The 57,671-nt window shown below is 68.6% G+C and carries 52 protein-coding genes (2 of these 52 cut by a window edge); 17 read left to right on the top strand and 35 right to left on the bottom strand.

Going from position 1 to position 57,671, the window contains the following annotated elements; genetic code table 11:
• The 3 genes in view from PQI66_RS02680 to PQI66_RS02670 are tightly spaced (at most 17 nt apart) and all read right to left on the bottom strand, a layout consistent with a single transcriptional unit that may run on beyond the window.
• Nucleotides 1-748, bottom strand: the 5' portion of a protein-coding gene (locus tag PQI66_RS02680; protein WP_339995798.1) for an SPFH domain-containing protein. Its footprint begins 473 nt before the window's first position; only the first 748 of its 1,221 coding nucleotides appear in the window; its start codon is at nt 746-748; the stop codon falls past the left edge of the window.
• A 3-nt stretch (nt 749-751) separates the two neighbouring features.
• Nucleotides 752-1,189 (bottom strand): NfeD family protein, encoded by a 438-nt coding sequence (locus PQI66_RS02675; RefSeq protein WP_339995796.1) that lies wholly within the window; start codon nt 1,187-1,189, stop codon nt 752-754.
• A gap of 17 nt (nt 1,190-1,206) precedes the next feature.
• Complete coding sequence (locus PQI66_RS02670) at nt 1,207-2,073, bottom strand: DUF3097 domain-containing protein (RefSeq protein WP_339995794.1); 867 nt, start codon at nt 2,071-2,073, stop codon at nt 1,207-1,209.
• Nucleotides 2,074-2,098: 25 nt separating this feature from the next.
• Between PQI66_RS02670 and PQI66_RS02665 the strand changes: the two genes are divergently transcribed.
• Nucleotides 2,099-2,962 (top strand): hypothetical protein, encoded by an 864-nt coding sequence (locus PQI66_RS02665; RefSeq protein ID WP_339995793.1) that lies wholly within the window; start codon nt 2,099-2,101, stop codon nt 2,960-2,962.
• A gap of 21 nt (nt 2,963-2,983) precedes the next feature.
• Here the strand turns inward: PQI66_RS02665 and PQI66_RS02660 are convergent, their stop codons facing one another.
• Together PQI66_RS02660 and PQI66_RS02655 are read right to left on the bottom strand one after the other, a co-directional pair.
• Nucleotides 2,984-4,843, bottom strand: a complete 1,860-nt coding sequence (locus PQI66_RS02660; RefSeq protein ID WP_339995791.1) for a DIP1281 family NlpC/P60 protein — start codon at nt 4,841-4,843, stop codon at nt 2,984-2,986.
• A gap of 547 nt (nt 4,844-5,390) precedes the next feature.
• Nucleotides 5,391-5,879 carry an Rv1476 family membrane protein gene (locus tag PQI66_RS02655; RefSeq protein WP_339995789.1) on the bottom strand — a complete coding sequence of 163 codons (489 nt, stop codon included), beginning with the start codon at nt 5,877-5,879 and terminating at the stop codon, nt 5,391-5,393.
• A 335-nt stretch (nt 5,880-6,214) separates the two neighbouring features.
• Here PQI66_RS02655 and acnA point away from each other — a divergent pair, with 335 nt between their 5' ends.
• The 5 genes from acnA to PQI66_RS02630 all read left to right on the top strand — a co-directional run bounded on the left by acnA (nt 6,215) and on the right by PQI66_RS02630 (nt 12,209).
• Nucleotides 6,215-9,016: an aconitate hydratase AcnA gene (acnA, locus tag PQI66_RS02650; RefSeq protein ID WP_339995788.1), complete on the top strand. Its 2,802-nt coding sequence runs from the start codon at nt 6,215-6,217 to the stop codon at nt 9,014-9,016.
• A gap of 75 nt (nt 9,017-9,091) precedes the next feature.
• Complete coding sequence (locus PQI66_RS02645) at nt 9,092-9,667, top strand: TetR/AcrR family transcriptional regulator (RefSeq protein WP_339995786.1); 576 nt, start codon at nt 9,092-9,094, stop codon at nt 9,665-9,667.
• A gap of 100 nt (nt 9,668-9,767) precedes the next feature.
• The gene (locus PQI66_RS02640) at nt 9,768-10,034 is read left to right on the top strand and encodes an ACT domain-containing protein (protein WP_339995785.1); all 267 of its coding nucleotides are present in this window, start codon (nt 9,768-9,770) and stop codon (nt 10,032-10,034) included.
• Between the two features lie 12 nt (nt 10,035-10,046).
• Nucleotides 10,047-11,417, top strand: a complete 1,371-nt coding sequence (locus tag PQI66_RS02635) for a PFL family protein (protein ID WP_339995784.1) — start codon at nt 10,047-10,049, stop codon at nt 11,415-11,417.
• Between the two features lie 15 nt (nt 11,418-11,432).
• Nucleotides 11,433-12,209, top strand: coding sequence for a hypothetical protein (locus PQI66_RS02630; protein WP_339995782.1), 777 nt, complete (start codon nt 11,433-11,435; stop codon nt 12,207-12,209).
• On the opposite strand, the gene PQI66_RS02625 is transcribed toward PQI66_RS02630, so the two are convergent.
• The gene (locus PQI66_RS02625) at nt 12,187-13,557 is read right to left on the bottom strand and encodes an alpha-hydroxy-acid oxidizing protein (protein ID WP_339995780.1); all 1,371 of its coding nucleotides are present in this window, start codon (nt 13,555-13,557) and stop codon (nt 12,187-12,189) included. The two genes, PQI66_RS02630 and PQI66_RS02625, sit on opposite strands and share 23 nt — an antisense overlap.
• A 145-nt stretch (nt 13,558-13,702) precedes the next feature.
• Between PQI66_RS02625 and PQI66_RS02620 the strand changes: the two genes are divergently transcribed.
• Nucleotides 13,703-14,812, top strand: coding sequence for an agmatine deiminase family protein (locus tag PQI66_RS02620; protein WP_339996010.1), 1,110 nt, complete (start codon nt 13,703-13,705; stop codon nt 14,810-14,812).
• A gap of 13 nt (nt 14,813-14,825) precedes the next feature.
• On the opposite strand, the gene PQI66_RS02615 is transcribed toward PQI66_RS02620, so the two are convergent.
• Entirely contained in the window at nt 14,826-16,454 is a 1,629-nt protein-coding gene (locus PQI66_RS02615) for an ABC-F family ATP-binding cassette domain-containing protein (RefSeq protein WP_339995779.1), read from the bottom strand.
• 500 nt (nt 16,455-16,954) lie between these two features.
• On the opposite strand from PQI66_RS02615, the gene PQI66_RS02610 reads away from it, so the two are divergent.
• Nucleotides 16,955-18,130, top strand: a complete 1,176-nt coding sequence (locus tag PQI66_RS02610; protein ID WP_339995778.1) for a lycopene cyclase family protein — start codon at nt 16,955-16,957, stop codon at nt 18,128-18,130.
• Between the two features lie 120 nt (nt 18,131-18,250).
• On the opposite strand, the gene PQI66_RS02605 is transcribed toward PQI66_RS02610, so the two are convergent.
• Genes PQI66_RS02605 through PQI66_RS02575 form a run of 7 tightly spaced genes read right to left on the bottom strand, consistent with a single transcriptional unit; the run spans nt 18,251 to nt 24,582 of the window.
• Nucleotides 18,251-18,700: a metal-sulfur cluster assembly factor gene (locus tag PQI66_RS02605; protein WP_445227981.1), complete on the bottom strand. Its 450-nt coding sequence runs from the start codon at nt 18,698-18,700 to the stop codon at nt 18,251-18,253.
• Nucleotides 18,701-18,710: 10 nt separating this feature from the next.
• Nucleotides 18,711-19,157 (bottom strand): Fe-S cluster assembly sulfur transfer protein SufU, encoded by a 447-nt coding sequence (gene sufU, locus PQI66_RS02600; RefSeq protein WP_339995777.1) that lies wholly within the window; start codon nt 19,155-19,157, stop codon nt 18,711-18,713.
• On the bottom strand, nt 19,154-20,443 hold the full coding sequence (locus PQI66_RS02595) for a cysteine desulfurase (RefSeq protein WP_339995776.1): 1,290 nt from the start codon (nt 20,441-20,443) through the stop codon (nt 19,154-19,156). The genes sufU and PQI66_RS02595 overlap by 4 nt, the downstream gene beginning before the upstream one ends.
• Before the next feature lie 6 nt (nt 20,444-20,449).
• A complete protein-coding gene (gene sufC, locus PQI66_RS02590) occupies nt 20,450-21,214 on the bottom strand; it encodes a Fe-S cluster assembly ATPase SufC (protein WP_339995774.1) in 765 nt (254 codons plus the stop codon).
• A gap of 46 nt (nt 21,215-21,260) precedes the next feature.
• Entirely contained in the window at nt 21,261-22,463 is a 1,203-nt protein-coding gene (gene sufD / locus PQI66_RS02585) for a Fe-S cluster assembly protein SufD (RefSeq protein ID WP_339995773.1), read from the bottom strand.
• 3 nt (nt 22,464-22,466) lie between these two features.
• On the bottom strand, nt 22,467-23,921 hold the full coding sequence (sufB, locus tag PQI66_RS02580; RefSeq protein WP_339995772.1) for a Fe-S cluster assembly protein SufB: 1,455 nt from the start codon (nt 23,919-23,921) through the stop codon (nt 22,467-22,469).
• A 1-nt stretch (nt 23,922) separates the two neighbouring features.
• Nucleotides 23,923-24,582: a helix-turn-helix transcriptional regulator gene (locus tag PQI66_RS02575; RefSeq protein ID WP_339995771.1), complete on the bottom strand. Its 660-nt coding sequence runs from the start codon at nt 24,580-24,582 to the stop codon at nt 23,923-23,925.
• A gap of 190 nt (nt 24,583-24,772) precedes the next feature.
• On the opposite strand from PQI66_RS02575, the gene mptB reads away from it, so the two are divergent.
• The 4 genes from mptB (at nt 24,773) to PQI66_RS02555 (ending at nt 29,398) form a co-directional block, all read left to right on the top strand.
• A complete protein-coding gene (gene mptB, locus PQI66_RS02570; protein ID WP_339995770.1) occupies nt 24,773-26,473 on the top strand; it encodes a polyprenol phosphomannose-dependent alpha 1,6 mannosyltransferase MptB in 1,701 nt (566 codons plus the stop codon).
• Nucleotides 26,474-26,499: 26 nt separating this feature from the next.
• Nucleotides 26,500-27,432: an ABC transporter ATP-binding protein gene (locus PQI66_RS02565; protein WP_339996008.1), complete on the top strand. Its 933-nt coding sequence runs from the start codon at nt 26,500-26,502 to the stop codon at nt 27,430-27,432.
• Complete coding sequence (locus PQI66_RS02560; RefSeq protein ID WP_339995769.1) at nt 27,429-28,229, top strand: ABC transporter permease; 801 nt, start codon at nt 27,429-27,431, stop codon at nt 28,227-28,229. The genes PQI66_RS02565 and PQI66_RS02560 overlap by 4 nt, the downstream gene beginning before the upstream one ends.
• A 149-nt stretch (nt 28,230-28,378) precedes the next feature.
• Nucleotides 28,379-29,398 carry a COX15/CtaA family protein gene (locus tag PQI66_RS02555; RefSeq protein WP_445227988.1) on the top strand — a complete coding sequence of 340 codons (1,020 nt, stop codon included), beginning with the start codon at nt 28,379-28,381 and terminating at the stop codon, nt 29,396-29,398.
• Between the two features lie 136 nt (nt 29,399-29,534).
• Here the strand turns inward: PQI66_RS02555 and PQI66_RS02550 are convergent, their stop codons facing one another.
• On the bottom strand, nt 29,535-30,461 hold the full coding sequence (locus PQI66_RS02550) for a heme o synthase (RefSeq protein WP_339995767.1): 927 nt from the start codon (nt 30,459-30,461) through the stop codon (nt 29,535-29,537).
• 297 nt (nt 30,462-30,758) lie between these two features.
• Here PQI66_RS02550 and tkt point away from each other — a divergent pair, with 297 nt between their 5' ends.
• Genes tkt through pgl form a run of 5 tightly spaced genes read left to right on the top strand, consistent with a single transcriptional unit; the run spans nt 30,759 to nt 37,362 of the window.
• Complete coding sequence (tkt, locus tag PQI66_RS02545; RefSeq protein WP_339995766.1) at nt 30,759-32,840, top strand: transketolase; 2,082 nt, start codon at nt 30,759-30,761, stop codon at nt 32,838-32,840.
• A gap of 43 nt (nt 32,841-32,883) precedes the next feature.
• Nucleotides 32,884-33,978: a transaldolase gene (tal, locus tag PQI66_RS02540; RefSeq protein ID WP_339995764.1), complete on the top strand. Its 1,095-nt coding sequence runs from the start codon at nt 32,884-32,886 to the stop codon at nt 33,976-33,978.
• Nucleotides 33,975-35,510, top strand: coding sequence for a glucose-6-phosphate dehydrogenase (zwf, locus tag PQI66_RS02535; RefSeq protein ID WP_339995762.1), 1,536 nt, complete (start codon nt 33,975-33,977; stop codon nt 35,508-35,510). The genes tal and zwf overlap by 4 nt, the downstream gene beginning before the upstream one ends.
• A complete protein-coding gene (locus PQI66_RS02530; RefSeq protein ID WP_339995760.1) occupies nt 35,510-36,562 on the top strand; it encodes a glucose-6-phosphate dehydrogenase assembly protein OpcA in 1,053 nt (350 codons plus the stop codon). The genes zwf and PQI66_RS02530 overlap by 1 nt, the downstream gene beginning before the upstream one ends.
• Entirely contained in the window at nt 36,559-37,362 is an 804-nt protein-coding gene (gene pgl / locus PQI66_RS02525; protein ID WP_339995758.1) for a 6-phosphogluconolactonase, read from the top strand. The genes PQI66_RS02530 and pgl overlap by 4 nt, the downstream gene beginning before the upstream one ends.
• Nucleotides 37,363-37,606: 244 nt before the next feature.
• Here pgl and secG read toward each other — a convergent pair whose 3' ends face one another.
• The 20 genes from secG to def all read right to left on the bottom strand — a co-directional run.
• A complete protein-coding gene (gene secG, locus PQI66_RS02520) occupies nt 37,607-37,846 on the bottom strand; it encodes a preprotein translocase subunit SecG (protein WP_038548547.1) in 240 nt (79 codons plus the stop codon).
• 81 nt (nt 37,847-37,927) lie between these two features.
• Entirely contained in the window at nt 37,928-40,720 is a 2,793-nt protein-coding gene (gene ppc, locus PQI66_RS02515) for a phosphoenolpyruvate carboxylase (RefSeq protein WP_339996006.1), read from the bottom strand.
• A gap of 99 nt (nt 40,721-40,819) precedes the next feature.
• Nucleotides 40,820-41,602: a triose-phosphate isomerase gene (gene tpiA, locus PQI66_RS02510; protein ID WP_339995757.1), complete on the bottom strand. Its 783-nt coding sequence runs from the start codon at nt 41,600-41,602 to the stop codon at nt 40,820-40,822.
• 12 nt (nt 41,603-41,614) lie between these two features.
• On the bottom strand, nt 41,615-42,826 hold the full coding sequence (locus PQI66_RS02505; protein WP_339995755.1) for a phosphoglycerate kinase: 1,212 nt from the start codon (nt 42,824-42,826) through the stop codon (nt 41,615-41,617).
• Nucleotides 42,827-42,973: 147 nt separating this feature from the next.
• A complete protein-coding gene (gap, locus tag PQI66_RS02500; protein WP_339995754.1) occupies nt 42,974-43,981 on the bottom strand; it encodes a type I glyceraldehyde-3-phosphate dehydrogenase in 1,008 nt (335 codons plus the stop codon).
• A gap of 77 nt (nt 43,982-44,058) precedes the next feature.
• Entirely contained in the window at nt 44,059-45,114 is a 1,056-nt protein-coding gene (whiA, locus tag PQI66_RS02495; RefSeq protein ID WP_339995752.1) for a DNA-binding protein WhiA, read from the bottom strand.
• A complete protein-coding gene (locus PQI66_RS02490) occupies nt 45,098-46,192 on the bottom strand; it encodes a gluconeogenesis factor YvcK family protein (RefSeq protein WP_339995750.1) in 1,095 nt (364 codons plus the stop codon). The genes whiA and PQI66_RS02490 overlap by 17 nt, the downstream gene beginning before the upstream one ends.
• Complete coding sequence (gene rapZ, locus PQI66_RS02485) at nt 46,189-47,133, bottom strand: RNase adapter RapZ (RefSeq protein ID WP_339995748.1); 945 nt, start codon at nt 47,131-47,133, stop codon at nt 46,189-46,191. Before rapZ ends, PQI66_RS02490 begins: the two co-directional genes overlap by 4 nt.
• 9 nt (nt 47,134-47,142) lie before the next feature.
• Nucleotides 47,143-49,236 (bottom strand): excinuclease ABC subunit UvrC, encoded by a 2,094-nt coding sequence (gene uvrC, locus PQI66_RS02480; RefSeq protein WP_339995746.1) that lies wholly within the window; start codon nt 49,234-49,236, stop codon nt 47,143-47,145.
• A 19-nt stretch (nt 49,237-49,255) separates the two neighbouring features.
• On the bottom strand, nt 49,256-49,777 hold the full coding sequence (locus tag PQI66_RS02475; protein ID WP_445227980.1) for a PH domain-containing protein: 522 nt from the start codon (nt 49,775-49,777) through the stop codon (nt 49,256-49,258).
• 67 nt (nt 49,778-49,844) lie between these two features.
• A complete protein-coding gene (gene ribH / locus PQI66_RS02470) occupies nt 49,845-50,327 on the bottom strand; it encodes a 6,7-dimethyl-8-ribityllumazine synthase (protein ID WP_339995744.1) in 483 nt (160 codons plus the stop codon).
• Nucleotides 50,328-50,358: 31 nt separating this feature from the next.
• Nucleotides 50,359-51,594: a bifunctional 3,4-dihydroxy-2-butanone-4-phosphate synthase/GTP cyclohydrolase II gene (locus PQI66_RS02465; protein WP_445227987.1), complete on the bottom strand. Its 1,236-nt coding sequence runs from the start codon at nt 51,592-51,594 to the stop codon at nt 50,359-50,361.
• A gap of 44 nt (nt 51,595-51,638) precedes the next feature.
• Nucleotides 51,639-52,292 carry a riboflavin synthase gene (locus PQI66_RS02460; protein WP_339995742.1) on the bottom strand — a complete coding sequence of 218 codons (654 nt, stop codon included), beginning with the start codon at nt 52,290-52,292 and terminating at the stop codon, nt 51,639-51,641.
• 159 nt (nt 52,293-52,451) lie between these two features.
• A complete protein-coding gene (gene ribD, locus PQI66_RS02455; protein ID WP_339995740.1) occupies nt 52,452-53,603 on the bottom strand; it encodes a bifunctional diaminohydroxyphosphoribosylaminopyrimidine deaminase/5-amino-6-(5-phosphoribosylamino)uracil reductase RibD in 1,152 nt (383 codons plus the stop codon).
• A complete protein-coding gene (rpe, locus tag PQI66_RS02450) occupies nt 53,600-54,277 on the bottom strand; it encodes a ribulose-phosphate 3-epimerase (RefSeq protein WP_339995738.1) in 678 nt (225 codons plus the stop codon). Before rpe ends, ribD begins: the two co-directional genes overlap by 4 nt.
• A gap of 28 nt (nt 54,278-54,305) precedes the next feature.
• Nucleotides 54,306-54,725 carry a type II toxin-antitoxin system VapC family toxin gene (locus tag PQI66_RS02445; protein WP_339995737.1) on the bottom strand — a complete coding sequence of 140 codons (420 nt, stop codon included), beginning with the start codon at nt 54,723-54,725 and terminating at the stop codon, nt 54,306-54,308.
• Nucleotides 54,722-54,967 carry a type II toxin-antitoxin system Phd/YefM family antitoxin gene (locus tag PQI66_RS02440; protein ID WP_339995736.1) on the bottom strand — a complete coding sequence of 82 codons (246 nt, stop codon included), beginning with the start codon at nt 54,965-54,967 and terminating at the stop codon, nt 54,722-54,724. Before PQI66_RS02440 ends, PQI66_RS02445 begins: the two co-directional genes overlap by 4 nt.
• A gap of 91 nt (nt 54,968-55,058) precedes the next feature.
• On the bottom strand, nt 55,059-56,549 hold the full coding sequence (locus PQI66_RS02435; RefSeq protein ID WP_339995735.1) for an RsmB/NOP family class I SAM-dependent RNA methyltransferase: 1,491 nt from the start codon (nt 56,547-56,549) through the stop codon (nt 55,059-55,061).
• Nucleotides 56,549-57,553, bottom strand: coding sequence for a methionyl-tRNA formyltransferase (fmt, locus tag PQI66_RS02430; protein ID WP_339996001.1), 1,005 nt, complete (start codon nt 57,551-57,553; stop codon nt 56,549-56,551). The genes PQI66_RS02435 and fmt overlap by 1 nt, the downstream gene beginning before the upstream one ends.
• A protein-coding gene (gene def, locus PQI66_RS02425; protein ID WP_339995734.1) for a peptide deformylase crosses the window boundary here: on the bottom strand, nt 57,550-57,671 show its end. 382 nt of this gene lie beyond the right edge of the window; 122 of the gene's 504 nt are visible here — the last part of the coding sequence; the start codon falls outside the window, past its right edge; it ends in the stop codon at nt 57,550-57,552. The genes fmt and def overlap by 4 nt, the downstream gene beginning before the upstream one ends.

Below are 57,671 nucleotides of genomic sequence, written 5' to 3'. Positions count from 1 at the left end.
GGCCCTGTGCCTCGAGGTACTTCGCGGCGCGTTCACCTTCGGCCAGCAGCATCCGCGCCTGCCGTTCCGCCTCGGCGGAGAGGATCTGGGCGTGCTTGTCGCCCTCCGCGCCGAGGATGCGGGCCTGCTTCTTGCCCTCGGCGGTCTTGATGTCGGATTCGCGCTGACCTTCCGCGGTGAGGATCATCGCCCGCTTCTCACGGTCGGCCTTCATCTGCATCTCCATCGACTGCTGGATCGACGGCGGCGGATCGATCGCCTTGAGCTCCACGCGGCTGATCCGCAGTCCCCACCGGGTGGTGGCGGCGTCCAGCTCCCCACGCAGCCGACGGTTGATGACGTCGCGCGAGGTGAGTGTCTCCTCGAGCGTCATGCCACCGACCACGTCACGCAGCGTGGCGACGGAGATCTGCTCGACACCGATGATGTAGTCGTTGACCCCGTAGATGGCGCGTGCGGCGTCGTTGATCTGGAACGTCACCACGATGTCGATGGCGACGGTCAGGTTGTCCTGGGTGATCACGGCCTGCGGGGGAAACGAGACGACCTGTTCACGGGTGTCGACCCGGTCACGCACCCGGTCGATGAACGGGACGAGGATCGTCAGGCCGCCGGAGACGGTCCTGGTGTACCGGCCGAGTCGTTCGATGACGGCGGCCTCACCCTGCGGGATCAGCGCCACGGACTTGAACAGTGCGACCGCCACAAGGACGAGGAGGACGATGAGCAGGATGCTCAGTAACCCCATGGTTCACACTCCCTTCCACACCACCGCGGTGGTGCCCTCGATGGAGACGACCTGCACACGGTCCCCTTCAGCGAATGATGTTCCGGGGTGTGCCGCCCGGGCCGACCAGATGTCGCCGGCGATGCTCACCTGTCCGGACGAGCTGTCGGAGGTGACCTCGCTGAGCACCTCCGCCGACTGGCCTTCGAGTTCTCTGGAGGTGAACTCGCGGATCTCGCCCTGCGCGATGTAGCGGCGGCGCAGCACCGGACGCAACAGCAGCAGGGAGGCGGCGGAGGTGAGTCCGAAGACCCCGACCTCGGCCCACACCGGTATACCGATCGCCGAGACTCCGGCCGTGGTGAGGGCGGCGACCGCAAGCATCAGCAACGTGAAGTCCATGATGAGGAACTCGCCGACCGCGAGGACGGCCGCTGCAATCAACCAGATAATCGGGCCCATGGCCGCAGGGTATCAGTTCAGGGAAGATCGGGTTCCGTGACGAAGTCGACCAGCCGCTCGACGGCGCCGATGAGCGTGGCGTCCAGGTCCCGGAACGTCTTCACCTTCGAGTAGACGTGGCGCCACCCGTCGGTCGGCGTGCCCCACCCCAGGCGCCGGCACACACCGGTCTTCCAGTCTTCACCGTAGGGAACCGTCGGCCACTCCCTGATACCGACGGTCGCCGGCTTCACCGCCTCCCAGATGTCGATGTAGGGGTGCCCGGTCACCATGACGTCCGGCCCGAGGCCCCGGGTGAGCCGGGACTCCTTCGAGCCCTCGACGAGGTGGTCGGCGAGGACGCCGACCCGGCGGCCCGGGCCGGGACGGAAGTCCTCGAGCATCGACGGGAGGTTGTCGAGCCCCTCGATGAACTCCACCACGACCCCCTCGACACGTAGGTCATGCCCCCAGACCTGTTCGACGATGGCCGCGTCGTGCAGGCCTTCCACCCAGATCCGTGACGGGGCGGCGACCTTGGCGCGGACGTCCTGGACCCGCCGGGATCCCGAGTTCGAGCGCTGCAGCGCCTGCGGCGTGTCAGAGGCCGCGACATAGCGGGTCAGGGTGACCGGCCGGCCGTCGATGAGGAACCCTCCCGGGCGCATCTTGAACAGACGGTCGCGCCCGTGCCGGTCCTCGAGCCGGACGAACTCCCCGTCGTAGGTCTTCTCGAAGCCGATCACCGCACCGACCCAGCCTCCGTCGGCGACCTCGACGACGGTGCCTGGTTTGGCAGGTACCTCGGGTGTGTCCCGGTGGCGGGCGGACCCTGCCGGGCCCGGTGTGCGGGAGGACGCGGACCCTCCGAGAATGTCACGGCCGTACCTGTCGTTGAAGCTCATGGACACCGACTCTAGGCTAGGTGCAATGTCCTCCAGAAACCCCGCCGGTGACACCACCGGCACGATGAGGGGCACCCCGTTGCGTGAGCAGCTGTGGTCCCCGGTGCAGAACACCACCGTCTGGCTGGGATGGTGGCTTCACGGACTGGTCTCCGCCGACGACGTCATCGACTCCTTCCAGGACGTCCAGGGGCCCGCACACACCCTGCTGGTCGATCCGGGCGGCGACGACCCCTTCGACGGGCGGTTCACCGACCGGCCGACCGGACTCGTCGACCTGTTGCATGCGGTACGGGAGGTGACCCGGGACCTGCCTGTCGAGATCTCGTCCCGTCCCCTGGTCAGCCTGGTGCTGGCCGGCCCCGGGGATCCTCCGGCGCTTCCGGCGGGATCGCGTGGGACGACGGCGGTCGCGCAGGCGGGGGCCGGTATCGCCGTCGCCGACGGGGACCCGGAGGTCACGCACGTCGTGGTGCCGGTGGTCGTGGACACCTCCCTGGTGCAGTGGGTCTGGTACCGCTGTGTCGGGCGGGTCCGGGCCGGTGTGTTCTACGGTCCGGGCGACGCGGACGCCATGCTCCGTGACGCCACCGACACCGCGGCCACCCTGGTGGAACAGTCGGGGAACGCGCGTGTCCGGCACTCCTCCCCCCGTCTGGCCGTCGGTGCGCTCACCGACTTCTTCGGCCTTCCGGGTCTTCCGGCCGGTGTGGCACCGCGGGCGGAGAAGCTCATGGCCCGGGCGGACGTCGTGGCCTCGGTCATCGAGGTCACCAGGTCCACGGACCAGGGAGCGGCGTTGGATCCGCACCTGCTTCCGTTGGCGTCGGCGGTACGGACAGCGAGAATCACCGCAGTCGACCACGCGATGCGTGAACTCCTGCGGTGATTCCTCGGGCGACGGTGCAGCCTACTCGATCATGCGCACTGCCATCGGTTCGATCCCGTCCCACCGGACCGGGGAGACCTTGACGACGTCGCCGGACTGAGGGGCTTCGAGCATCGTCCCGTCACCGAGGTAGAGCGCCACATGGGAGCTTCCTCCCACTCCCCAGAACAGCATGTCGCCGCGCTGGGCGTCGCCGACGGGGATCTGCGTCCCGGAGGTGTACTGGTAGCCGGAGTACTTCTCCAGCTGGATTCCGACGGCGGCGAAGGAGTAGACCATCAGGCCGGAGCAGTCGAAGCCGACCTTGGTGTAGTCACCGTGGGAATCGGCGACTCCGCCGTCCCTCACCCCGAGCGTGGGACCGTCCTGGTTGCCGCCGCCCCAGGCGTAGGTCACGCCAAGCTGACCCATGCCACGGTCGATGACCCGCTCGATCTGCTCCTCGCGGGTCCCGGAGGCGTCCGGCTGGGCCGGCTGCTCGCCACCCGGGTTCTGCGTCGGGAGGCCGGGCTCGCCGCCTCCCTGCCCCTCCGGGAGATTCCCGTAGGCGTCGGCTGCGGCGTTGCGACCGGCCGTGGCGGCAGCCTCGAAGGCCCCGTCGGGGTTCCCCTGGAGGTGGGAGTTGATTCCGGCGAACGCCGCCTGGCCGGCCGCGTCGATCAATCCGTCGATGGCCGCCTGCCGACGCGCGTCGCCGTCCGAGCTTCCCTCGAAGCTTCCGGGGATCGCGTCCAGCTCGGGGACCTCGGATCCGCCGGTCTCCGAGCCCGGGACCTCAGGTGCGACGTCTCCGTCGGCATTCTCAGCGGGGGCTGCGGTGTCGGCCTGGGGGGCGGTGTCGACCGCCGTGCCGGCGTCGCTGCCGTCGGTGAGGTCGCTCCCCTCGGTGTGATCGTCACCGATACTGCCGTCGGTCTCCCCCGTGCCGTCGTCGGGCAGCGACGATGCTGCGGGTGCGTCCGGGCCGACGGTTTCATCCTTTGTGGCGACCACACCGCCGGTGTTGTCGGCGGTGGTGGCACCGGATGTGGTGCTCTCGTCGGCCGCCTCGACGCGGTCCGCGGCCGCCTCAGCGGCCCGTCGCTTGTCGAAGGAGCTGACACCGGCATTCGCCGACACCCGGTCGACCGCCTTCTTCGCCGCGGACAACCGGTCCTTGGCCTCGGAGAGGGTGTTCCTGACCCGGTCGAGCTCGGCGGACTTTTCGGCGATCGACGACTGTGCGTCGGTGAAGGCCTGTTCGGCTGCGCGGTGAGCCTCCCGTGCCTTCGTGACGAGCCCGTCGGCGTCGTCCCGGGACACCCGGAGGGAGGACTCCTCGTTGGCGGCCTGTGTGCGTGCCAGGTCGAGCCGGTCGATGTCGGCCTGCTGCTTGTCGGCGGCAAGGCGCATGTAGGTGGCGCGGTCGATGGTGTCGGCCGTCGCGTCGGACCCGGAGGCCAGGACGACCGGAGCAGCGTCCCCACCCCGCGTGTAGGCGGACCGTGCGATCTCGTCGAGTGTGGACTGGGCCTCCTGCACAGCCGAGTCCGAGTCGTCGAGACGGCCACGCGCCTCGGTGACGTTGTCCTGGGCTTCCTGGGCGGCCCGCTGGCTACGGTCGACGTCGACACGGGCCTTGTTCACGGACTCGCGGAGACCGCCGAGTTCAAGCTCCAGGGAGGAGACCTCGCCCTCGGTCGTGGACACGGTACCGACCAGTTCGGCGAGGTAAGCCTCGGCGGACTGGTCGGAGGAACTCGAGGTGTCGTCGGAGGGGGCCGCGACCGCGGTCGCCGCGGGGACGGTGAGTCCTGCGGCCACCGCGAAGGACAGCAGTGCCCGAGTGGACCGGACGGTCGACCTGCGGGCTGTGCCGCGGGCGTTCAGTCGAAGTGCCACGGTGAGTCTCTCCTTGAATGGCGTACCGGGTCATAAAGGTCAAGCCGTCGTCCTTGACGATATCCCGATACGGCCGCCTGTCCACCGCGCTTCCCCGCGAGGTGGTCCAGGGCCCGATGTCCGGGTTCCGGCGGGCCGGTTGATCACCGCCGGAAATGTCACGAACAGGTCTCGTTCCGATATCGGATCGTTACCAAATGACGACAACTGAACCGTAAGACACTCGCGACACATGCGAAACCCGGACCCCACTAATCACATAAGAATCAGGAAGAACACTTGTCACGCCGAATGCCTTGACCTGCGAGGGAGACAGGCCTATGTCATTTTGTGATCTTCGTCACAATGATGGCCGAATCGGCGTGTCCGATTGCGATGATGTCCCGAGGTTAACTCAAAGTCTGAACCTTGACTTGAGCATGGACAAGCGCACTGGCTTGACCTTGGGGAGATTCCGGTCCAGTGCCCCCAGTTGTGACGGCATGCGTGCGCGAGCCGGACGTTATGGGATGAGTGCCAGTGGGGCGGTCGGAGGTGACGCGATACGTCAGTGGGTGCTGCGGTACGTGAGTCGCGCGAACACGGCGGCCAGGGTGACGGTGAGGAGGATGCCCACGGTCACCGCCACGGTAAGAACGGTGAAGTCCGGTCGGGAGTCGGCGGCGTCGGCGAGGAAAGTCACGACGTCGCCCGGTGCTGTCGACCCGTGGAGCGTCCCCTGGTTGGATTCGATCTGGAACCGCGACATCTCGTCGCTGACCACCTGCGTGTTGTGTGGTGCCCGGACGATGACGGTCGGCGCCCCTTCGTTGCCGTCGGTCTGGGTTGAGTCCTTGACGGTCTGGGCGAGGTTCCGCAGGCCCGTCCCCTCTGCCGATGTGCCGTCGAGGATCACCACGTCGACGCCGTCGGCGGCGAGGTCCCGGTACTCCGCGGCCTCTGCCGGGGTCAGGACGTCGTGCGCCTGCGAGGCGGAGAACCCGTCCTCGGCGATGTCGTCAAGGACCGCCTGAAGGTCGATGTTCTCGAAATCCACGGGTGGCTCTTTTCCATGACGGGGACGGGAGTTGTTATCTGGCTGTATAGATTTCTAGCACCCGAGTGGGGTGTTCGGGGGTGGCGACACGCGGGGCGGCGGGGTCGAGAACCACGGCATCCTGCAGTTATGAAGCATTACGGTCGTACTGTTATAGTGGTTCCGACGGAATCCGCGACGACTGCTGACACAATGGTGGTAGTCCGCGACGGCGCCACTCTTCCCGGCGCCGGGACTAGGTCCAGACGAGGTCCGCAGGTCCACGCGGCGGGATGACGTCAGACGAACGTCACACAACTGACGACGATAACGAGAAGAGATTCAGGAGCACTGTCGTGACTGAAAGCAAGAATTCCTTTGGAGCAGAGGGGACTCTCGAGGTCGGTGACCGGTCCTACACGATGTACCGTCTCGACGCGGTCCCGGGCATGGAGAAGCTCCCTTACTCCCTGAAGGTCCTCGGCGAGAACCTCCTCCGCAACGAGGACGGCGCCAACGTTACCCGCGAGCACATCGAGGCCATCGCGAACTGGGACCCGTCCGCTGACCCCAGCATCGAGATCCAGTTCACCCCCGCCCGTGTGGTCATGCAGGACTTCACCGGCGTGGCCTGCGTGGTCGACCTGGCGACGATCCGCGACGCGGTCGTCGCCCTCGGCGGAGACGCCGACCAGGTCAACCCGCTGAACCCGGCCGAGATGGTCATCGACCACTCGGTCATCATCGAGGCGTTCGGTGACGAGAACGCCCTCGAGCGCAACGTGGAGATCGAGTACCAGCGCAACGAGGAGCGCTACAAGCTCCTGCGCTGGGCCACCGGTGCCTTCGACAACTTCCGTGTCGTCCCGCCCGGAACCGGCATCGTCCACCAGGTCAACATCGAGTACCTGGCACGTTCCATCTTCGACAACAACGGCGTGGCCTACCCCGACACGTGTGTCGGTACCGACTCCCACACCACGATGGAGAACGGCCTGGGCATCCTGGGCTGGGGTGTCGGCGGCATCGAGGCAGAGGCCGCGATGCTCGGCCAGCCGATCTCCATGCTGATCCCGCGCGTGGTCGGTTTCAAGCTCTCCGGTGAGATCCCCGTGGGCGTCACCGCCACCGACGTGGTCCTGACGATCACCGACATGCTGCGCCAGCACGGCGTGGTCGGCAAGTTCGTCGAGTTCTACGGCAGGGGTGTCGCCGAGCTTCCGCTCGCCAACCGCGCCACGATCGGCAACATGTCCCCCGAGTTCGGCTCCACCGCCGCGATGTTCCCCATCGACAAGGAGACCGTCGACTACCTGGCACTGACCGGCCGCGACCAGGAGACCCTGGACCGCGTCGAGGCCTACGCCAAGGAGCAGGGCATGTGGCTCGACCCGGAGAACGACGCCGTCTACTCCGAGTACCTCGAGCTCGACCTGTCCACCGTCGTGCCGTCCATCGCCGGCCCGAAGCGTCCCCAGGACCGCATCGAGCTGTCCGACTCCAAGGCACAGTTCCGCAAGGACCTGCACAACTACGCCGACAGCAACTCCGGCAGCGCCGAAGCCCAGGACTTCGTCGCCGAAGGCGGCAACGTCGGTGGACACACCGGCACCCCGACGACCGCCGCCGACGCCAAGGGCAACCTGCCCTCCGCGGCCGCCGGCAACCAGGGACGTCCGTCCAACCCGATCGAGGTCAACTACAACGGTCAGGACATGGTCCTGGACCACGGCATGGTGGGCATCGCCTCCATCACCTCGTGCACCAACACCTCGAACCCCTCCGTCATGGTCGGTGCCGGCCTGCTGGCCCGCAAGGCCGCGGAGCTCGGTCTGAAGTCCGCACCGTGGGTCAAGACCTCCATCGCCCCCGGGTCCCAGGTCGTCACCGGCTACTTCGAGAAGGCCGACCTGTGGAAGGACCTCGAGGCCATGGGCTTCTACCTCGTGGGTTACGGCTGCACCACCTGCATCGGTAACTCCGGCCCGCTCCCGGAGCCGATCTCCGAGGGCATCAACGAGGCCGACCTGGCCGCCACTGCCGTGCTGTCCGGTAACCGTAACTTCGAGGGACGCATCTCCCCCGACATCAAGATGAACTACCTGGCGTCCCCGATCCTCGTGATCGCCTACGCCATCGCCGGCACCATGGACTTCGACTTCGAGACCCAGCCGCTCGGCCAGGACAACGACGGCAACGACGTCTTCCTCAAGGACATCTGGCCGTCCACCGAGGAGATCGAGTCCGTCATCAAGTCCTCCATCACCAAGGAGCTCTACTCCGAGGACTACGCCGACGTCTTCAAGGGCGACGAGCGCTGGCAGTCCCTGCCCGTGCCGGAGGGCAAGACCTTCGCCTGGGACGACAACTCGTCCTACATCCGCAAGGCCCCCTACTTCGACGGCATGGAGCCCACCCCGGGCCCGGTGTCCGACGTCGCCGGGGCCCGCGTCCTGGCCCTGCTGGGAGATTCGGTCACCACCGACCACATCTCCCCCGCATCGTCGATCAAGCCCGGCACCCCCGCCGCCCAGTACCTGGACTCCAAGGGTGTCGAGCGCAAGGACTACAACTCCCTGGGTGCCCGCCGTGGCAACCACGAGGTCATGGTCCGCGGTACCTTCGCCAACATCCGTCTGCAGAACCAGCTGCTCGACGGTGTGACCGGCGGTTACACCCGCGACTTCACCCAGGACGGTGGACCGCAGTCCTTCATCTACGACGCCTCCGTCAACTACCGCGAGCAGGGCACCCCCCTGGTCGTGCTCGGTGGCAAGGAGTACGGCACCGGTTCCTCCCGTGACTGGGCCGCCAAGGGCACCCTGCTGCTCGGGGTCAAGGCCGTCATCGCCGAGAGCTTCGAGCGCATCCACCGCTCGAACCTCGTCGGCATGGGCGTCATCCCGCTGCAGTTCCCCGAGGGCGAGTCCTGGAAGTCTCTCGGCCTGGACGGCACGGAGACCTTCGACCTGGCCGGTATCGAGGCGCTGAACGAGGGCTCCACCCCGGACACCGTGCACGTCACCGCCACGAAGGAAGACGGCTCCGTCATCGAGTTCGACGCGGTCACCCGCATCGACACCCCCGGTGAGGCCGACTACTACCGCAACGGCGGCATCCTGCAGTACGTCCTGCGCAACATGATGAACAACAAGTAAGACCCGTGTTCATCACCCGCCCGCCCCGCGGCTTCCGTGAGGCGGGCGGACGTGTACCGGAAAGGGGCACTGTCCATGCCTAAGGTCAGTGAGACCGACCTTTCCGAGCGGCGCACCGACATCCTGCGTGCGGCCAGGACCTGCTTCGTCACCTACGGGTACGACGGTGCCACGGTCTCGCGCCTGGAGAAGGAGACCGGCAAGTCACGGGGGGCGATCTTCCACCACTTCCGGAACAAGGAGACCCTGTTCCGGGAAGTGGCCCACCGCGACATGGTCCGTATGACCGACCTCGCCGGGAACCGGGGCATGATCGGCCTGATCCGGTACCTCCTCGAGGACCCCGAACTCGCCGAATGGTGGGGCCTGAGGGTGGAGATCACCCGCAGGATCCGTCTTGACGACCAGTTGCGGGATGCCTGGGAACAGGACCAGAACGCACTACGCACGGCGGTCACCGAGAGACTCGAGGAACAGCGCGAGTCCGGCAGGCTCCGTACCGACATCTCCACCGCCACCACGCTCCAGCTGCTGGAACTGGTGCTGGAGGGGGTCATGGCGCACCTGGTGTCCGACCGCGAGAGCGGCCTGCTCCCCGAGGCGCTCGACATCGTCGAGCAGTCCCTGCGTTCCGCGGAGAACCGGGACTGACCACCACGCGCACGCACCGCTCGGCACACGGCACCCACCGATCAGAGCCCTACCGGCCCGGTGGGTGCCGTCCTTTACCAGACAAGTAGCATGGTGTCCCATGATCGCGATCATGACCGTTACCGGACGGGACCACACCGGAATCATCGCAGCCGTGTCGACCGCATGTGCTGAGCTGGAGATCAACATCCGGAACGTCTCGCAGACCATCATGGACGACTGGTTCACGATGATCCTCCATGTCGATCTTCCCGACGCTCTGTCGGTCACCGACGTCAACGGACGGATGTCCGAGGTCGAACAGCGGGAGAAGCTGGTCATCACGATCCAGTCCCAGGCCATCTTCGATGCGATGCACGAGATCTGAGGCTCCTGCACCATGACCGCATTCCTCCCCTCCTCGTCCATCCTCGAAACCATCGAGATGATCCAGCGCTACCGGCTGGACATCCGCACGGTGACCATGGGGATCAACCTCCTTCCCGCCGTCCGGGCCACACCGGAGGCCACCTGCGAGGCCGTCTACGATCTGGTGACGTCCCGTGCCGAGCGCCTGGTGCCCGTCTGTAGCGGCATCGAGGAGGAACTCGGTATCCCGATCGTCAACAGGCGCATCTCCGTCACCCCGGTGGCGCTGGTGTCGTCGGCGGTCCCGGGATGCGACCCCGTCGACATCGCCCGCGCCCTCGACCGTGCGGCGGTGGCCGTCGGCGTGAACTTCATCGGCGGATACTCCGCCCTCGTCGAGAAGGGCGGCTCCGCCGGGGACAAGCGGCTGATCCGCTCGATCCCGGAGGCGCTCAGCGAGACGGACGTCGTCTGCTCCTCGGTCAACATCGCCTCGTCACGCGCCGGTATCAACATGAACGCCGTGCGGGAGATGGGGCAGGTCGTCAAGGACTGCGCGGACGCGACCGCGGACCGGAACTCCATCGCCTGCGCCAAACTGGTCGTCTTCGCCAACTCGGTCGGGGACAACCCGTTCATGGCAGGAGCCTTCCACGGTATCGAGGAGCCCGACTGCGTGATCAGCGTCGGGGTGTCGGGGCCCGGTGTCGTCGACCGGGCGGTCGCCGCCCTGGCGCGGGACGCGTCGCTCAACGACATCGCCGAGGAGATCAAGAAGGCCGCGTTCAAGGTCACCCGCACCGGACAACTCGTCGGCACCATGGCCGCGGCGCGGCTCGGCGTCCCCTTCGGGATCGTCGACCTCTCCCTGGCCCCCACCGCCGACATCGGCGACTCCGTCGCCCACATCCTCGAGCACATGGGTCTGGAACAGGTCGGCGGACACGGGACGACCGCCGCCCTGGCGCTGCTCAACGACGCGGTCAAGAAGGGCGGCATGATGGCCTGTTCCCGCGTGGGTGGGCTCTCCGGCTCCTTCATCCCGGTCTCGGAGGACGCCGGCATGATCGACGCGGTCCGCGCGGGCAACCTGACGATCGAGAAGCTCGAGGCGATGACCGCGATCTGCTCGGTGGGCCTGGACATGATCGCCATCCCCGGTGACACCCCGGCCTCCTCGATCGCCGGCATGATCGCCGACGAAGCGGCCATCGGTGTGATGAACCACAAGACCACGGCGGTGCGTGTGGTGCCCGCGGTCGGCAGCGTCCCCGGTGACGACGTCGACTTCGGAGGACTTCTGGGTCACGCCCCGGTCATGCCGGTGAGTACCGTCGGAAGTGCGGAGTTCATCAGTCGAGGGGGCTACATCCCCGCCCCCGTCCACGGTTTCCGTAACTGAGAGAGGTGGTCGGACGTGCCCCGCTTGTTCACCCACGCCCGCAATGCGACGGTCATCGCCGATCCGGGCGGACTGGTCGAGGCGGGGTATGCGGCAGGCAGATTCGCGACGCCGTGTCCCCTGCCGCCTGACGACGACGCGGTGACGACGGCGCTGCGTGACAACGGGACGATGCCTGTCGCAGGCGCGCGGTTTTTCGGCCTGGCGACGGCACAGCTGGTCCTGGTCGCCACGGCCCTGGCCGTCGTCCTCGTCAGTCTCGTCCTGCTCGGTGCGGGGTCGGTCTCCGGTGTGGGTGTGGGGATCGTCCTGCTGGTACTCGGGGCCGGGATACTGGGTTTCACCGCCTTGTCCGCGCGGAGTCGCCGCAGGAGACTCGTTGCGTTGGCGACGGCGTGGCAGAACGGGTGGCTGCATTTCGCGCCGGCCCGGGTGGGTGCGGTGTGGATCGACCGTCGCGTCACACATGGGCGGGCGAACAGTCAGGGGGCGAACCAGGACAACAGGTACTGGTACCGGGCGGTCGTCGAGGTCCACCCCACCGACGGTTCCGAGGTGTTCACCGTGGTCACCGAACCGTTCCAGGCCTTGGCGAACCGGGAGGGTGTACCCCACGACCTGGTCAGTGCACCGAACCCGGTGGACGCCTTCGAGCCCGAGTACACCAACGGGTGGACCATCGCCCGTTACCTCGCGGGTACCCCTGAGACGATGACACGGTCCGCGACGGTGACGGCGAATCTGTCGCTGACGCAGATCGGCGCCGCACTCAAGGCCGCAGGCGTTCCGTGACCGCGGGCGGTTCTGCCGTCCGCAATTCCATGTGACGCAGCCCGGCCACATCCGGGATCCCGGCGAGTGCCATCGTGAGATCGAGCTCGGCGAGCACGTTGCGTACCACCTCCTCGACTCCCTCGGCGCCTGCCACGGCCAGCCCGTACATGTGGGGCCTGCCCAGGAGGACGGCGTCCGCTCCCCGTGCCAGGGCGACCGCGACATCCCTTCCGGTCCGGATGCCGGAGTCGAACAGGACGGTCGGGCCCTCGCCGAGCCGTTCCCTGATCTCGACCAGGGCGTCGAGGGACGCCACGGCACCGTCGACCTGTCGTCCCCCGTGGTTGGAGACGATGATGGCGTCCGCGCCGACCTCGAAGGCCCGCTCCGCGTCATCGGGGTGCAGGACACCCTTGAACACGACCGGCAGCGACGTCCGCTGCGTCACCGTCCCCAGCAGGTCCCAGTCGAGGCCGGGGTTCGAGTAGATGTCCAGGAACGTCTCCACCGAGGCCCGTGGCTCCGGCGCGAGCAGGTTCCTCAGCGTGGGGCCGGGATGGTGTCGGGCGATGGAGAACAGGGAGGCCACCGCTGCCGGCGTGACGCGGACCCCGGCGGTGCCGCCGGCGGCCCGGCCCACTCTGTCGCGGAGACGGCCCCGGACGATCTGCAGGAACCGGTTGTCGGAGGTGTACTGGGCGATGCCCTGCCCGCGGGAGAAGGGCAGCGAGCCCAGGTTCAGGTCCTGGGGACGCCAACCCAGGACGGTGGTGTCGAGGGTGACCACGAGCGCCCCGGCCCCGCTGTCCTCGGCGCGGGCGATGAGGTTGTCGACCAGCGTCTCGTCTGTCGACCAGTACAACTGGAACCAGTGCCCGGCGTCCTGGCTTGACGGTCCAGGGCCCCGGGCCGTGCGGCAGGCGGTGGCGATCTCCTCCAGCGGTGAACTTCCCTGGTTGCTCACCACGTACGGCACACCGGCCCGTCCGGCCGCACGGGCGATCAGGAGGTCGCTGTCCGGATGGACCAGGGCGCCGGCGCCGACGGGTGCCAGGAGCAACGGTGACGACAGCTCCTGCCCCAGGACGGTCGTCGACAAGCTCCTTTCCTTGACTCCATGCGCCATGCGGGGGACGATGCGCACGCTGTCGAAGGCCTGCCGGTTGTTGTCGTGCGTACGTCCCTCCCCGGCGCTGCCGTTGATGTAGGCCCATGCTTTCCGGGACATCGCCCGGCGCGCCGCCCGTTCCAGGCCTGCGGCGTCGGTGGGGACCCGTGGGCGGATGCCGGAAACCCCCGCCCGGTAGATGGTGTCCTGTCTGGCACGGCCGGGGCCGGGCACGGTGTACGAGGGTTCAGTGTCCATGCCGCGATCGTATCCTCGGGAAAACCGTGTCCGGGCCCCTTCGGTGATATCCACGACAGCGCCGGGGCGGCGGGACGTCCGTCGGATACTGTCGAGGTGGTTGACCAGTTGATCCCACCGTCGGTGGGGTGGAAGGAAGAGGATGCTGCACCGTCGGACCGTCTTGAAGTCAGTGATCGCCGCCTGGGGTGGGGGCCTGCTCGCATCGTGCGGCTCCGGAAACTCCGGCGCTCCCGGTGGGTCGGGTGGGTCGGGACGCTGGGTCATGCCCGACGAAGGTGCGCCCCACGACCGTACGTGGATGGCCTTCGCCGCGCGGGAGGACATCTGGGGCCCGGAACTGGCGCCGGCGGTGAAACGGAACCTGGCGGCGATCGCCGTTGCCGTGGCGGCGGTCGAGCCCGTGTCGATGCTCGTGCCGGCGGAAGACATGGATCTGGCCCGTCGGCTCATCGGCGGCGCCGACGTGGAGCTGGTCACGTGCGAGCTTGACGACCTGTGGGTCCGCGACACCGGGCCGGTGTTCGTCCGTGCCGCGGCGGGCGCGGCCGGGGTCGACTTCAACTTCAACGGGTGGGGCCGCCGGCAGCGTCACCGCCGTGACCGGGAGGTCGCCGGCATCGTCACCAGGGAAGCCGGGGTGGAATCCCTGCGTACGGACCTGGTGCTCGAGGGAGGGGCACTGGAGGTGGACGGCGAAGGCACGGCCATCATCACGGAGAGCTGCGTGCTCAATGACAACCGCAACCGTGGATGGTCGAAGGCGGACGTCGAAGCAGAGCTCGGGCGGCTGCTGGGGATAACCACGGTGATCTGGCTGCCGGGGATCGCCGGAATGGACATCACCGACGGGCACACGGACTTCTACGCCCGGTTCGCGTCACCTGGTGTCGTCGTGGCGGGCCTGGAGACCGACGAGACGTCGTTCGACTACGACGTGACCCGTGTGCATCTCGACATCCTGCGCGCGGCGACCGATGCCGCGGGCCGGCGGCTGCAGGTGGAGGTCCTGGAATCCCCGTCGAGCGTCCGGGCGGAGTTCGACAGCCCGGACTTCGCCGCGGGCTACGTCAACTTCTACGTGTGCAATGATGCCGTGATGGTCCCCGAGTTCGGGGCCGTGGACACCGATGACGCGGCGCGGGATCTGCTGCGGCGGCTGTTTCCCGGGCGTCGTGTCGTCCAGCTCAATATCGACGCCATCGCCGCCGGGGGCGGCGGCATCCACTGTGCGACCCAACAGCAGCCGGCCTGAGGTGGCCGACGGGTCAGGCCAGTTCCACGATGTCCATGTAGGCGTCCGACCACAGGTCCTCGTCGCCGTCGGGCAGAACGATGACGCGTTCCGGCTCCAGCGCCCTGACCGCTCCCGGGTCGTGGGTGACCAGAATGACCGCACCGGTGTAGGTGCGCAGCGCGTTGAGCACCTGCTCGCGTGACTGCGGGTCGAGGTTGTTCGTCGGCTCGTCGAGCAGCAGGACGTTCGCCCGGGAGCTCACCAGCGTGGCCAGTGCCAGCCGGGTCTTCTCGCCGCCCGACAGGGTGCCGGCGGGTTGGTTGAGCTGCTCCCCGGAGAACATGAACGCGCCGAGGAGACCGCGAAGGTCCTGCTCCCCGGCTTCCGGGCAGGCCTGGATGGCATTGTCCCAGACACTGGCGTCTGGGTCGATCGTGTCGTGCTCCTGGGCGAAGTAGCCGACCTTGAGACCGTAGCCGGAGACGATGCCTCCCTCGCCGTCGGTGCGTTCCACCCCGGCGAGGAGTTTCAGCAGCGTCGTCTTGCCGGCGCCGTTGAATCCCAGCACGACCACGCGTGAACCACGGTCCACCGCCAGGTCCACCCCGGCGAAGACCTCCAGTGAGCCGTACATCTTCGTCAGCCCGGTGGCGTTCATCGGCGTCTTGCCGCAGGGAGCGGGCTCGGGGAAGGAGATGTTGGCGTACTTGTCGTCCTGACGGACCTCGTCGAGGTCGTCGATCATCCGGTCGGCGCGGGCGATCATCTGCTTGGCCGCGGCGGCCTTGGTGGCCTTGGCGCCGAGCTTGGCGGCCTGCTGACGGAGAGCGCCCGCCTTCTTCTCCGCATTGGCCTTCTCCCGGCGCCGTCGGGCTTCATCGGTGGCGCGGGCGTCGAGGTACTTCTTCCACGTCATGTTGTAGACGTCCGCCTCACCACGCACCGCGTCGAGGAACCAGACCTTGTTGACGACGGCGGCGAGGAGCTCGACGTCGTGCGAGATCATGACCAGACCGCCCTCGTGGCGCTGCAGGAAGTCCCGCAGCCAGGTGATCGAGTCGGCGTCGAGGTGGTTGGTGGGCTCGTCGAGCAGCAGCGTGGTCGCGGAACGCCCGGAGCCCGAGGTGGCGGCGAAGAGGATCTGTGCCAGTTCCACACGTCGGCGCTGACCGCCGGACAGTGTCTTCAGCTGCTGGTCCAGGATGCGCTGCGGCAGGCCGAGGCCGTCGCAGATCCGGGCGGCCTCGGAGTCTGCCTCGTAGCCGCCGAGGGAGGCGTAACGTTCCTCCAGACGGCTGTACTTGATGATGGCGGCATCCCGCTGGGAGTCCGTCCCGGATTCCATGAGCTCCTGCTGGCGGTCCATGGAGGACCGTAGCTGGTCCAGGCCGCGTGCGGAGAGCACACGGTCGCGGGCGGTCTGCTCGATGTCGCCCTCCTTGGAGTCCTGGGGAAGGTAGCCGATCTCGCCGGCCCGTGTGACGGTGCCGCCGTAGGGTTCGCCTTCACCCGCGAGGATGCGCATCGACGTCGTCTTCCCGGCGCCGTTGCGGCCGACAAGGCCGATTCGGTCGCCCGGTTGGACGCGGAGCTGCTGGCCGGGCGCGTTGAGGAGGGTGCGTGCCCCCACCCGCACCTCAAGGTCTTGAGTAACAATCACAACGGTCCATCTTAACACCGTGTCCCGGCAGTTGTGGAGGTGGGCGCCGCGCTCTCCTTCTCCCCCCGGAGGAGAGAGCCGCGAAGAACCTCATGCTGAGATTCATGGGCGTCCCACCCGCCACTTCCGCTGGGTTCCGGAACTACTGGACCCCCAGCCTCCGGACACCTGGTCCTTCCGGCCTGCGCCTGCTGGACAGATATCAATATAAACTTTTAAGGCTGGTTTGGATAGTGTTTCGTGAACGACGCTTACTTCGCGACTTACTGTCGGGGGTGATATCGAGTTCGTTTCTCAGGCTGTACCCTCGAGGGTATCTGCGGAGTTCCTGCCGTTGGGGATACCTTTTGTAGTTCCTAAGTAAGTCCGCGGACGGAGCGTGGCACCGGGGGTAACCTCGTTCCACCCTCTGTCATCCTGGCGGGGGTATCCCCGCTGCGGAGCCTTATCGATCACTGTTGACCGCTGTTGCCCACCGATCCCCAGGGAGTGACCCCGCCATGCACATCGCCGTCCTCGGACTCGGCCCGGCCGGTGCGCTCCTCGCGTACCGCGCCGCAGTGACCGGGTGGACGGTCGACGCCTACGATCCGGCCTGCAGACAGACCGATGACGGGGGGATCCTGCCGCCCCGCTGGCGCCAGACCTACGGGCTCTTCCCCGATGATCTTCCCGGGTGGGCGCGTAGCGCGGTCGTCTTCGCCACGGCACCCTCCGGCTCCGCCGACTCCGGAGACTCTGGAGACCTTGAGGTGGTCACTCCTGCAGGCAGAAAGCCCGTCGGGCGTATCTACCGCATGGTTGACAGAGAAGCCACGTGCCGTCGGCTCTCAGAGGTCGGGCCACGTCTGCGCCTGCACCGGGAGAAGGTCAATGACCCGGACCCCCGACAGCTGGGTGTCGATGCGGTGGTCGACTGCCGGGGGGTCGTCGACCGCCCCGGTGACCTCCGGCAGATCGCCTATGGCGTGGTCGTGGCGGAGTGCCCGGATTCCCCGGTCTTCATGGACTGGCGTCCTGCGTCGTCCGAGGCGGACCCCGGCACTCCCCCCAGCTTTCTCTACGTCCAACCCGTCGACGGCGGCACGCTGTACGAGGAGACGATCCTGGTCACCCGCGAACCGACCCGTCCGATGGTCGACCTGCTGAAGGCACGTCTCGCCGAACGTCTCCCCGACATCGACCTGACTGCTGGCGCACCGGGGATCGTCGGCACGGAGACCGTGCATTTCCCCGTCGACCGCCGGGCCCGCGGCTGGTACGGCGGCATGCGGGACGGTGTCGGCGTGTTCGGTGCTGCCGGCGGGATGACGCACCCGGCGACCGGTTACTCCGTCGCCGAGTCAGCGGCTGCCGCGGACCGGATGCTCCGTGTCGTCGAGAGCGGCGCACTCCCCTGGCGTGAACGCCTGTCGGCTGCGGTAGCCTACCGTCTGCGGCTGCTCGGAGCCGAGCTTGTCACCGCGGCGGACGGCCCGACCCTCCAACGCTTCTTTGACGCCTTCTTCGACCTGCCGCCCCGGTTGCAGACCGGCTACCTGGCCGGGCAGCACGGCGGCCGGGTGGGGCTGACGATGCTCGCACTCGCCCGGTACCCGCGGCGCGTGCTCCCCTTCCTCCGTCCGCTTCCCCGGATCCTGTGGGGCACGGTCGGACGGCGACCCGACCCGTCCTGACACGTCCTGACGCGTCCTGACCCGTCCTGACCCGGAAAACCACCATCCGGGGTACGCGTACAAGCCCGTACACGTACCCAGGATGGTGGTTATTTCCCGCCCGGGGCCGTCAGCCTACAGTCACACGCTGAAGCCGAGGTAGCGCAGCTGCTCCCGCCCGTCGGCGTTGATCATGTGCGGGCCCCACGGCGGGGACCAGACCCAGTTGATCCGCAGGGCCGAGACCTGTTCGATCCCGTCCACCACGGCGGTGGTGGCCTGGTCCTCCAGCATGTCCGTCAACGGGCAGGCCGGGGAGGTCAACGTCATGTTGATGACCGCTTCGGTGCCCTTGTCCGTGTGCTCCACCCATACCTGGTAGACGAGACCGAGGTCCACGACGTTGATGCCCAGCTCGGGGTCGATGACGTCGAGCATCGCCTCCTCGATCTGGTCGGAGAGCATGACGTCCTCCTGCGAGATCTCCTTCGGAGGTTCCGGGACGGCGTCGAGGGGGTTCGGGTCCATCTGCGGGGACGACGGCTCGGCGGCCGTGTCGGTGGCAGTGTCGGTGGTCGTGTCGTCACTCATGGTGGGGTCCTTACTTCTTGTTGGTTGACTCGCTGGTGGCGGCCTCGAAGGCCTTCCACCCCAGCAGGGCGCACTTCACGCGGGCGGGGTACTTGGACACGCCCGCGAACGCCACACCGTCGCCGATGACGTCCTCGTCGCCCTCGACCGTGCCACGGGAGGTCACCATCTTCTCGAACTCGGCCAGCTTCGCCATGGCCTCGGGCACGCTCAGGCCGGTGAGTTCCTCGGCCATCACCGAGGTCGCGGCCTGGCTGATCGAACACCCGGTGGCGTCGTAGGAGATGTCCGCGACCGTCCCCAGGTCCTCCGACAACGAGACACGCAGGGTGACCTCGTCGCCGCACGAGGTGTTGACGTGGTGGACCTCGGCGTTGAACGGCGTCCTGAGCCCCGCGTGCTGCGGGTGCTTGTAGTGGTCCAGGATGACTTCCTGGTACATCTGCTCGAGTTTCACAGCGGCTGCCTCACGTTCTCGTTCTCCTGCCGGTCGTCTCCGGCAACCGTACCGAAGAACCGCTGGGCGGCCCGGACGGCGTCGACCAGGGCGTCGACCTCGTCGGTCGTGTTGTACAGGTAGAAGCTGGCGCGGGCCGTCGCCTGGACGCCCAGGGCCCGGTGTGCCGGCCAGGCGCAGTGGTGACCCACCCGGATGCACACGCCGTTGTCGTCGAGGACCTGGCCGAGGTCGTGCGGGTGGATCCCGTCGACGACGAAACTCACCGCCGAGCCGCGGTCGACGTTCTCGGTCGGACCGATGATCCGCAGTCCCTCCACCGTGGCCAGCCGTTCCAGGGCGTATCCGGTGAGCGCGTGTTCGTGCGCGGCGACGTTGTCCATGCCGAGCTTCTGCAGGTACTCGACCGCCGCCCCCAGGCCGACGACCTGGGAGGTCATCTGGGTGCCGGCCTCGAAACGCTGCGGCGGGGCCGCGTAGGTCGTCTTCTCCATGGTGACGATCTCGATCATCGACCCGCCGGTGAGGAACGGCGGCAGGCTCTCCAGCAGGTGCGATTTGCCGTAGAGCACGCCGACACCGTTGGGGCCGAGCATCTTGTGCCCGGAGAAGGCGGCGAAGTCGACGTCCAGGGCGTGGAAGTCCACCGCCATGTGCGGCACCGACTGGCAGGCGTCGAGGACGAAGAGTGCGCCGACGGCACGGGCACGCCGGACGGCCTCGGTGACGTCGAGCTGGGCACCGGTCACGTTCGACTGGTGGCTCAGTGCGACGACCTTGGTGCGCTCCGAGAGCTCGAGGCTGTCGAGGTCGATACGCCCGTCGGGGGTCGCCGAGTACCAGCGCAGGGTGGCGCCGGTGCGCTGTGCGAGTTCCTGCCACGGCACCAGGTTGGCGTGGTGTTCGATCTCGGAGATGACGATCTCGTCGTCGGGTCCGACCGCGAGATCACCGGCACGCGGGTCCCCCAGCATGAAGGCGACCTCGTTGAGCGCCTCGGTCGCGTTCTTGGTGAAGGCGATCTCCTCGTCGGCGGCACCGACGAATCGGGCGACGGCGTCGCGGGCGGCCTCGTAGGAGTCGGTCGCCTCCTCGGCGATCTCGTAGGCGCCCCGGTGCACCGGGGCGTTGTGCTCCGTGAGGAACGTCCGCTCGGCGTCGAGGACCTGGAGCGGCCGTTGCGCGGTCGCACCGGAATCCAGGTACACGAGTGGACGACCGTCCCGCACCGTGCGCGACAGGATCGGGAAGTCCGCCCTGATGGCGGCGGTGTCCAGTGGGGTCATTCGATATCAGGCCTTTGCGGTGAATCGCTCGTAGCCGTGCTCCTCGAGCTCGCGGGCGAGTTCGGGGCCGCCGGACTCGACCACACGTCCCTTGGCGAAGACGTGGACGAAGTCGGGCTGCACGTAGTTCAGGATGCGCTGGTAGTGGGTGATCATGATCAGGCCACCGTCCTCGCGCTCCTTGTAGCGGTTGATGCCCTCGGACACGGTGCGCAGGGCGTCGACGTCGAGGCCGGAGTCGGTTTCGTCGAGGATGGCGAACTTCGGCTTGAGCAGGGAAAGCTGCAGGATCTCGTGGCGCTTCTTCTCGCCGCCGGAGAAGCCCTCGTTGACGGACCGCTCGGAGAAGGCCGGGTCGATCTCCAGCTCGTCCATGGCGGTCCGTGCCTCCTTGACCCACTGGCGCAGCTTCGGGGCCTCGCCGCGTACCGCGGTGGCCGCCGAGCGCAGGAAGTTGGCCATGGAGACGCCGGGCACCTCCACCGGGTACTGCATGGCGAGGAACAGTCCGGCGCGGGCGCGCTCGGAGACATCCATGTCCAGCAGGTTCCCGCCGTCGAGGAGGACCTCGCCGTCGGTGATCTCGTACCGGGGGTGGCCGGCGATCGCGTAGGACAGGGTGGACTTGCCGGAGCCGTTCGGGCCCATGATGGCGTGGGTCTCACCGGAGTTCACGGTGAGGTTGACGCCGTGGAGGATCGGCTTGGGATCCTCGTTCTCGTCCTGGGGGACCACCTGTGCGTGGAGGTTCTTGATCTCGAGAGTGCTCATTGTGTGTTCGTTGTTCCTTACGGTGGGTGGAGACTGTTCAGCGGGGTCAGAGGACGGTGTTGGCGAGTTCCTGCTCGACGACGTCCTCGAGGTTCTCGCGCACGCCCTCGACCGGGACGCGGCGGATGACGTCGGTGAAGAAGCCGCGGATGATCAGTCGGCGGGCCTCCTCGTCGGAGATGCCGCGCGACTTCAGGTAGAACATGTGCTCGTCGTCGAAGCGTCCGACGGTGGCGGCGTGGCCGGCGCCGACGATCTCACCGGTCTGGATCTCGAGGTTGGGCACCGCATCGGCACGCGCCCCCTCGGTGAGCACCAGGTTCTTGTTCGTCTCGTAGGTGTCCGTGCCGGTGGCCTCCGGGCGGATCAGCACGTCGCCGATCCACACGGTGCGGGCCTCGCTGCCGTGGCGCCCGGTCTCACCCTGCAGGGCGGACTTGTACAGGACGTTGGAACGGCAGTTCGGCACGCTGTGGTCGACCAGGAGCCGCTGCTCGAAGTACTGGCCGGCGTCGGCGAAGGAGACGCCCAGCAGTTCCGCGTCGCCGCCGGGGCCGGTGAAGCGCACGTGGGGGACGGAGCGGACGACGTCGCCGCCGAAGGTCGCCACGGTGTGCCGCACGGTGGCGTCGCGACCGACGAGGATGTGCGAGTTGGACAGGTGCACCGCGGTGCGGCCCCAGTCCTCCCACACGACGGTGGTCAGGCGGGCGCCGTCGCCGACGACGAACTCCAGGTTGTCGGAGTGGACCCCCTCGCCCTGGTAGCGCAGGACGACGATGGCCTCGGCGTGCGCCTCGAGCTCGATGACGGTGGTGCCGTAGGTGGTCACCTCGTCGCCGGAGCCGGTGACGGTCACGGTGACCGGGGCCTCGAGCACGGTGTTCTTCGTCACGAGGACGTGGTCGGCGACGGTGCTGTTGACCCACGCCTCGGCCGCGGGACGGTCGACGGGCAGGCCGGCACGGCCGGTGCGCTCGTCGTCCATGGCGAGCTCGGTGTAGCTGACACCGGCCTGGTCGCCGGTGTCCACGGTCACGGTCGGGCGGGCGGCGGGGGCCGCCTTGCCCGCCGAGGTGTCCTCGAGGCCGCGGAGGCGGCGCAGCGGGGTGAAGCGCCAGTCCTCGTCCTTGCCGTGCGGGACCGGGAAGGCCGCCGGGTCGGCGGACTGGAACCGGTCGCCCTTGGTGGGCATGCTGTTCGCCGGGGTGGTGGCGTTGGCGTCGGGGGTGGTCACGGGAGTGGTCATCGGTTAACCCACCGATCCTTCCATCTGCAGTTCGATCAGTCGGTTGAGCTCCAGGGCGTACTCCATCGGGAGTTCCTTGGCGATCGGCTCGACGAAGCCGCGGACGATCATCGCCATCGCCTCGTCCTCCTCGAGCCCGCGGCTCATGAGGTAGAAGAGCTGGTCCTCGGACACCTGGGAGACGGTGGCCTCGTGGCCGAGGGTGACGTGGTCGTTGCGGATGTCGTTGTAGGGGTATGTGTCCGACCGCGAGATCGAGTCGACCAGGAGGGCGTCGCACTCCACGTTCGCCTTGGAGTGGTGGGCCTCCTTGTTGATCTGGACCAGGCCGCGGTAGGCGGCGCGTCCGCCGGAGCGGGCCACCGACTTGGAGACGATGTTGCTGGAGGTGTACGGCGCCATGTGCACCATCTTCGCGCCGGTGTCCTGGACCTGGTTCTCACCGGCGAAGGCCACGGAGAGGACCTCGCCCTTGGCGTGGGGGCCGGTCATCCACACGGCCGGGTACTTCATGGTGACCTTGGAGCCGATGTTGCCGTCGACCCACTCCATGGTGGCACCCTCCTCGGCCCGGGTGCGCTTGGTGACGAGGTTGTAGACGTTGTTCGACCAGTTCTGGATGGTCGTGTAGCGGCACCGGCCGCCCTTCTTCACGACGATCTCCACGACCGCGGAGTGCAGGGAGTCCGACTTGTAGATCGGGGCGGTGCAGCCCTCGACGTAGTGGACGTAGGCGTCCTCGTCGACGATGATGAGCGTGCGCTCGAACTGGCCCATGTTCTCGGTGTTGATCCGGAAGTAGGCCTGCAGCGGGATGTCGACGTGCACACCCTTGGGCACGTAGATGAACGAGCCGCCGGACCACACGGCGGTGTTCAGCGCGGAGAACTTGTTGTCGCCGGCGGGGATGACCGTGCCGAAGTGTTCCTTGAACAGCTCCGGGTACTCCTTGAGGGCGGTGTCGGTGTCCAGGAAGATCACGCCCTGGCTCTCCAGGTCCTCGCGGATCTGGTGGTAGACCACCTCGGACTCGTACTGGGCGGCGACACCGGCGACCAGCCGCTGCTTCTCCGCCTCGGGGATGCCGAGCTTGTCGTAGGTCTCCTTGATGTCGTCCGGCAGGTCCTCCCACGTCTGGGCCTGCTTCTCCGTGGAGCGCACGAAGTACTTGATGTTGTCGAAGTCGATGCCGTCGAGGTCGGCGCCCCAGGTCGGCATCGGCTTGCGGTCGAAGGTGCTCAGAGCCTTGAGGCGACGCTCGAGCATCCACTCGGGCTCGTTCTTCTTCGCCGAGATGTCCCGGACGACGGCCTCCGACAGGCCCCGCTCGGCGGCGGCACCGGCGGCGTCGGAGTCGTGCCAGCCGTAGCCGTAGGCGCCGATGGAGTCGATGATCTCGTCATCGGTCTTCGGGGCGTTCTGGGGCTTGTTGTCGGGTAGTTGTGCAGCTTGAGTCATGTCAGCTCTCCTTCGTGGATGAAGGGTGGATTGTGGTCAGCGGGATGTGTGTCGTGCAGATACCGTTGCCGTCGGCGATGGTCGCCAGAGGCTGGGTGTGGTGGCCGAGGAGTTCGGTGACCACCCGGTGCTCCGCCGCGCAGAGTTCGGGGAACTCGTGGGCGACATCCTGGATCGGACAGTGGTGACGGCAGATCTGGACGCCGGTCGCCGCCTGGTCGACCGTGGCCGCGTAGCCGCGGTCCGTCAACGCCTCGGCGATGCGTTCCGCCCGGTCCACGACGGTCTCCGGCACGGAGTCGTCGACGGAACCGAACAGGTCCTGCATCCGCTGGTCGGCGAATTCGGCGACCGCGTCGTCACCACCACTCTCCCGGAGGGCCCGGAGGGCCAGGAGTGCGAGTGTGTCGTAATCATGGCCGAAACGTCCCCGTCCGGCGTCAGTCAACCGGTACTGCCGGGCGGGACGACCACGGGTGCGTCCTCCGGCGGACCGCGGTGCCTCGATCGTCTCGGCGAGGCCGTCGGCGACGATGTTGTCGAGGTGTCGCCGCACACCGGCGGCGCTCAGCCCGAGGGCCTCGCTGATATCGGTGGCGCTGACCGGACCGTTCCGGAGGATCTGCGCCAGAACTTCGCGGCGGGTGTCCCGTTCGCTCATGTGCTGTTCCCTCCTCGACGACAGTTGTGACAGCGGGTCATGATTAGACAACACGAGTGTCGCGTAAATCATTCCCGTTGTCTAATAAGGGCAGGCTGACCTGTTGTTTCTCTGTTCAACGGATTCGATGATTTTCGTAACGGGCGGGTGTCCTGCCCGCCGCACGCACCCCGGCCCGTAGAATGCCGGTGTGACCCAGCCACCCCCCTCCGACAGCACCCTGTCCGCCGACGGTGGACGGCGTACCCGTGGTCTCGGGGGCATGTTCGGCCTCCTGCCGAACATCGGTACCGCCGGTTCACGCAGCGCCCGGCTGCACACCGAGAGCCCCGTCGCGTCGACCCGCCGGTTCACCCCGGAGGAACTGCTGCGTCTGCGGCTCGGTGTCTTCACCGGGTTCGTCGGGGCGGTCCTCATCGGTGTCGGAGGGGTCGGTGCCGGCGCCCTGCCGGTCGTCGGGAACTCCCTGTGGTCGCTGCCGGTCAGCGGATTCCTCTCCCGGATGCTGCACACCACCACGGTCGCGGTGTTCGTGGGGATCAGCCTGCTCATCGTCGGCTGGCTGCTGATCTGGCGGTACTGCGTCCCCACGACGGCGTCTCAGGGGGCCTCCCCGGCAGTCACCCGGACCACCGCCGCCCCCCTGCTGCCGATGGTGACGCTCGTGCGCATCGGCGTGCTCTGGGTGCTCCCGCTGCTGGTGACGGCGCCGATGTTCACCCAGGACATCTACTCGTACCTGGCCCAGGGCTCGATTGCGGCCCAAGGACTCGACCCGTACTCCGCCGGGCCCGTGGACCTGCTCGGGGTGGACAACGACCTGGCACGTTCGGTCCCCTTCGAATGGTCGCACTCCCCCGCCCCCTACGGGCCGGTGGCCGTCGGCATGGCGTCGGTCATCTCCACCCTCACCGGGGACGTCATCGCCGCCGGGGTGATCATCCACCGGCTGATCTCGGTGGCGGGTGTCTTCGTCGCGGCCTGGGCGGTCGTGCACCTGGCCCGTCGCTGCGGGGTCCACCCCCAGGCCGCCCTGTGGCTCGGCATCCTCAACCCGCTGGTCTACCTGCACCTGGTCGCCGGCGTGCACAATGAGGCGATCATGATGGGGCTGCTGCTCGCGGGGGTGGAATGCGGGCTGCGGGCCGTGGACCCCGGACGTGGTCCGTCGGCCCGACGGTGGATGTGGGGGGCGGCGGGAGTCGTCCTGATCAGCTGCGCCGGGATGGTGAAGGTCACCGCGTTCCTGGCACTGGGCTTCGTCGGGGTCGCCCTGGCCCGCTACCTCGGCGGACGGTTCCGCGACCTCGTTCTCGCCGCGGTGGTCTACGCCGCCGGGACCGCGACGGTCGTCGTCGCCGTCTCGCTGGGAACCGGACTGGGGTTCGGGTGGGTCATGGTCCAGGGTGGCGCGACCGAGGTGATCAGCTGGATGTCCGTGACCACCGACGTCGGTCTGCTCACCGCCAACGGCGGCATGTGGCTGGGGCTGGGCGACCACACCGACGTGGCGCTGTCGACCGCCCGGCTCGTCGGCCTGCTGATCGGCGGATTCTGGGTGGTGCGCATGCTGTGGGCCTCCTTCCGCGGCCGCGTGCACCCGGTCGGCGGGCTGGGCGTGGCGACCTTCTTCCTCGTCGTGTTCTTCCCCGTCGTCCACCCGTGGTACGTCCTGTGGGCCGTGATGCCCCTGGCCGCCTGGGCCAACCGGGGCACGTTCCGGGTGGCGGTGGTGGCCTACTCCGCGATCCTGAGTTACTTCATCCTGCCCCGGGGCCTGAACCTGCCACCGGGCACCGTGGCCGTGATGTACCTGATGTCGGCGTTGTTCTCGGTGGTGTTCATCGTCATCGGCTGGTTGCTTTACCAACGCCGTAAGGCCACCGGCTAGACTCTGGGACCGTGGTTAGCGCAGGGATGGACACAGGCAGCCGGTCTGCACTCCGCTTGCGGGGCGTCGTCAAGAGGTACGGGGACGTCACCGCGGTCGACGGTCTGGACCTGACCGTGGGGCACGCTGAGGTGCTCGCACTTCTCGGTCCCAACGGTGCGGGCAAGACGACGACCGTCGAGATGTGCGAAGGCTTCCTCCTCCCTGATGAAGGTACCGTCGAGGTCCTCGGCACCGACCCCGGTCGTGACACCGACCGGTTGCGCGGACGCATCGGTGTGATGCTGCAGGGTGGCGGGGCGTACCCGGGAATCCGGGTCGGCGAGATGCTCCGCCTCGCCGCGTCCTACTCCGCCGATCCCCTCGACCCCGTCTGGCTACTCGAGACCGTCGGTCTGCAGGGGCACGAGAAGGCCAACTACCGTCGGCTGTCCGGTGGCCAGCAGCAGCGGCTCTCCCTGGCGCTCGCACTGGTGGGCCGGCCGGAACTCATCTTCCTCGACGAGCCGACCGCGGGGTTGGACGCGCAGTCGCGCCTGGCGGTGTGGGACCTGGTCTCCGCGCTGCGTGACGACGGCGTGTCCGTCGTCCTCACCACCCACCTCATGGACGAGGCGGAGGCGCTGGCGGACCAGGTCGTGATCATCGACCACGGTCGCGCCGTGGCGCAGGGCACGATCAGCGAACTGACCAGCAGTGCCGACCCCAGGGTGGCGGTCTCCACCGACCGCGACCTGGACCGTGAGGCGCTGGCGGCGCGGCTCGCACCTCTCGGCGCGACCGTGTCGGTGACCCGGCCCGGCCTGGTCACCGTGTCCGCCACCGTGACTCCCCGGCTGATCAGGGAGATCACCGCCGAGGCGGACCGTCAGGACGTTCTGGTGACCTCGCTGGAGGTGGACCAGCGCAGCCTCGAGAGCGTGTTCCTCGACATCACCGGAAGGGAGATCCGCTCATGAGCCGGACCCGACAGACCACCGGACGTTTCACCCCGGGCCAGTTCGCTCCCCGACCCCGCCAGGCGCCCACCGGGCGCATGCTCCTGGCACAGGCGAGGATCGAGACACTGCTGTTCCTGAGGCACGGCGAACAACAGCTGCTGTCCCTGGTGATTCCGTTGGGTCTGTTGATCGCGCTGAGTCTGATACCGATGGTGCCGCTGGACGACCCGGTCCAGAGCGTGTACCCGATGACCGTCGGCATCGCGCTGATGAGTGCGGGTTTCACCGGGCAGGCGATCGCCGTGGCCTTCGACAGACGCTACGGGGCGCTCAAGCGCATCGGTGCCTGCGGCGTCCCCCGCCGGATCCTCATCAGCGGCAAGGTGATGGCCGTCGGGGCGGCGGTGCTCGTCCAACTCGTGGTGCTCACCATCGTCGCCCTGCTCCTGGGGTGGTCGCCGAGCGCTGCGGGGGCACTGCCGGCGCTGTCGTTCATCGTGGTCGGCGTCGCCACCTTCACCGCGCTCGGGCTGCTGCTCGGGGGCACCCTGAGTTCGGAGCTCGTGCTCGCGCTGGGCAACACCGTCTGGTTCATCCTGATGGGGGCGGCCGTCCTCTCGGCGATGGACACCGACCTCCCCGGACCCGTGCACGCCGCGCTGCGGGTGCTGCCGTCCGTGGCACTGACCGACGGTCTGGTCGACGCGTCCTCCGGGACGTGGAACCTCGCCGCGCTCCTGGTCCTGGCGGTGTGGGGCGTCGTCGGTGGGACGCTGGCGGTCCGGTTCTTCTCCTTCACCATGGACGACGACTGACCGTCGGTGTCGTCTGATTACGGTCGTCGTCGCCCGGGGCGATAGACTGGACGACCGTGAAGGTCTCGCAGAAAACCCAGGACGACAGCCCGACTACCAGCGAAAACCCGCCTGACGTTCCGAGGGTGAGCGACACCACGCTGGTCCGGATGCGGGAGCGGGTCTCCACCACCCCCCGGTCGGTGAACAGGTTCTTCCTGCGGTTCTACACCGTGGTCCTCGCCCTGTGCGCCCGGACGCCGGTGCCCACGGTGCGTCGCCAGCGTCTCTACGCGGTCATCCTGATGGTCTGCCAGGGCGGCATCACGTTCACCGGCGCTCTCGTGCGCGTCACCGGCTCAGGGCTCGGCTGCCCGACGTGGCCCCAGTGCCACCCCGGCTCACTGGTCCCGGAGTCCGGGACGACCCCGGCGATCCACCAGGCCATCGAGTTCGGCAACCGCATGCTCACCTTCGTGCTCATCATCGCCGCACTGGTGGCGTTCCTGGCCGTCCTGCGGGCCGCACGTCGGAGCACGATCCTGCACATCGCCTTCCTGCAGGGCATCGGCATCATCGCGCAGGCGGTCATCGGCGGCATCACGGTGCACCTGGATCTGGCGTGGTGGATCGTGATGGCGCACTTCCTGCCGTCGATGGTGCTCGTGTTCTTCGCCGCGGTGATGGTGGTCAAGATCGGTGAGGACGACGACGCCCCCCGCCGGGCGACCATGCCGACACCGTTGCGGTGGGCGACCTGGGGCTCGGCACTGGGTCTGGCGGTGACCCTCGTGACCGGGACCATGACCACCAGTTCCGGCCCGCACGCCGGGGACGAGGCCATCCAGGAGGGTGACCGTCTGCAGATCGCCCTCTTCGAGATCGCGAACATGCACGCTCACGCGATGTACCTCTACATGGGCATCACCATCGGTCTGCTCGCCGGTCTCCTCGCGGTGCACGTGGACCGCCGGATCAAGACCGCCGCCCTGGCCCTGATCGCCGGAATCATCATCCAGGGCGTGGTGGGCGTCGTCCAGTACAACCTGGGTGTCCCCCGGTGGACGGTTCCGCCGCACGTGCTGGGATCGGCGGTGGTGACCGCGGCGACGGGCCTGCTGTGGGCGATGCGGTTCCGACGGGGAGAAGCCGCCGCCGACCGCGACTACGACATCGAGGACGCGGCCTGAACCAGCGGTATCCCTGGGGCGGGAGCGGCGGCGGGGTCCGGGCTGACAGAGGGTGGGACGTCGATCCCAGGGTGGTCCGTAGACCAGGAACCGCCCCTGGGGTGTCGTCCCCGGGGCGGTGGAAAAAGGGGAGGCGTCAGAGGCCGAGCATCTCGGAGACCGTCTCCAGTCCGAGGACGGCATCGACGGACAGTCCGACGAACAGCACGGAGAGGTAGTTGTTCGACAGGAAGAAGAGGTTCATCGGCTTGACCTTCACGCCCTTCTTCACCCCGTTGTGCAGCCCGTGGGCCCGCAGGATGAACCACGCACCGCTGAGGACGGCAACCAGGGCGTAGACCCAGCCGGTGGCGGGGACCAGCAGCAGGGAGGTGACCACGGTCGCCCAGGTGTACCAGAGGATCTGCCGGGTGACCTCGAGGGGAGGTTTGACGACGGGCATCATGGGCACACCGGCGGCCTCGTAGTCCTCGCGGTAGCGCATGCCCAGCGCCCAGGTGTGCGGCGGTGTCCAGAAGAAGATGATGAGGAACAGCAGCAACGCCTGGCCCCAGGACAGCCAGCCGGCGTTGAAGGACCCGCCGTCGGCCTCGGTCACGGTGGCCCAGCCGACCATGACCGGCATGCAGCCGGCCGCCCCGCCCCAGATCACGTTCTGCCACGTCCTGCGCTTGAGCCACTTGGTGTAGACGAAGATGTAGAACCAGATGGTCAACAGGATGAAGCCTGACGCCAGCCAGGAGTGGCAGAGGAAACCCAGCCACAGCACACTGCCGACGGTCAGTGACCAGGCGAAGATCCTGGCCTCCGTCTTGTTCACGGTGTGCTTGGCCAGTGGGCGTCGGTGCGTGCGGCGCATCTTCTGGTCGATGTCGTAGTCCGCGACCATGTTGAAGGTGTTCGCCGCGGCGGCGCCCATCCATCCGCCGACCAGGGTCAGCAGGATCAGGCCGAGGTTGATCTCGCCGCGCTGCGCCTGGAGCATCGACGGGATGGCGGCGACAAGCAGCAGCTCGATGACACGGGGTTTCGTCAGCGAGATATACGCCTTGATCTTGTCCACCGGTCAGTCCGCCTCCATAAAACGCCATCGGTCACCGTGCGTTCCTGGTTGTCAGGGCACACGGATCTGCCAAACCGACAGGTTACCTGAGCCGGTGGTGGGACCGGAAACCGTTGTCGTCGTCCCGGCCGACCAGCGGCCCGGCCGATCCGCCAGTGACACGGTCGACCTCCGGACACTACACTGGTCCGGGTTACACGGGCCGCGTCCTGCGACCAGCGGCGACCAGTGGCGACCAGCTCTGGTCACGGCGCCCGTGTCCTCTTATGTCCCCAGACGACAGGAAGGCTACCCAGCGTGACACTCCCCAAGGACCTCGAAGCCCGCACGGTCCGGAAGTACCCCGATGACTGGACCGAGCTGGACACCCGTGCCATCGACACGGTCCGTGTCCTCGCGGCCGACGCTGTGGAGAAGTGCGGTTCCGGTCACCCCGGTACCGCGATGTCCCTCGCCCCGCTGGCCTACACGCTCTACCAGCGCGTGATGCGCCATGATCCGTCGGACCACAACTGGCCGGGCCGCGACCGGTTCGTCCTGTCCGCCGGTCACAGCTCGTTGACCCAGTACATCCAGCTCTACCTCGGCGGCTTCGGACTCGAGCTGGACGACATCAAGGCGTTGCGCACGTGGGGCTCCAAGACCCCCGGGCACCCCGAGGTCGGCCACACCGACGGTGTCGAGATCACCACCGGTCCCCTGGGCCAGGGTCTGGCCTCCGCGGTGGGGATGGCCGTCGCCTCCCGTCGTGAGCGCGGCCTGTTCGATCCGGAGGCCGCCGAGGGCGCGTCACCGTTCGACCACCACATCTACGTCATCGCCTCCGACGGCGACCTGCAGGAGGGCGTCACCTCCGAGGCGTCGTCCTTCGCCGGTACCCAGCAGCTGGGCAACCTCATCGTCTTCTGGGACGACAACAGCATCTCCATCGAGGACAACACCGACATCGCCTTCGGCGAGGACGTCGCCGCCCGCTACGCCGCCTACGGCTGGCAGACCCTCGAGGTCAACGCCGAGGACGTCACCGCGATCCTCGACGCCGTGGAGCAGGCGAAGGCGGACACGGCCCGTCCGAGCTTCATCCGGGTGCGTTCGGTGATCGGCTACCCCGCGCCGACGAAGATGAACACCGGCGCCGCCCACGGTGCCGCACTCGGTGGCGACGAGATCGCCGCGGTCAAGGAAGCCCTCGGCTTCCCGACCGACGAGGACTTCCCCGTCGAGGCCGACGTCATCGACCACGCCCGGGAGCTGGTCGCCCGGGGCAGCGAGGCCCACGCCGCCTGGCAGAAGGACTTCGACGCATGGTCGGAGAAGAACCCCGAGGCCCGTGCCCTGCACGACCGTATCGCGGCCCGGGAGCTGCCGGACGGTTTCGACGCCGAGCTGCCCTCCTGGGACTCCGGTGACAACCTCGCGACCCGCAAGGCGTCCGAGGCGGCGCTCCAGGCGCTGGGGGCGACCCTGCCGGAGCTGTGGGGCGGGTCCGCCGACCTCGCCGGCTCGACGAACACGATCATCAAGGGTGACAAGAGCGTCGGCCCGGAGTCCATCTCCACCGACGCCTGGTCGGCCCACCCCTACGGCCGTAACCTGCACTTCGGTATCCGTGAGCACGGCATGGCCGCGATCCTCAACGGCATCGCCCTGCACGGCGCCACCCGCCCCTACGGTGCGACATTCCTGCAGTTCTCCGACTACGCCCGTGGTGCGGTCCGGTTGGGTGCCCTGATGAGCTCCGACGTCTACCACGTCTGGACACACGACTCGATCGGCCTGGGTGAGGACGGCCCGACCCACCAGCCGGTCGAGCACCTGGCCGCGTTGCGCGCCATCCCGAACTTCTCGGTGATCCGTCCGGCGGACGCCAATGAGACGGCGCAGGCGTGGTCCGCCGCCCTCCAGGCGGCCCCGGCACCGAAGGCGCTCGTGCTCACCCGGCAGGGTGTGCCCGTGCTCGAGGGGACGAAGGAGAAGGCCGCCGAGGGTGTCGCCCGCGGTGCCTACGTCCTGGTCGAGTCGTCGACGGAGACCCCGCAGGTCATTCTGATGGGGTCCGGCTCCGAGGTACAGCTCGCCGTCGAGGCCGCTGCCGCGCTGGAGGCCGACGGGATCGGCACCCGCGTGGTCTCCGTCCCGTGCATGGAGTGGTTCGACCAGCAGGACGCCGACTACCGCGAGTCCGTCCTGCCTGCCGCGGTCACCGCCCGGGTGTCCGTCGAGGCCGGGATCGCCATGCCGTGGAAGGGCTACACCGGTACCGCGGGACGCAACGTCTCCCTCGAGCACTTCGGTGCCTCCGCCGACTACAAGACGCTCTACCGTGAGTTCGGCATCACCGCGGAGGCCGTCGCCGCCGCCGCACGCGAGATTCTCTGACACCCTCAGACACCCCCAAGCCCAGAAAGCTGGTTGATCACCCGTGAACCATGTAACTGAACTCGCCGCCGCCGGTACCTCCGTGTGGTTGGACGACCTGTCCCGTGACCGCCTCACCACCGGCAACCTCGCCGACCTCATCAAGGACGCCGGCATCGTCGGTGTCACCACCAACCCGGCGATCTTCGCCAAGGCGATGTCCGCCGGCACGGCGTACGACGCGCAGGTCGGCGAGCTGAAGGACGCCGGGGCGGACGTGACCGACGCCGTGTTCGCGATGGCCGTCGACGACGTCCGCGACGCCTGCGACACGTTCGCGCCGGTCTACGAGTCCTCCGGCGGAGTCGACGGCCGGGTCTCCATCGAGGTCGACCCCCGCCTGGCCGACGACCGCGACGGCACCGTGGCGCAGGCGAAGAAGCTGCACGCCGACGTCGCCCGTGACAACGTGATGATCAAGATCCCCGCCACCGCCGCCTGCCTGCCGGCGATCACCGAGGTGCTGGCCGCCGGGATCAGCGTCAACGTGACCCTGATCTTCAGCGTCGAGCGCTACCGCCAGGTCATCGACGCCTTCATCGAGGGCATCTCCCGGGCGCAGGCCAACGGCCACGACATCACCACGATCCACTCGGTCGCCAGCTTCTTCGTCTCCCGTGTCGACACCGAGATCGACCGTCGGCTCGACGAGATCGGCACCGCCGCGGCCCTGGCCGTGCGGGGCAAGGCCGGACTCGACAACGCCCGCCTGGCCTACGAGGCCTTCGCCGGCGACCTGCTGCAGGACTCCCGCTGGCAGCAGCTGCAGTCCGCGGGTGCGCACCCCCAGCGTCCCCTGTGGGCCTCCACCGGCGTGAAGAACCCCGACTACCCCGACACCCTCTACGTCACCGGACTCGTGGGTCCGCAGACGGTGAACACCATGCCGGAGGACACCCTCAACGCCACCATCGACCACGCGTCGGTGAGCGGGGACACGCTCAGCGGGACCGGGGACGACGCCCGCGAGGTCTTCGCCGCGCTGGAGGACCTCGGCGTGGACCTCAACGACGTCTTCGCCGTCCTCGAACACGAGGGCGTGGAGAAGTTCGTCAGCTCCTGGCAGGAGTTGCTCGACACCATCGGGGAGCGTCTGTGAGTTCCGAGTCCCCGGTGTGGGAGAACCCCCTCCGTGATGCGGCGGACCACCGGGTCCCCCGGATCGCCGGGCCCAGCGGCCTGGTGATCTTCGGGGTCACCGGCGACCTGGCGCGACGCAAACTCCTGCCGGCGGTCTACGACCTGGCCAACCGGGGCCTGCTGCCCGCGGGGTTCAGTCTCATCGGGTACGGTCGCCGCGACTGGTCGAAGGAGGACTTCGAGGCAGAGGTCCTCGACGCGGTCCGTGAGCGGGTACGCACCCCCTGGCGGCAGGCCGTCTGGGAACAGCTGGCCGCAGGTATCCAGTTCGTCAAGGGTGACTTCGTCACCGACTCCGCCTTCGACGACCTGGCCGCGATGACCCGCCGTATGGACGAGGAACGTGGCACCGGCGGCAACTGGGCGTACTACCTGTCCGTGCCTCCCCAGTACTTCTCCGAGGTCTGCAACCAGCTCGAGCGCTCCGGCCTGGCGGATTCCACCGACGGCTGGAAGCGCGTGGTCATCGAGAAGCCCTTCGGTCACGACGAGGAGTCGGCCACCGAGCTCAACCGCATCGTCAACTCCGTCTTCCCGGAGTCCTCGGTCTTCCGGATCGATCACTACCTGGGCAAGGAGACCGTCCAGAACATCCTGGTGCTGCGGTTCGCCAACCAGATGTTCGAACCCCTGTTCAGCTCGGGCTACATCGACCACGTGCAGATCACGATGGCCGAGGACATCGGGCTCGGTGGCCGCGCCGGCTACTACGACGGCATCGGCGCGGCCCGCGACGTGATGCAGAACCACCTGCTGCAGTTGCTCGCCCTGGTGGCGATGGACGAGCCGGTGACGTTCTCCCCCGACGAACTCAAGGCGGAGAAGCTCAAGGTCCTCAAGGCGACCCGTCCGGTCGGCCCGTTCGCGCAGACCACCGCCCGTGGCCAGTACACCGCCGGGTGGCAGGGCTCCGAGTTCGTCCCCGGGCTGCGTGACGAGGAGGGCTTCGACCCGGCCTCCACCACCGAGACCTACGCCGCGGCGACGTTCGAGATCAACTCGCGACGCTGGGCCGGGGTGCCGTTCTACCTGCGTACCGGCAAACGGCTGGGCCGGCGCGTCACGGAGATCGCCCTGGTCTTCAAGGACGCCCCGCACCAGTCCTTCAGCCCGGACCAGACCGAGGCGCAGAAGTCGAACGTCCTGGTCATCCGGGTCCAGCCCGATGAAGGGGTACTCCTGCGGTTCGGGTCGAAGGTCCCGGGATCGGCGATGGACGTCCGCGACGTGAACATGGACTTCTCGTACTCGGAAGCCTTCACCGAGCAGTCGCCGGAGGCCTACGAGCGGCTCATCCTCGATGCACTCCTCGACGAGGCCAGCCTCTTCCCCACGAACGAGGAGGTCGAGGAATCCTGGCAGATCCTGGACCCGGTCCTGAACTACTGGGCCACCGCCGGTCGCCCGGAGGACTACGAGTCCGGCACCTGGGGCCCCTCCAGTGCCGACCGGATGCTGTCCCGACACGGCAGGAAATGGAGGCGTCCCTGATGCCGTCGAAGACTTTCACCGATACCGGCGACAACGCCGCCGTCGTGGACCTGGGTACCACCACCACCCACGAACTGACCGACCAGCTGCACCGGTTGCGCGAGGAACGCGGCGAGATCGCCACGGGACGGGTGCTGACCCTCATCGTCTCCGTGCGTTCGGAGGAGGACCTCGACACGGTGGTCAACGCCACCGTCGCGGCCTCCCGTGAGCACCCGGCACGCGTCATCTTCGTCGTCCACGACCGGTTGACCTCCGAGGTCAGCATGGACGCCGCCATCCACCTGGGTGGTACCGCGGGTGCCTCGGAGATGATCCTCATGCGGTTGCACGGCGCGCTCGCCGACCACGCGGACAATGCGGTCACTCCCCTGCTGCTCCCGGACACCCCGGTCGTGGTGTGGTGGCCGTTCACCTCCCCGCGGAACCCTGCCGCTGATCCGCTGGGTGCGCTGGCGACACGTCGGATCACCGACAGTTTCGCCGACGCGGCCGCCGGGCGGGGAACCGAGGCGATCTTCCGTCGCCGTATCGGCTACTCCCTGGGCGACTCGGACCTGGTGTGGAGCCGGATCACCCCGTGGCGTGGGCTGCTGTCCAGCGCCCTCGACCAGCGGGCCGGGGACACGATCCGTTCCGCGGAGGTCTCCGGTCCCGCCGACGACCCCGCCGTCGACATCGCCGCCGGGTGGCTCGCCGACCGGCTCAACGTCCCGGTCACCCGGTGCGCCGACGGTTCACCGGCGGTTCCGGTCGACGACGACGGTGAACCGATGTCGCCGATCCAGCGCACCGTCATCTACTGTGCGCAGGGCACCGTGGAACTCACCGTGCTCAACCACCGTTCCGTGAGGGTGAGCACGGGTGTCGGCACCGACACCGTCGTCAACCTCTCCCGGCGTCAGGTCGGTGACTGCCTGGCGGAGGAGCTGCGGCACCTGGAACCGGACCGCGCCTTCGGCCAGGCACTGCACGGCCTGCCCCGCGTCCGGACCCCGCGGGACGGTATGAGCGCCTCGATCCCCTTCTCCGCCCAGGAGAGCACCCGATGAGCGACGGCCGCAACCTCGAGGTCAGAGGATGGACGACCGCTGACGACCTTGCACAGGGCGTGGCGCGGGAGATCGTCGAACTCGTCGCCGCCGTCCAACGCGACGGAGGGGTCAGCGACGACGGGTACGCCCGTGTCGTGCTCACCGGAGGTGGCGCCGGCGGTGCGGTCCTGCGCGAACTCGCCGCACTCGACCACGCTGCCCGTCTCGCCGCCGACTCCTTCCCGGTGACCTCGGTCGACTGGAACAAGGTGCACGTCTTCTTCGGCGACGAGCGATTCGTCCCGTCGGGAACCACCGGCGCCACCGCCCGCAACGACGAGCTGGCGGACGCCGAACTCCTCTCCCACGTGGGGGTTCCCGAGGTGAATGTCCACCGGGTCGGCGTCCCCCGCGACGACGAACCCGCCGACGGGTCGGGGTTGGACGCCGCTGCCGTGGACTACGCCGAGGCAGTGGCCGCATTCGCCCCTGACGGCTTTGACCTGCATCTGTTGGGCATGGGGCCGGAGGGGCACGTGAACTCCCTGTTCCCGCACACCGACGAACTCACCCCTGAACCCGGGACGCTGGTCGTCGCGGTACGTGACTGCCCGAAACCCCCGGACGAGCGGGTGTCGCTGACGCTCGAGGCGGTCCATTCCTCGGCAGAGGTCTGGCTCCTGGTCACCGGCGAGGCCAAGCGGCAGGCCGCCGGCGAGGTCGTCAGCGGTGCGGACCCGGCCCAGTGGCCCGCCGCCGGAGTGTCAGGGTCCCGACGGACCGTCCTGCATGTCGACGCGGAGGCGGACCCCCGCTGAGACGGCCGGCCAGTCCGGTCGGCCCGTTCAGCCCTTTCAGACCGGGGTCCTCGACCCCGGCGTCGGCGATTACGCCTGAGGTCGGGTAGGGACCGGGAAACCCCCAGGTCGCGGTCGGCGGGCGGCGTAATCGGTGACCTGCTCATCCGGTGACTCCCCCCGGGGCCGACCGGACCAGCGCCCCACACAGCGAAAGGCCGCTCCCCGGTTCGGGGAGCGGCCTTGTCGTGTGTCCGGCTGTCGGTCAGCCCACGTTGTAATGGACGACCAGGTTCAGCCCGACGATGGCGGCGATCCAGATCACGGCGGTGGTGACCGTCAACCGGTCGAGGTTCTTCTCCACGACCGTGGAGCCGGACAGGCTCGACTGCATACCGCCACCGAAGAGGCTGGACAGACCGCCACCCTTCCCCTTGTGGAGAAGAACGGACAGCCCCAGGATGAGGCTGGTGACCACCAGAACGATCTGGAGGGAGAGAACCATGCGAACTGCCTTACGTCGGTCGGGTCCATGCGATAACCACACCATCATAGCCCAACTCGGGTGTCCGGGACACCCGCGACACTACCCGGAGTTGCGCAGTCCGGTCGCCAGCCCGTTCATCGTCAACCGGATGCCGTCGAGGACGTCCTCGCTGCGGTCCCCGGCACGGTAGCGGCGCAGCAGTTCCAGCTGGAGCAGGTTGAGCGGCAGCAGGTACGGGAACCGGTTGCGCACGGACAGCGCCAGTGCCGGGTTGTCCGCGAGCAGACTGTCCTGGCCGGTGATGTCCAGGCACATCTGCAGGGTCAGGTGGAACTCGTCGACGATGGTGTCGTAGATGCGCCCGGCGTCGTCGGCGTCCGGCACCAGCTGTGAGTAGAGCTTCGCCACGGACAGGTCGGCCTTGGCCATCACCTGCGCCATGTTCGACAGCACCGAGCGGAAGAACGGCCAGGTGCGGTGCAGCTCACGCAGGTACTCCAGCCGGTCTGTACCGTCTGTACCGCCTGTGCCTTCCGCGCCGTCCCCGGCGGCGATCCAGTCCCGCAGGGCCGAGCCGACCCCGAACCACCCCGGCAGCATGATGCGTGACTGCGACCAGGACAGCACCCACGGGATGGCCCGGAGGTCGGCGATGCTGCTGGTCTGCTTGCGCGAACTGGGCCGTGAGCCGATGTTGAGGTTGCCGATCTCCGCCAGCGGTGTCGAGGAGGTGAAGTAGTCGATGAAGCCGTCGTCCTCGTGCATCAGCGAGGAGTAGGCCGACCGTGAGAGCTCGGCGATCTCCCGCATGGCCGCGTAGGCCCGGTCGGGGTCGTCGGTGCGGTCGACGGGCAGCAGACTCGCCTCCAGCGTCGCCGACACCAGGGCCTCGAGGTTACGCCGGGCGACGGACGGCACACCGTACTTCGCGGAGATGATCTCCCCCTGCTCGGTGATCCGGACGCTGCCCTGCACCGCGCCGTCGGGCTGGGCGAGGATCGCCTCGTGGCTCGGCCCGCCGCCACGACCGACGGTGCCGCCACGGCCGTGGAACAGCCGCAGACCCACCCCGGCCTCGCGGGCGGCGGCGACGAGCGAGAGTTCGGCGTCGTAGAGGCCCCAGTTCGCCGCGAAGTAGCCGCCGTCCTTGTTGGAGTCGGAGTAGCCGAGCATGATCTCCTGGACCCCGCCCCGTCGGGTCACGTAGTCGCGGTAGAACCGGTGTCCCCACAGGTCAGCCATGACCGCGGCCCCGTGGGCGAGGTCGTCGATGGTCTCGAACAGGGGGATCACGTCGACCCCGCCGGTGACCACCCCGTCGGTGACGTCGATGAGGCCGACCTCCTTGAGCAGGATCATCGGTTCGAGGATGTCGGAGACGCTGGACGCCATGGAGATGATGCAGTGGGGCACGGCCTCGGGACCCAGCCGGTCGACGGCGTCTGCGGCGGCCCGGAAGATCCCCAGTTCACGTTCCGTCGCCTCGCTCCAGCGCGCCCGCGGGTCGGTGAGCGGGCGTGGCGACTGCAGCTCCCGGGTCAGCAGCTCGACGCGGTCCTGTTCGTCGAGGGTGGCGTAGTCGGCGCCGTGGTCGGTGACGCCGGCGTGGGTGAACATCTCGGTGAGGATGCTCTCGAAGCTCTCGGAGTTCTGCCGCAGGTCGAGGCTGCTGAGGTGGAAGCCGAAGGAGCGGGCGGCGGCGATGACGGTCGCCAGCCGGTGGTCGGCGATCAGGTCGTCGGCGCTGGCGCGCAGTGACGCGTCCACGGTGTGCAGGTCGGTGAGGAAGTCGGTGGCGTCGGCGTAGGGCTGATGCGGTCCGAGGGGGTCGGTGTCCGGGTGGACGATGTCGCTGAGCCGGGCGCCGGCGGTCGCGGCGATCCGCCCGCGGATGCCGTGGACGGCGCGTCGGTAGGGTTCGTCGACGCGGGACGGCACGTCGTTGTGCCCCTTCCCGGCGAGTTCGTCGAGCTCCGGGGTGACGCTGGTGAGCCGGCTGGAGAGACTGAGCTCGTGCTCGAGGTCGTGGAGTTGGCCGAGGTACCAGTCGAAGACGGTCTGGGCGGCCCGGGAGGTCGCGTAGTCGACGGTGTCCCCGGTGACGAAGGGGTTGCCGTCGTGGTCGCCGCCGATCCAGCTGCCGGGGCGCACCACCGGGGTCGACGGGACGTCGGCGCCGTACCGTTCCCGCAGCTCGCGGGTGACCCGCTGGTTGATCTGCGGGATCTCCTGCAGCAGGCTGATGGTGAAGTAGCGCAGTCCGACGTTGATCTCGTCCTCGATGCGGGGCCGGACCGAGCGGATCAGTGCGGTCTGCCACAGGATCGTGACACGACGACGGATGTTGCGGTCGATGCCGGCGAGGCGTTCGTCGCTGCGGGCGGTCCGGCCGGCGGTGAGGATGCGCCCACGGTTGCGCATCAACCGGGTGATGTCCCACTGCACGTCGAAGACGGTGCGGCGACGGGTCTCGGTGGGGTGGGCGGTGAGTACGGGGGCGACGTAGGCGGAGTCCATCACCGCGGACACGTCGTCGGCGGTCACCCCACCCTCGTCGAGGAACTGCCAGGTGGCCTGCAACGTCGCCCGGTGCGGGGGCTCGCCCTCGTCGGCGAGACGCTCACGCAGGCGTTCCTCGTGGAGGTCCTCGGCAAGGTTGGCCAGCAGAGCGAAGTGGGAGAACGCGCGGATCAGCGGGAGGGACCGCTCCGCCGGAAGGTCCCGGAGCCGGTCGGCGAGGTCGGAGAGGTTGCCGTCGCCGTGCCGGACGCTGAACGCGGCTCTGCGGGTGTCCTCGACGAGCTCGAGGACGTCCTCCCCCTCCTGCTCCCGGATGACGTCGCCGAGGATCGCGCCGAGGTACCGCAGGTCCTGGCGCAGCCCGGGGACGATCTCCGGCTCGTCGCGGACGGGCGGGACGACGGGGATGGCGGTGCCGGGCACCGTCGAGTCAGAATCATCGCGGGGGGAAGTCATTCCCCCATTGTGCCTCTAGCTGCCGGCCTTCGCAGCGGCAGCGCACAGGCGTGCGAAATCCTCGCCGTCGAGGCTGGCGCCTCCGACGAGCCCGCCGTCGACGTCGGGCTGGCCGACGATCTCGGCGACGGAGTCGGTCTTCACCGAGCCACCGTAGAGGATGCGCATGCCGTCGGCGATCGTCTGATCGGCCAGCTCGGCGACGAGTCCACGGATCGCCGCGCAGACCTCCTGGGCGTCGGCGGCGGAGGCGACCTTGCCGGTGCCGATGGCCCACACCGGCTCGTAGGCGATGACGACGCGGCCGAGCTCGTCGGTGGACAGGCCCTCCAGCGAGGCGCGGGTCTGGTCGACGACGTAGCTGACGTGCTCACCGGACTCGCGGACCTCCAGGGGCTCGCCGACGCACACGATCGGGGCGAGACCGGAGTCGAGGGCGGCCTTGGCCTTCGCGGCGACGGTGGCGTCGTCCTCCCCGTGGTACTGACGACGCTCCGAGTGCCCGACGACTGCCCAGCTGCAGCCGAGTTTGGCGAGCATCGCGGCGGAGACCTCACCGGTGTAGGCGCCGGACTCGTGGACGGAGACGTCCTGGGCACCGTAGGTCAGCGGGATCTTCTCGCCGTCGACGACGGTCTGCACGCTGCGGATGTCGGTGAACGGCGGGATCACGGCGACGTCGACGTGCTCGTAGTAGTCCTTGGGCAGGGCGAAGGCGAACTTCTGGACCACCTGGATGGCCTCCAGGTGGTTGAGGTTCATCTTCCAGTTGCCGGCGATCAGGGGGGTACGTGACATGGTGGGTGCTCCTCAGTTCTCGAGAACGGTGATACCGGGCAGTTCCTTGCCCTCGAGGAACTCGAGGGAGGCGCCGCCACCGGTGGAGATGTGGCTGAAGCCGTCCTCGTCGAGGCCGAGGGTGCGCACGGCGGCGGCGGAGTCACCGCCACCGACGACGGAGAAGGTCCCGGCGCCGGTCGCGGAGATGATGGCCTCGGCCACTCCCCTGGTGCCGTCGGCGAAGGCGGGGAACTCGAAGACGCCCATCGGGCCGTTCCAGAACACGGTCTTCGCGGCACCGAGGGTGTCGGCGAAGGCGGCGACGGAGTCCGGTCCGATGTCGAGACCCATCTGGCCGTCGGGGATGGCGTCGGCGGCGACGGTGGTGGCCGGAGCGTCCGCGGCGAACTCGGGGGCGACGACGACGTCGGAGGGCAGGGAGATGACGTCACCGAAGCGGGACAGCAGGTCGCGGCAGGTGTCGATCATGTCCTCCTGCAGCAGCGAGGTGCCCACGGAGTGGCCCTGCGCGGCGAGGAAGGTGAAGCACATGCCGCCACCGATGATCAGGGTGTCGACCTTGGGTGCGAGCGCCTCGATGACACCGAGCTTGTCGGAGACCTTCGAGCCGCCCAGCACCACGGCGTAGGGCTGCGACGGGTTCTCGGAGACGGTCTTGAGCACCTCGAGTTCGGACTGGACCAGGCCGCCGGCGTAGTGCGGCAGCAGCGCCGCCACATCGTAGACGGACGCCTGGCGGCGGTGCACCACGCCGAAGCCGTCGGAGACGAAGGCGCCGTTGTCGCCGGTGAGGGCGGCGAGCTCACTGGCGAAGGCCTGGCGCTCGGCGTCGTCCTTGGAGGTTTCCCGGGCGTCGAAGCGTACGTTCTCCAGCAGGAGGATGTCGCCGTCGTTGAGGCCGTTGGCACGCTCGTGGGCGTCCTCGCCGGTGACGTCCTGCGCCAGGGGCACCCACTGGTCGAGACGCTCGGCCAGTGCCTCGGCGACCGGTGCCAGGGAGAACTCGGGGTTGGCCTCGCCCTTCGGGCGGCCGAGGTGGGCGGTGACGATCACGCGGGCGCCGGCGTCGATCAGGCGGCGCAGCGTCGGGACGGAGGCGTCGATGCGGCCGGGGTCGGTGATGTCACCGTCCTTGAGCGGGACGTTCAGGTCGGCGCGGACGAGGACGTGCCGTCCCTCGACGCCGTCGGCGAGGAGGTCGTCGATGGTCTTCACGGTCATGGGTTCAGTCTCCTGGGGTGCGAAAACAAGAAAGTACGGACAAAAGTACGGACACACTGCTGACAGGGTGACGGCGGGTCGGCATGTGCCGACCCGCCGTGGGACCGGTGGAACCGGCCGGTACGTCTACCAGACTACTGGACGGTCCTAGAGCCGCTCGCCGACGTAGGCGGCGAGATCGACCAGGCGGCGGGAGTAGCCCCACTCGTTGTCGTACCAGGAGACGACCTTGACCTGGTTGCCGATGACCTTGGTCAGCCCGGAGTCGAAGATCGAGGAGTGCGAGTCGCCGACGATGTCGGTGGAGACCAGCGGCTCACCGTCGGAGTAGGCCAGCACACCCTTGAGCTCACCCTCGGCGTGCTTCTTGATCGCGGCGTTCACCTGGTCGACGGTGACCTCGGAGGAGGCCTCGAACGTCAGGTCCGTGACCGAACCGGTGGGCACCGGCACGCGCAGTGCGTAGCCGTCGAGCTTGCCCTTGAGCTGCGGGAGCACCAGGGACACGGCCTTGGCTGCACCGGTGGAGGTCGGCACGATGTTCAGGGCCGCGGCGCGGGCGCGACGCAGGTCCGAGTGGGGGGCGTCGTGCAGGCGCTGGTCGCCGGTGTAGGCGTGGATGGTGGTCATCAGGCCCTTGACGATGCCGAACTCCTCGTCGAGCACCTTGGCCATCGGTGCGAGGCAGTTGGTCGTGCACGAGGCGTTGGAGATGATCGCGTGGTTCGCCGGGTCGTAGTCGGTGTGGTTGACACCGACGACGAAGGTGGCGTCCTCGTTCTTCGCGGGGGCGGAGATGATGACCTTCTTCGCGCCGGCGTCGATGTGCGCCTTGGCGGCGTTCGCGTCGGTGAAGAAACCGGTGGACTCGATGACGATGTCGACGTCCAGCTCGCCCCACGTGAGGTTCTGCGGGTCACGCTCGGCGGTGACGACGATGCGCTTGCCGTCCACGGTGATGGACTCGTCGTCGTAGCTGACCTCGGCGTCCAGACGCCCCAGGATGGAGTCGTACTTCAGCAGGTTGGCCAGGGTCTTGTTGTCGGTGAGGTCGTTGAAGGCGACGACCTCGAGGTCTGCGCCGCTTTCGCGGAGAGCGCGGAAGAAGTTCCGGCCGATCCTGCCGAACCCGTTGATTCCTACCCGTACCGTCACGATGAAGCTCCTGTTCTCGATGAGTGGTGAGTTGCCGTTGTCCAGACTACCGCGGAATCGGGCAGGGTGCCGGGGGCCTATTCGCCGCCGGGGTCGGACGAGGTGATCCGCTTATCGCCGCCGTCGGCCCCCTCGCCGGGAGCGTCGATATCGTCGAGGTCGAAGATGTCGTCGGTCACGGCGGCGTGGGTGTCGGGCATGCCGAGCTCGGTGGCACGCTGGTCGGCCATGGTGAGCAGGCGGCGGATCCGGCCGGCGACGGCGTCCTTGGTCATCTGCGGCTCGGCGAGCTGGCCCAGCTCCTCCAGGGACGCCTGGCGGTGCTGCACGCGCAAGGTACCGGCCTGCACCAGATGGTCGGGGACGTCGTCGCCGAGGATGGTCAGGGCACGGTCCACCCGGGCCGCGGCGACGACTGCGGCGCGGGCGGAGCGGCGCAGGTTGGCGTCGTCGAAGTTGGCCAGCCGGTTGGCGGTGGCGCGCACCTCGCGGCGCATGCGCTGCTCCTCCCAGTCCAGGCGGGTGCGCTGCGCCCCCATCCGGGTGAGCAGGTCGCCGATGGTCTCGCCGTCGCGGATGACCACCCGGATCACCCCGCGGGTCTCCTTGGTCTTCGCGGTGACCCCGATCCGTCGGGCCGCCCCCACCAGGGCGAGTGCGGCCTCGTTGCCGGGGGTGGTGACCTCCAGTGAGGACGAGCGGCCCGGCTCGGTCAGCGAGCCACGGGCCAGGAACGCGCCCCGCCACGCCGCGGTGCACTGGTCGGCGGTCCCGCCGATGATGTACGGCGGCAGTCCGCGCACGGGGCGTCCCGCGCGGTCGATCAGACCGGTGCGTCGGGCCAGCTCGGTGCCGCCGTGCGCCCAGCGCAGGACGTAGCGGGAGGAGTTGCGTAGGTTGCCTCCCCCGACGACCTGCAGTTCGGCGGTGAGGTCGAAGAGCTCCTCGACGACGCGGGAGACCCGTCGGGCGGTGGCACCGCTGTCGACCTCCGCCTCCACGACGATCTGCCCGGCCACCAGGTGCAGGCCCGCGCAGTAACGCAGCAGGCCGGAGACCTCGGCGGTCATGACCTCCGGGCGGGTCTCGGTGACCCTGGCCAGCTCATCCTTCACCTCAGACGTCAGTGCCACTGTGGCTGTCGCCCCTTTCCTCCGGGTGCCCCGGCTCGTCGTGTGTACCGGGTGATCCTACCGTGGCGGTGGTGGGACGTTCCCAGTCGGCGAGCTCGCGCAGCACCGCGGCGAGCTTCTCCGAGGAGTGCCGGTCGGTCCACCGGCCGCGGTCGTCGTCCTCCCGCACGTCGCGGTAGAGCACGGTGGCGCCCAGCCGGGCGGCGGCGCGTTCCATGTGGCGGCGTTCATTGCCGGGCAGCAGGACGGAGGTGTCGACGACGACGACGTCGACGGTGAGGCTGGGACAGTGCTGCAGCAGCATGTGGATGTGCCGCTCCATGGAGAACCCGCTGGTCTCCCCCGGTTCGGCGACGAGGTTCATGATCACCGCACGGGTGGCGGTGGTCTCGGCCAGCGCCTCGACGATGCCGGGCATCAGCAGGTGCGGGATCACCGAGGAGAACCACGACCCCGGGCCGAGGGTGACCAGGTCGGCGTCGAGGATCGCCTGGACGGCCTCGGGCGAGGCCTCGGGGTTCTGCGGGATCAGCCGGACCCGGCGCACCTGCCCCAGCGTGGAGGCGACGGCCACCTGGCCACGGACGGAGTTGACCTCACGCGGGTCGTCGCCGATGCCCTGGACCTCGGCCTCCAGGTCGAGCGGCTCCGGGGACATGGGCAGGACGCGCCCGCGGATGCCGAGCAGGTCGCTGAGTTCGTCGAGGGCCTCGATACTGGAGCCCAGGACCTCGGAGAGCCCGGTGAGCACCAGGTTGCCCACCGCGTGGCCGGCCAGTGCGCCGTGGCCGGAGAAGCGGTGTTGGAGGGTACGCTCCCACAGGTGGCCGCGGGGGGTGTCGCGGACCAGCGCGGCCAGGGCCATGCGCAGGTCGCCCGGCGGCAGGGATCCGAGTTCGCGGCGCATCCGCCCCGAGGAGCCGCCGTCGTCGGCGACGGTGACGACGGCGGTGACGTAGTCGGCCGCCGCCCGTGCCGAGCGCAGGGTGGCGAACAGGCCGTGGCCCCCGCCGAGCGCGGTGATACGTCCGAGGGGGACGTCGGTGGGGTCGGTGGGATCGGGTGTCGTCTCGCTCATGCGGTGGCTCCCTTACCGGCGCTGGTCCGCCCGGGTCGTCCGGGTTCGAGGTCTCGGTGGATCGTGCGGACGTCGAGGTCCGGGTTGGCCGCGAGGCGGGCGGCGATGGCCTCGGCCACCGCCGGGCTGCGGTGCTGGCCGCCGGTGCAGCCGATGGCCAGGGTGATGAACCGCTTGCCCTCCCGCCGGTAGCCGGGCAGAGCGGTGGTCACGATCTGTTCCAGCAGGTCGAGGTACTCCGTCGCCTCCGGACGGGACAGGACGAAGTCGGCGACGGGGGTGTCCAGCCCACTGTAGTCGCGCAGCTCCTCCTCCCAGTGCGGGTTCGGCAGGAACCGGGCGTCCATCATGATGTCGACGTCGCGCGGGGCACCGTTCTTGAAGCCGAAGGACTGCACGGTGATATGCTCCCGCCGGTCCGACAGGGCCTCGAAGTAGCCTTCGAGGTTACGCCGCAGGTCGTGCACGCTCGTGCCCGAGGTGTCGACGACGAGGTCGGCGCGCTGCCGGATGCCCTCCATCATCTCGCGTTCCCGGTCGATGCCGGCCTGCAGGGTCTCACTGCCCTGCAGCGGGTGGGTGCGCCGGACGCGGCCGTAGCGGCGGATGAGGGTGCGGTCGTCGGCGTCGAGGTAGAGCACCACGGGGCGCCGGCCGGAGTCGTGCAGACTGGAGAGCACCTCGGTGAGTGAACCGACGAAGTCGCGGGAGCGCACGTCGGTGACCACGGCCAGGCGTTCCACCGGGGAGTCGGACTCGAAGCTGAGCTCGACCATGCGCATGATCAGCTCCGGCGGGAGGTTGTCGGCGACGTACCAGCCCAGCTCCTCCAGGACGGTGGCGGCCTCCTTACGGCCGGCACCCGACATCCCGGTGATGAGGACCAGCGACGCCTCCTGCTGGTCAGGTCGCGTTCCCGTGTCTCGGGTGGCATCGTTCATGCCACGATTCTAGACCGAACCCTCCGGTTGCGTCAGGGCGTCGATGACCGCTTCGGCGAGCGCCGGTCCGAAGCCCGGCACCTGCGATATTCCCTCCACACCGGCCTCACGGACCTTGGCCACCGAGCCGAAGGTCTTCACCAGTTCGGCCCGCCGCTTCGGGCCCAGTCCCCTGACCTCGTCGAGGGCGGAACGGGTCATCCTCTTGCCGCGGCTGGCGCGGTGGAAGGTGATCGCGAAGCGGTGCGCCTCGTCGCGCAGCTGCTGGATGAGGTACAGCGCCTGCGAGTTGCGGGGCAGGATCACCGGGTACTCGTCGCCGGGCACCCACAGTTCCTCGAGGCGTTTGGCCACCCCCACCAGGGTCACGTCGGTGACCCCGAGCTCGTCGAGGACCTCCTGGGCGGCATTGACCTGCGGCTTGCCGCCGTCGACCACGAAGAGCTGCGGCGGGTAGGCGAACTTCCTCGACCCGGCCTCGGCCTGCTCCACGGTGACCTCGCCGTCGAGCAGGTCGCCGCCGTCGTCCCCCTCGGGCACGGCGGTGCGGTCCTTGTGGTGGCGTTTGAAGCGTCGTCGGACGACCTCGGCGATCGAGGCGACGTCGTCGGAGTGTCCGTCACCGGCGGCCTCCCGGATGCGGTACCGGCGGTAGTCGGACTTCCGCGGTAGTCCGTCCTCGAACACGACCAGGCTGGCGACGACGTCGGTGCCCTGGATGTGGGAGATGTCGGTGCACTCGATGCGCAGCGGCGAATCGTCCATCCACAGGGCCTCCTGCAGTTCCTGCAGCGCGGCCGAGCGGGTGGTGAGGTCACCGGCGCGGGCGATCTTGTGCTGGCGCAGGGCCTGGGTGGCGTTGGTGGTGGCGGTCTCCATGAGCGAGCGTTTGTCGCCGCGCTGGGGCACGCGCAGGGTCACCCGTGCCCCGCGCAGGACGGTGAGCCAGTCGGTGAGCCGGTCACGGTTGGTCGGCAGCACCGGCACGAGGATCTCGCGGGGCACCGGCTCCAGGGTCACGCCGTCGGGTTCGCTGACGCGGGAGTTCCCGCCCACCGCGGACTCGGTGGCGTTGGCCAGTTCGGCGTTCTCGCCGTAGAACTGGGTGAGGAAGTCCTCCAGCAGGGTGGGCCAGGTGGTGTCACCGGCGTCACCTGCGCCGTCGGCGCCGTCGGCACTGCCGGAGCCGTGGGTAGCACCGTCGATGCTGTCGTCGGTGGAGGCCTTCTTCTCCACGACCCAGCCGCGCTGGCCGCGGATACGTCCACCGCGCACGTGGAAGACCTGCACGGCAGCCTCCAGTTCGTCGCTGGCCACGGCGACGAGGTCGGCGTCGGTGTCGTCGGAGAAGACCACGGACTGCTTCTCCACGGTCTTCTCCATCGCCCCGAGCTGGTCGCGCAGGGAGGCGGCGCGTTCGAAGTCGAGGTTCTCGGCCGCGTCGGTCATCTCACCGCGGACGTCACGGATCACCCGGTCGGTGTTGCCGCCGGCGAGGAAGGAGCAGAACCCGTCGACCAGCTCCATGTGCTCCGACGACGAGATCCGGCCGACACACGGTGCCGAGCAGCGGTCGATGTAGCCGAGCAGGCACGGACGTCCCAGCTGTTCATGTCGGCGGTACACCCCGGCGGTGCAGGTGCGTACCGGGAAGACGCGGGTCAGGGACTCCAGGGTGTCCCGGATCGCCCAGGCCTTGGGGTACGGCCCGAAGTAGCGCACGCCCTTTTTGCGCGGGCCCCGGTAGAGGAACGCCCGGGGGAACCTCTCCTTCACGCTCACCGCGAGCATGGGGTAGGTCTTGTCGTCCCGGTACATCACGTTGAACCGGGGGGCGAACTTCTTGATCCAGGTGTACTCGAGGTTCAGTGCCTCGATCTCACTGGCCACCACGGTCCACTGCACGTGGTCGGCGGTGTGCACCATGGTGCGGATACGTGGCTCGAGGTGCCCGGGGTCCTGGAAGTAGTTGGACAGCCTGCTCCGCAGGTTCTTCGCCTTGCCGACGTAGATGACGCGGTCGTCGGAGTCACGGAACGTGTAGACCCCCGGGCTGGTGGGGATCGTTCCGGGGGCGGGGCGGTAGGAGGCGGGGTCGGCCATGGACTCGAAGCCTACCCTCCTACTCGTCGGGCATGTAACGGTCCTCCAGGACGCGGAAGTCCTCCACCTTCGATGCGATCGTGGACTTGTCGGCGACCTGGAAGGCCATCATAGGGACGAACTCGAAGTCCGGCAGCTCCAGCCGCGCCCAGCGGGCGTTGCGGGGGAAGGAGAGCCCGTGGATGATCGACCAGCGGTAGAACTGGGCGCCGAAGATGTTGCGGACCTCGACGCCGTCCTCGTTGACGCGCACCCGGGGGCGCAGCAGCATCAGGACGACGCCGGAGATGATCATCCCGATGCCGATGAACGCCCACTGGTCAACGGCGCTGACGGTGGCCCCGGTGTCCCCCACCCCGGAGACGACCGCCATGAAGATGTGCACGGCCATCACCACCACCGCGCCGATGACCGCCCACCAGCGCAGGCTGGTGGAGGTGACGGTCAGCAGCCACTCCCCCTGCCGGTTCTTCCTGCCCTGGGGTGCCTGGTCTGCTCCGTCGGACACGGCGGTCTTGGACACTGATTCAGAGCTGCTCACGGCTCACCAGCCTACCCCTGCGGTTCGACGACGACGAAACTGGAAACCGAACGCCCCGTGCGGGGCACTACCTCGCCGAGCGGATGTCGCGCAGCACCAGCAGGGAGTGCAGGGCGGCGCGGGCGGCATCGGCGCCCTTGTCCTCCACCGCACCGTCGCCACCGGCACGGGCGACGGCCTGCGCCTGGTTCTCCACGGTGAGCACGCCGTTGCCGACCGGTTTGCCGGAGTCCAGTGACACGCGGGTCAGCCCGTAGGTCACCGCGTTGCAGACGTGGTCGAAGTGGGCGGTCTCCCCGCGGATCACGCACCCGTTGGCGACGACGGCGTCGAACTTCTTCGCCGCCTCCGCGGCGACGACCGGCAGCTCGACGGCCCCGGCGACGCGCCACTGGCCCACGTAGGCACCGGTGTCGCGCAGTGCAGACATGGCGTGGTCGTGCAGCCGGTCGGTGATCTCGGCGTTCCAGGACGCGGTGATCACGGCGATCCGGTAGCCCGCACCGGAGTCACGGGTGAGGGAGATGTCGGCGAGGCCGTCGGAGGGCATGGGGTCTCCTAGTTCAGGGGTGTCAGGGGTCTCAGGGTGCGGCGGGGGTCAGTGAGTCGATCTGGTGGCCCATCCGGTCACGCTTGGTGCGCAGGTAGGCCTCGTTCTCCGGGTTGGTGGGCAACTCCACCGGGACACGCCTGGTGACGGGGATGCCGTGGCGTTCCAGGTCGAGGCGCTTGCCCGGGTTGTTGGACAACAGGGCCACCGAGGTCACGCCCAGGTCCCGCAGGATCTGGGCGGCCGCGCTGTACTCGCGGGAGTCCACCGGCAGCCCCTGGGCGGTGTTGGCGTCCACGGTGTCCATGCCCTCGTCCTGCAGGTTGTAGGCCTTCAGCTTGGGCACCAGGCCGATGCCGCGGCCCTCCTGGCCACGCAGGTAGACCAGTACGCCGCGTCCGGCCTCGGTGATCAGGTCGAGGGAGGCGGAGAGTTGTTCGCCGCAGTCGCAGCGCAGCGAGCCGAAGATGTCGCCGGTGAGGCACTCGGAGTGGACGCGCACCAGCACGTCCTCGCCGCTGTCTGCCCGCACGTCGCCGGAGACCAGGGCGACGTGCTCGACGCCGTCGACCAGGCCGTTGTACGCCACGGCGTGGAAGTTTCCGAAGCGGGTGGGCAGGCGGGCCTCCACACTGCGGGAGACGACGGGGGTGTGCACCCGGCGCCACTCGGCGAGCTGCTCGATGGAGATCAGCGACAGCCCGTGCTCGTCGCAGAAGCGGCGCAGTTCCGGCAGGCGGGCCATGCCGGTGGGGTCGTCCTCGGAGACGACCTCGCACAGCACGCCGGCGGGACGCAGCCCGGCGGCGCGGGCGAGGTCCACGGAGGCCTCGGTGTGCCCGCCGCGCTCCAGCACTCCGCCCTTCTTCGCCCGCAACGGGACGACGTGGCCGGGGCGGTTGAAGGACTCGCGGGTGGCGTCCGGGTCGGCGAGCAGGCGCAGCGTGTGTGCACGGTCGGTGGCGCTGATGCCGGTGGTGATGCCCTCGGCGGCGTCGACGGTGACGGTGTAGGCGGTGCCGCGGACGTCCTCGTTGCGGGCGACCATCGGCGGCAGGCCGAGACGGTCGGCCTCCTCGTCGGGCACGGCGGCGCAGATGTAGCCCGAGGAGTGCCGGACGGTGAAGGCGACCGTTTCGGGCGTGGCCTTCTCAGCGGCGAAGATGATGTCGCCCTCGTTCTCCCGGTCCTCGTCGTCGACGACGACTACCGGCTTACCCGCGGCGATGTCGGTGATCGCGTCCTCCACGGGGTCGAGCAGGCTCACGCGGTCGCTGCTGCCGGTGCCGCCGCTCCCCTGGTTCAGGTCGCTCACTGGACGTCTCCTTCTGATCCTTCTGATCCTTCTGAGCCTTTGGCCTGTGCGAGGCGTTCAAGGTACTTGGCCAGGACGTCGCACTCGATGTTGACGGTGTCGCCGGTGACGAGGTCGCCGAGCATGGTGTCGGCCAGGGTGGTGGGGATCAACGAGACCTCGAACCACGGCTCGGTGACGGGGCCGACCTCGGCGACGGTCAGCGAGACACCGTTGACGGCGATGCTGCCCTTCTTGGCGACGTAGCGTGCCAGCCCGGTGCCGTTATCGCCTGCCGGGAGCTCGAAGCGTAAGACCTCCCATTCGCTGCCCGGGGTGCGGGAGACCAGGGTGGCGGTGCCGTCCACGTGGCCCTGGACGATGTGGCCGCCGAGGCGTCCGCCGGTCGGGGTGGCGCGCTCCAGGTTGACCCGGTCACCGGGCCGGGCGGAACCCAGGGCGGTGTAGTCGAGCGTGACCTTCATGCAGTCGGCCCAGAAGCCGGTGCTGTCGAACTCTGTGACGGTGAGGCAGACCCCGTTGACCGAGATGGAGGCCCCGTGGGTGGCGTCCTGCAGCACCTGGCTGCAGGAGATGCGTATGCGCTGGGCGTCTGCGGTGCCGTCGACCTCGGCGACCGTGCCCGTCTCCTCGACGATTCCGGTGAACATAACTGTTCAGTCTAGGGGAGGACGGCGGCCTGGTGTGCAGCGGGGCAGGATCAGTTTCCTTCAGTGTTGACTTTGCATTTTGACCGATGTATCCCCCGAAGCGCACGGCAAGGTTCGTTTGATGCTGTCGGGTCGAACACGGTGCAGCCACGAAATGCGTCAGACGGGTGGGCTGCCATAAGGCATCGAATTCTCCTCGGCTTCAGACTCATTGGGCGGTAGTGATCGTCGCGTTGTCACGGTCAACACGTCCCCACCGATGGTCTCGACCGACCTCAACGTGAACCGGTGGATGCCCTCCATTGACGTACGCGTCTCGGCGGCGGGGGCAACCGCCGGCAGACCCGCCCCCAGCAGCGCCGGAGCAGTGTACGCCTCCACCGCGTCCACCAGGCCGGCGTCGATGAACGCCGCCGCCAGGTGCGGGCCTCCCTCCACGAGCACGTCCACGACTCCCCTGCCCCACAGGTCGTCCAGCACCGCACGCAGGTCCCGGGTCGGCAGATGCACCGCGCGCCGGACCGCCGCGTCCTCGGCCAGCGGCGAGATCCCCACCACCACCCGCATCGGCTGGTGGTCGTACGGTGAGCCGTCCGACCGTCGGGCCGTGAGCCGCGGATTGTCCGCGGCAACCGTGCCGGTGCCGACGATGATCGCGTCGCGGCGCGAGCGGTCCAGGTGCACCCGGGCCCGGGCCTGCTCGCCGGTGATCCACTGCGAGGTCCCGTCCGTGGCCGCGGCGAACCCGTCCATCGTGGCCGCGTACTTCAGCGTGACGTGCGGGCGACCCAGCCGCTGTGCGCCCAACCAGGGCTCCACGCTGAACACCGGTATTCCGGTGGGCATGTCCGTCGGATCGAGTACCGGGCCGAGCACCTGCACCCCGTGGCTCCTCAGGTACTCCGCGCCGCCGCCCTCGACCTCGCCCGGGTCGGCGAAGACGTGGACGACACGGGCAATCCCCGCGTCCAGAAGGGCGTGACTGCACGGCCCAGTCCTGCCGGTGTGGTTGCACGGCTCGAGGGTGACCACCGCCGTGCCACCCTGGGCACGCTCCCCCGCCTCGGCCAGTGCGTTGACTTCGGCGTGCGCGCCACCGGGAGGGCTCGTCGCCCCGACACCCACGACCGTCCCCGCGGCGTCGAGGATGACCGCGCCGACCGGCGGGTTCGGTGAGGTCGTGCCACGGACCTGCTGGCCGGCCGCGTCCGCCTGCCGCACCGCCGTGGCCAGGGCCTCGGCGTCCCCGGGATCTTCAGCCCCTGCCTCACCGAGCCGGTCGACGAGCCGGTCAACGAGTGGGTTCGTCATGCCCCGGCGACCGCCCGCGTGGCGGTGGTCCGCAGCTCCGCCACCCGTGACCCGGGGTTCTCCGCGCCGAACACGCTCGACCCGGCGACGAACACGTCCACCCCGGCTTCGGCACTGACACCCACGGTGTCCGGGCCGATGCCACCGTCGATCTCCACGAGGGTGTCCAGGCCGTCGACGTCGATGCGGGCACGCAGGGCACGGACCTTGTCCAGCACCTCCGGCATGAACGACTGCCCGCCGAAACCGGGCTCCACGCTCATCACCAGGACCGTGTCGAAGGACGCCAGGTGATCCAGCAGCGGCTCCACCGGCGTACCCGGCTTGATGCTCACCCCGGCCCTGGTACCCGCCTCGCGCAGCGTGGCCGCCAGGGCGACCGCGGCGTCCACGTCCGCCACGGCCTCCAGGTGGAAGGTCACGTTGCCGAAGGCGGCGTAGTCCGGCGCCCAGCGGGCCGGGTCCTCGATCATCAGGTGCACGTCCAGGAAGGTGTCCGTGGAGCGGCGCACCGCCTCAGCCACCGGAAGCCCGAAGCTCAGGTTAGGCACGAAGTGGCCGTCCATCACATCGATGTGCAGCCAGTCCGCGCCCGGCACCAGGGCGATACTGCCCCTGATGTCCGCGAAATCGGCGGCGAGGATGGACGGGGCGATCTGAGGCTGTCTTCTCATGGCTTCCATCGTATCGCGGGAGAGAATGTCAGCCCTTCCACGGGTTGACGACGGGTATTGGTATGTCTGCGAAGTCACGTACGTTCCGCGTAGCTACCGTGAGACCATGGACCTGAGCAGTAGCCGCGATGAAAGCGTCTCGTTCCGGTCGGGGATCTGGCACGTGGTATGGCACACAGGTGCGTACCACATCGAGGGTCACCGGCAGGATCAGGTTCTCAAAGCCAGGGAGGACGGAGTTGTTCAGCCACTGTCGGAGCAGCATTCCCTGCGTCGGGTCACGGCGGTCTACCCGTGCGATCCCGAGTTCAATCTCCATCACCGTGATGACACTGATGGCGGCATCACCGGCGTTGAGCTTCTCAGCCCATGAGACAACGTTGCCGTCCGCCACGCCCGGGCGCTTCCGGAGCTCACTGACAACGTTGGTGTCGAGCAGATACTTCACAGATCTGCTGCCCTCGGAACGTCTGCCAGAGACTCGGGCTCGAAATCGATGTCCCCACAGTGTTCGGGCATGCGGAGGATCTCCGCGACTGACCGACGTTCGCTCAGCCTGCGGTACTCCTCGATACTCATCAGAACGAATGCCGGTTCCCCCCGGTCCGTGATCGTTACTGCCCCGTCCCTCGCAGCGCGCTTGGCGGCGCTGACGTCCTGGTTCAGTTCTCGTGACGTGATTGTTGTCATCCCGACCACCACCTCTCCTGTAGGCACAAGACTACGTCCAGTGTCCTACGAGGTCAAGAGGAAGTTATGGGCGGCACTTCGTCACATGTGCCTACCGTCGCAGCACCGCGAAGAACATCGCGTCCGTGCCGTGGCGGTGCGGCCACAGCTGCACGAAGGGGCCGTCGTTGTGCGTCAGACCAGGGAACAGTGCCGCCGCGTCCTCGATGCTCGCTCCCGTCTCCTCAGCCACGGCACGTGCCACCTCCGTGGTCTCCGCCGGATGCGGGGAGCACGTTGAGTACACGGCCACCCCGCCGGGCCTGGTCGCCGCCAGTGCCGAGCGCAGCAGATCCCGCTGCAGGGACACCAGGGGCGCGACATCGTCCGGGGACTTGCGCCACCGGGCCTCCGGACGCCGGCGCAGTGCGCCCAGACCGGTGCACGGTGCGTCCACCAGGACCCGGTCGTAGCCGGCGTCCGGAGCATTCAACCCGTCGATGCCCGCCAGCTCACGGCCGTCACCGACATGGACACTCACCGGCAGACCCCGGGTGGCCTGCCGGACCAGTTCCGCACGGTGTTCCGCCGCCTCGACCGCATCCACCCGGGCACCGTCGCCCATCGCCCACGACGCCAGGAACGCCGTCTTGCCGCCCGGGCCCGAACACAGGTCCAGCCACCGGCTCCGGTCGTCGGCGACCTCGGCACGCAGCATCGCCAGGGCGATGAGCTGACTGCCCTCGTCCTGCACCGAGGCCAGCCCCTCCTGCACGGGCTCGAGCTTGCCGGGGTCACCCTCCGACAGGTACACCGCATAGGGCGACCACCGGCCCTCCTCCCCACCGGTGACCAACGCCAGCTCCTCGGCGGAGATCTGCCCAGGGCGTGCCGCCAGATGCACCAGCGGCCGCCGGTCGTCAGCGGTCAGCGCGTCCTCCAGCTCCCCGGCGGGCGCCTCCGCGGTGCCACCGAGCGCCTCATTGAAGACCTCGGCGACCCACACCGGATGCGCGTGACGCAGCGCCAGGGCCGCCAGCGGCTCCAGACTGTCGGTCACCGTGTCCAGCCACTGCTGCGGCGTCGACCGGGTGATCCGGCGCAGCACACCGTTGGTGAAGCCGGCGGCCTTCTCCTCACCGTTGGCCTTCACCAGCTCCACCGTGGTGTTCACCGCGGCGTGGTCGTCGACCCTGGTCCGCAGGATCTGGTAGGTGCCCAGGCGCAGCGCATCCAGCACCGTCTCGTCGATCTTTCCCACCGGACGGCCCGCGGCCTCGGCGATCACCGCGTCCAGCAGCCCCTGGGCGCGCAACGTGCCGTAGGTCAGCTCCGTGGCGAAGGCGGCGTCCCGGCCGGTCAGCCCGGCTTTCTTCATCGCCCCCGGCAACACCAGGTTCGCGTACGCGTCCTGGGAGCTGACCTGTCGCACCACGCCGAACACGACATCGCGCACCCGGTCGCCGGAGCCCGCCGCCGACTGCTTGTTCTCGTACTCCTGCCGGTGCGACTCACTGCGGCGCCGGTAGCCGGAGTTGCTCTTCTGCCCGGGGCGTCCCTTCGGGGGCTCCCCCGAGGTTGACCGTGCGCGGAAACCTGCCATCAGGACTCTCCCTCTGCTGTGCTGTCGAATACCACCGTACGACCGTCGCCGAACAGGTCGGACCGCCCACGCGCCCAGTCGGCGGCGGCCATCATCTTCTTGCCCGGCGGCTGGATCCGGGTGATCTCCAGGACACCATCACCCGTCCCGACGAACAGGGCGTCCTTCGCGGCGTGAAGCTGGCCGGCGGTGAGGGCCGGGACCTGGTCGGCACCGGGACCCCCCTCGACGACTCGCATGAGCCCCAGCTTGTAGCGTTCCCCGTCCAGCTGCGTCCACGGCCCCGGAGCCGGGGTGTGGGCACGCGCGGTGCGCTGGACCACCACCGCCGACTCGCGCCAGTCGACCCGGGCATCGGCGCTGCTGATCTTCGCCGCATAGGTCGACTCATCCTCCGACTGTGGTTCCGGCACCACCGCACCGGACTCCAGCCCGGACAGGGTGTCGGCCAACAGTACCCGGCCGGAATACGTCAGGCGGGTCAACAGGTCGTCAGCGGTGTCCTCGACTCCGACGGTCTCCGTGACCTCGCCGGTGACCGGGCCGGCGTCCAACGCCGGGACAATGCGGAACGTCGTCGCCCCGGTCGTCTCGTCCCCCGCGGCAATCGCGGCCTGCACCGGGGCCGCACCACGCCACCGCGGCAACAGGGAGAAGTGCAGGTTGATCCAGCCGTGGGTGAAGATCCCCAGCACATCCTCCGGCAGGATCTGCCCGTAGGCCACCACGGCCACCGCCTCAACACCGTCGGCGGCATAGCCGCGCAGGATGCCGCGGACCTCGTCGGCGTCCTCATGGCCGGACTTGAGCGAGGCGAACTTGTGCACCGGCACCCCGTGAGTCTCGGCGACCTCGGCGACCCTCGACGGATGCAGGCTCCGGCCGCGGCCACGACGGGCGTCCGGCTGGGTCAGCACTGCGACAACCTCATGCTCCGACCCGGTGAGCAGGTACTCCAGGGTCACCGCGGCAGGTTCCGGGGTGCCGGCGAACAGGATCTTCATCGGTTGAACCACTCGCTTCCCCGGATGTCGCCCATCACGGCACGCCGGTCGACCGGCTCCATGCGCTGGAAGAACATCACCCCGTCCAGGTGGTCGGTCTCATGCTGCACGCACCGGG

The organism is Corynebacterium sp. USCH3 (assembly GCF_037619475.1).
In the GTDB taxonomy this organism is placed as follows: domain Bacteria; phylum Actinomycetota; class Actinomycetes; order Mycobacteriales; family Mycobacteriaceae; genus Corynebacterium.
This window is presented reverse-complemented; position numbering and strand designations above follow the sequence as displayed.

Coding starts and splice junctions, on each gene's coding strand:
- PQI66_RS02675 (WP_339995796.1), bottom strand. CDS start 1,189: ATGGGCCCGATTATCTGGTTGATTGCAGCGGCCGTCCTCGCGGTCGGC.
- PQI66_RS02670 (WP_339995794.1), bottom strand. CDS start 2,073: ATGAGCTTCAACGACAGGTACGGCCGTGACATTCTCGGAGGGTCCGCG.
- PQI66_RS02665 (WP_339995793.1), top strand. CDS start 2,099: ATGTCCTCCAGAAACCCCGCCGGTGACACCACCGGCACGATGAGGGGC.
- PQI66_RS02645 (WP_339995786.1), top strand. CDS start 9,092: ATGCCTAAGGTCAGTGAGACCGACCTTTCCGAGCGGCGCACCGACATC.
- PQI66_RS02640 (WP_339995785.1), top strand. CDS start 9,768: ATGATCGCGATCATGACCGTTACCGGACGGGACCACACCGGAATCATC.
- PQI66_RS02635 (WP_339995784.1), top strand. CDS start 10,047: ATGACCGCATTCCTCCCCTCCTCGTCCATCCTCGAAACCATCGAGATG.
- PQI66_RS02625 (WP_339995780.1), bottom strand. CDS start 13,557: ATGGACACTGAACCCTCGTACACCGTGCCCGGCCCCGGCCGTGCCAGA.
- PQI66_RS02610 (WP_339995778.1), top strand. CDS start 16,955: ATGCACATCGCCGTCCTCGGACTCGGCCCGGCCGGTGCGCTCCTCGCG.
- PQI66_RS02605 (WP_445227981.1), bottom strand. CDS start 18,700: ATGAGTGACGACACGACCACCGACACTGCCACCGACACGGCCGCCGAG.
- PQI66_RS02595 (WP_339995776.1), bottom strand. CDS start 20,443: ATGACCCCACTGGACACCGCCGCCATCAGGGCGGACTTCCCGATCCTG.
- sufC (WP_339995774.1), bottom strand. CDS start 21,214: ATGAGCACTCTCGAGATCAAGAACCTCCACGCACAGGTGGTCCCCCAG.
- sufD (WP_339995773.1), bottom strand. CDS start 22,463: ATGACCACTCCCGTGACCACCCCCGACGCCAACGCCACCACCCCGGCG.
- sufB (WP_339995772.1), bottom strand. CDS start 23,921: ATGACTCAAGCTGCACAACTACCCGACAACAAGCCCCAGAACGCCCCG.
- PQI66_RS02575 (WP_339995771.1), bottom strand. CDS start 24,582: ATGAGCGAACGGGACACCCGCCGCGAAGTTCTGGCGCAGATCCTCCGG.
- PQI66_RS02565 (WP_339996008.1), top strand. CDS start 26,500: ATGGACACAGGCAGCCGGTCTGCACTCCGCTTGCGGGGCGTCGTCAAG.
- PQI66_RS02560 (WP_339995769.1), top strand. CDS start 27,429: ATGAGCCGGACCCGACAGACCACCGGACGTTTCACCCCGGGCCAGTTC.
- PQI66_RS02555 (WP_445227988.1), top strand. CDS start 28,379: ATGCGGGAGCGGGTCTCCACCACCCCCCGGTCGGTGAACAGGTTCTTC.
- PQI66_RS02530 (WP_339995760.1), top strand. CDS start 35,510: ATGCCGTCGAAGACTTTCACCGATACCGGCGACAACGCCGCCGTCGTG.
- pgl (WP_339995758.1), top strand. CDS start 36,559: ATGAGCGACGGCCGCAACCTCGAGGTCAGAGGATGGACGACCGCTGAC.
- secG (WP_038548547.1), bottom strand. CDS start 37,846: ATGGTTCTCTCCCTCCAGATCGTTCTGGTGGTCACCAGCCTCATCCTG.
- tpiA (WP_339995757.1), bottom strand. CDS start 41,602: ATGTCACGTACCCCCCTGATCGCCGGCAACTGGAAGATGAACCTCAAC.
- PQI66_RS02505 (WP_339995755.1), bottom strand. CDS start 42,826: ATGACCGTGAAGACCATCGACGACCTCCTCGCCGACGGCGTCGAGGGA.
- PQI66_RS02490 (WP_339995750.1), bottom strand. CDS start 46,192: ATGAGCGAGACGACACCCGATCCCACCGACCCCACCGACGTCCCCCTC.
- rapZ (WP_339995748.1), bottom strand. CDS start 47,133: ATGAACGATGCCACCCGAGACACGGGAACGCGACCTGACCAGCAGGAG.
- uvrC (WP_339995746.1), bottom strand. CDS start 49,236: ATGGCCGACCCCGCCTCCTACCGCCCCGCCCCCGGAACGATCCCCACC.
- ribH (WP_339995744.1), bottom strand. CDS start 50,327: ATGCCCTCCGACGGCCTCGCCGACATCTCCCTCACCCGTGACTCCGGT.
- PQI66_RS02460 (WP_339995742.1), bottom strand. CDS start 52,292: ATGTTCACCGGAATCGTCGAGGAGACGGGCACGGTCGCCGAGGTCGAC.
- ribD (WP_339995740.1), bottom strand. CDS start 53,603: ATGACGAACCCACTCGTTGACCGGCTCGTCGACCGGCTCGGTGAGGCA.
- rpe (WP_339995738.1), bottom strand. CDS start 54,277: ATGAGAAGACAGCCTCAGATCGCCCCGTCCATCCTCGCCGCCGATTTC.
- PQI66_RS02440 (WP_339995736.1), bottom strand. CDS start 54,967: ATGACAACAATCACGTCACGAGAACTGAACCAGGACGTCAGCGCCGCC.
- PQI66_RS02435 (WP_339995735.1), bottom strand. CDS start 56,549: ATGGCAGGTTTCCGCGCACGGTCAACCTCGGGGGAGCCCCCGAAGGGA.
- fmt (WP_339996001.1), bottom strand. CDS start 57,553: ATGAAGATCCTGTTCGCCGGCACCCCGGAACCTGCCGCGGTGACCCTG.